The organism is Haloferax sulfurifontis ATCC BAA-897 (assembly GCF_000337835.1).
In the GTDB taxonomy this organism is placed as follows: domain Archaea; phylum Halobacteriota; class Halobacteria; order Halobacteriales; family Haloferacaceae; genus Haloferax; species Haloferax denitrificans.
Map to the genome: position 1 here is coordinate 1 of NZ_AOLM01000007.1, position 53,604 is coordinate 53,604.

The window sequence follows — 53,604 nt, forward strand, 5'->3', positions numbered from 1 at the left end:
GCGGACGGCGTCGCCGCGCGTCAGCTCGTTCGAGATAGCCGCGAGTTCGCCACGGGACATCGTGCGCTCCTCGACGACCGCGAGCGCGGCCACACGGGCGTCGTGCGGGACGTCGAAGCGGTCGAGCGCATCGGCGATGGCCGCGGTGTCGTCGGCGAGTACGCCGTCAGAGACGAGCGACAGCGCCAACTCTGACGCGGTGTCTTCGTCGACGCCGAGTTTCAGACAGACGTTGTGAACTTGCCCGGCGAACCGTGCCTCCATTGAGGCGAGGCCGCCGTCGGTGACGGGGTCGGTGACTCGGTGGTCTGGTTCCGCCGCGTTGTGTGGGGTGTTGGTAGCCATAGATGCTTCAGGGGCTTTCGCCCCGTGTATGACTAATAGTCAGTTGTTGTAATAAGTGTTTTGTTGGGGTGTTGATGGAACTGCCGGGGCCAAAGACATAATACGCACAACAACAGTTGTACAGTCGCAGTCCGTGCAATCCTAAGCCGAACTATAGGTTGCCGGGTCGTCTACACGTCCGGTCAGAATACCAGTTCCGCCGGACGTGTCAACAATTCGTTTTAGAAGTCTCGAATCACCTTCCAGTGGGTACGAAGCGTGTTGACGGAGGTCTCCGCGGCGTCGGCAACCGCGGCTTGCGTCAGCTCCGGTTGGACGGCGTAGACACACGCGGCGGCGAACGCGCTCGGCGAGCGACCGGACGCGGTGCCGTCCTCGACGGCGTCGATAGCGATGCGGAGCGCACGGCGTTCGTCGTCGTTGCTCATGTCGAACTCAGACGCGAGGGCCGGAACGTGGTCCGCGGGCGTTAGCGGCGGGACCGCGATGCTGTCGAGTTCGCGCTGAATGTCCTTCGCGGTCGAAATCACGGCTTCGGCGTCGCAACGCGCGACCTCGTCGAAGTCCGAAGCGAAGCGGGGAATGGAGTTTTCGCGGAGCGCGATGTGCGCCGCGGCGGTCGCGAGGCGTTCGAGACTCCGGCCTTTCGCGAGGTCGGCGTCGTGTGCCGCGCGGAAAATGTAGCACGCCCGGTCGGTGACATCGTCGCCGCCGTCGAGCGCTTGCACGACGCGCTTGGCTTCGCCGAGGCCGAACATCCGGCATCGCTGACGCTTCGATTCGACCTTCGCCCGCTTGTGCTGGATGCGCATCCGGTGCATCGCAAGCGAGTTGTTGTCCGACTGGTACGAGATTTCGGACCCGAAGCCTCGGTCGTGGCGGCGAATCGTCGTCGGCGCTCCCACGCGCGACTCTTTGCGAATCTCCTCGCGCGTGCCGCTGAACTGGGGGCCGTGGTCGAACGCGGAGTCTTCGATAACCGCCGAACACTCGGGGCAGACGACCTCGTGGCCCATCTGACGGGGGGTCGCGCCGCAGTCGGGGCACGTGGTCGTGGGTGATGCAACGGTTCGAGTTGGGTAGTGGATTCCTGCCATAGATGCTTCAGGGGCTTTCGCCCCGTATATGACTAATAGTCACACTTTGTAATAAGTCCTTTGGTTGTGTTGGGCCATCAAAGCCGACGCTCGTCGAGCAAGAGTTACACACGGTGGCGGCAAATCCCCAATGGGGATGGTTCGCGACTGCCTCAACAGTCGCGTGCTATACGCCGCGGCCGGCGGTTAGAACCGCCTGAGGTCCCACGGAACGGCCGAATCTCCCCCGTGGCTTCGAATCGCCGCGGCCACCCATTCCTGCGAGTTCTCGCGGAGCATGATACTCCGACCGAATCGCTTGAACACGACCGGATAGGCCGTCGATTGGGCCATGTCCTTCGCGATGTCCTCCGCGTCGGCGCGAAGATTCGACGGGATGCCGAGCGAAGCGATAGTGCCGATACCGACCGCTCGCGGCTTGTAGAAGCCTTCACGGTGCATTTTGACAAGTATCGTTGCCCGAACTTTGTCTTCGGATTCTGAATCCATCTGTTTCACCTCCATTAGTGACTAATAGTCATACGAGATTAATAAATATTTTGGTTTAGTTGGTCGGGACAATACTTTGCGGCAAACGGTGCTGTTTCTTTGAACCAACGGCTTATGTGGCATGACAACTAATCCAGAGTATGGCAATGGATTTGGAGTATGACGGCGGTGGAAGTTCCGAAAACGCTCTGGAGAAGCTCTTGACGCCCGTTTCGAAGGTGTCGATTCTCCGCGCGTTACTGGACGCGCGCGTTCCGATGAATCCGACCGACATCTGTGAAACCGCTGGCCTCAGCAAGAACGCGTGGTACGACAACGCCGAAGACCTCATCGACCTCGGTGCGGTCAAGAAGGTCGGCGACGCGGGGAACTCGCCGATTTACATGGCTAACCGTGAGAACGAGCTGGTGCGAGCGCTCGAACGCGTGTACGATATTGCGGCCGCTCGCGACCGCGACGACCCCGCCGACAAAGCCATGCTCGACGTCCCAGACGAACTGCTCAGTGATGACGGCTAAAAAATAGTTCCCGGTTCGCTATTCGAACAGGGTGGTTTTTCTCAGGTGCTCGGCAACGGCGTCGCCGACCGCTTCGGCGAGCGCGGCACGCAGAGGGTTCTTGTGCTCGTAGAGGTCACCAGTGACCCACTTGCCGTCGTTCGAGGCGTTGTAGGCCGACAGGAAGAACCCGTTAGCGACCTTCTTGACGGTGATGACGAGGGTCACTTCACCGAAGTTGAAGCTCATGGCGAACTCGTCGCCGGGTGCGCCTTGTTTCAATCCGTCAGTGAGCGCGTCGAACCGGTCCATAGTGGAACCGGCTTCGATTTGCTCTTTGGTTGGGGTACCAGCCATTGGTTGTCTCGGGGCTTTCGCCCCGTATATGACTAATAGTCACCATCTGTCTTAAGTCTTCCTATGCCAAGTGGCCGTGGTGTATAGAAAGGTATAAGTTGGGAGATGACTATTAGTCATACAGGGGGTGGAAGCCCCCAAGCATCTATGGCAGAGAACCACAACGACGAAATCGAAGCATCGGTCGAAGAACACGGTAGCTACTGCGCGCTCGAAGTGCGCTCCAAGCGCGGCACGGGCACGCGGAACGAGGACCGCGTGAAAGCGACCCTCGCCCGCCCGACGCTCGACGACGTCGAGGGCGAGAAGGACCAGCTCATCGCGCTCGTCAAGGAGAGTCTCGGCGACGCCCGCGAGTTCCAACCCGACGCCGACGAATAGGTCGGGGGAGCCCGTGGACGCCTCTTTCGCGGTCGAACTGACGTCCGGCGTTCCCGACTGGTCGCTCGCGGTCCTGACGCTCGCGCTATCGGTCGTGTTTGCGGTCGCCGCCGGCGTCACGATTGGACTGGGTTCGGTCCTGCTCGCCGAGTTATTCGGCATCAGGTAGCCGGCCAAATAGAAACATTTTTATTGTGGTGTGACTATTAGTCATACACGGGGCGAAAGCCCCTGAAGCATCTATGGCAGAACCAAACCCAACCGAATCTGACGAACTCGACTCGTTTGAACCGCGCACGGTGCGCGCCCTGACCGAGCGGATGACCGTGTACGCCCAAGACCCCGACGCGTGGAGCGACTCGGAGGCCGCCGTCTACTCCAGTTCGACGCAGTACATTGTGTCGTTCGTTGAGGGGCAATGCAACTGCGACGACTCGTACTTCCGCCGCGCGAAGTGCAAGCACCAGCGCCGGGCGGCGTTCGCGCTCGGGATTCGGGACATTCCCGAGGACTTCCCCGAGGACCGCATCGACCCCCTGCTCCTCAAGCGCGTCCGCTCGCGGGGTCAGAAATGACCTTCTGGTGCGACATCTGTGAGATGGACCACGCGACGACGGTAGACGAAGACGGCTACACGCTCGGGCTGTGCCCGATGCGCGGCACGGTCCTCGTCGACGCCCCGGAGGTGCCGGCATGAAGGCCGTCGCCGACCGCGCCCGCGACCTGCTCGACGACGATAGCGAGTGGACCGTGGCCAACATGGCCGAGTACGTCAAGCTCACCCGGACCCGGACGCGCGTGTTCTCGCCGTCCGGCATCACCGGGGAGGACACGGTGTGCATCATCATCGTGGGCAACACGTTCGCGCTCATGTCTGGCTACAAGCGTTCGGGACCGTTCAAGTCGGGCGACCCGGTGGTGTCCGCGGTCGAAGCGACGCGCATCGTCGATGGGGTCGTTGACGACCCCGAACGCCAGTACATCGACATCAAGCCCGCACAGCAGTAACGGGCCACGACACTACGATTTTTAACCGATTCCGGGGGTAAAGTGACCGGGCGGAAACGCCCGGTGCATCTATGCGAAACGCTCTCACAACTCCCGACACGAAGACGTCCCACCCGCTGACGTTCGAGTGGGCCGACCGCCACGACCGGACGCTCCACGTCGAAACCGAGCTGTTCGCCTTCGGGTTCGTCGAACGAACCGCCGAGACCGCGACATGCTCACTCCACGACGGCCTATCCCTCCGCTCGGTCGAAGCTCGGACGCGCCGCCAACCGAACCTCAACCACGACACCGGCACGAACGGCGTCCCCGCGGCGCTCGCGACCGCGGTCGTCGGGGTCCGCTACACCTACGAGGACTCACCAGCTACCGAGCGCCGCGTCTCGTCGATTCGGCAACGGCGCGGTGCGTGGGTCGCCGTCCTCGACGACGGCACGCTCACGGTCGAAGTGAGCCGTCTCGTGGTCCTCCTCGCCGACGGAGTGGCAGTTCCGGCAGTGGCGTAACATATTTCAACTGGCGTGACTATTAGTCAGTCATGGCGCGCGTCGGCAGGACGTGCGAGTTCCACTATGACCGAAGACATACAAATCGAACCCGTTGACCTCGCGGCCATCAGATACCAAGGCGGCGCATACACGGTTGCGATAACGAAAGCGATGAATCGAATCGACAAGAGCGGCGGGTCGCTGTTCTTGGACATCCACGCAATCGAAGACATGGGCGTCCTCCCCGGTATGTGGACCGCGGACGACGCCGACGAGGTCGTGGACAAAAACACGCGGAAAATCCATGTCAAGCGAAATCAGAGCGGGGAAAGCTATCGCGTGAACATCCCCGAACGAGCGCTCGAAGACTTGGGCCTCGACCCCGAGGAGGTCCGGGAGCGCTCGGATGGGAAAAATCCGATGAAGCTCACCGTCCTCGCGGGCGACGACATGATTGTGTTCCAACCCATCTGATTCTGTTTCTCATCTAACGATTTCGACTAGTAGAAGTGACAACGCGGCTTAATTAGCGGTTTGATATGGCAAACAGTTATCACGGTTGATTGACTCGAAAGACAGTATGGCAGATAGAAAACAACTGGGGCTATCCTTCGCCATAGAGGCAATTGAGGGAGGAGACTGCAAGATGGTCGGCAATGGGACCATCTTCGCCCGAGCGGACGCGAGCGATGAGGTCGTGTCCGTCTACGAGATTGACGCCGAAGACGGTTCTCAGGAGGAGCTGTCTATCTACGGTTCGCTCGTCTGGACGGACACGTTCGATTCGGTCCTTCGGAAGCGGGGTGCGCCCGCCGCGGTCCCGTCCGACTAATCCCACGCCACGCAACCCAAGACCTACTTTTTGACTCGTCGTCGAGGCCGCCAGTCCCGAGCTTAAGTACGAGGCCGCGCCTACGTCAGTATGCGCTTGTACTACACCGGTGGGTCGCCGAACAACCTCCGGAAGGCCCGCGAACACGCGCCGTCGCACTCCCACGGCTACGGGTGGACGCCGGCGAAGATGACGCCCCACGACGCGCACTACTTCCTCGATAACGGGGCATACACCGGCGACTTCGACGGCGACGCGTGGTGTAACGCCATCGAGCGCTCGATGCTTGAGATGCCGATGGACCCCGATTTCGTCGTGATGCCCGACGTCTACGGCGACGCCGAGGCGACCGTCCGCCGCCACCTCGAATGGCTCTACGAACGCCCGCTCCCGCTTCGCTCGGGCGAGCTGATGCGCTACTGGGTGCTCCAGCCGGGCCTCCCGCTCGACGAACAGTTCGACGCCATCGCCGGGTGCCAAGGCGTGTTCGTCGGCGGCCCGGTCCGCTGGAAGCGCGCGTTCGGCGAACAGATCGTTGCGAAGGCCCGCGACCGCGACCTCCGAACGCACGTTGGAAATCCAGGCGGCGCGGGCGGACTCGTGTGGGCCTACCGCGCGGGCTTCGACTCGTGCGACACGACCAGCATCTTCCAGAACGGCTATTGGCACTACCTCGAAGCCCTCGAAGACGCGACCGAAGAGACCGACGCCGACCAGACCGCCGTCGACGACGCCGGCCAGACCGCGCTCAACGGGTGGGTGTGAACCCGTCGGTCCCGACGAGACTGATTCTCCCGAAAACACACCCGACGTTTCCGACGTTAGTCGAGAATTTCGAAGACGAACTTCGGACGAATGGCAAGTTCGTACTCGTTGTACCGACCTCCGCGACGGCCGTTGTTGCGCTCGTAGTGGTCGACAAAGCCCTGCATCGCCAACTCTCCAAGGTGGTCCCGGATAGCCCGCGTCGTGGTGAGTGGGTCTTTCCGCATCTCCTCGCAGACGCGCTCGTACGAGTCGTAGAGACGTTTGACTCGGACTGGCGTCTTGTCCGATTCTTCGAGCCGCGCGAGCGTTATGAGCACTATCTGCTGATGCTCAGTGATTGTGGTCAGGCTACTCTCCAACTCGCCCCGTTCAATCTGCTTTTTCGCGGCGTCGATGTCGTCAACGGTGACGGTGTCTCGCCCATCGCTTAGCGTGAGCCCGCCGCCGACGTCGAGCAGGTCGAGTGCTTGGCGAGCGTTCCCCGAATCGCGTGCCGCAAGGGCCGACGTATACTCGATGACGCCCTCCTCAACAGCACCGTCGACGAACGCTTTGTCCCTGCGGTCCGATAGGATTGAGTTGAGTTCGTTTGCGTTGTATGGAGGGAACTTCAGTTCACGTTCGCGGAGCGTCGACTTGGTTTTTGCAGAGAGCGTCTGGCGGAACGCGAAGTTGTTCGCGATTCCGATCAACGTCAGCGGGAGGTTCTCGTCGCTCGTATCGGATGCTTGGCGAGGGAGGTCGTACAGAAACGAATCGGCCTTTGACATGTGGTCGATTTCGTCGAGGACCAGGAATACCACATCGCCGTCGAGACTGTGCAACTCCTCGTAGAGCGTTTCGTAGGCGAGTTGCGTCGAGAGTCCGGTCTTCGGGAACTGTTTTTCGTTGTGGCCCCGGATTTGATTGATTAGCTTGCGTGAGACGTTGTACGCGGACGATTCGTTACAATTGACATTGAGAACGTCAATTTGGATGTCGTGCTCGGCCGCCGCTTCGATGAGCTGGTCCAAGACAAAATCGGTGACGGCGGTCTTTCCCACGCCCGTGTTCCCGTAGACCATGACGTTGCTCGGGGCATCGCCGAAAATCGCTTGCGCGAGGGCGTCGCGGTACTGTTTGATTTCGTCGTCACGTTCCAAGATGCGCTCGGGCGTGTAGTCCTCGGACAGCACACTACGGTCGTCGAACACCGACTGGTTCACACCTGAGAATATGTTGTCGGACATCGTCGTGTCATCTCTCTTTCTCCGACCCCGTGTCGGAGACTACCTATTCTCACTCACACGTGAGATTCACATAAAACCACCCGTTCCACTGTTTCTACTGTTCCTGTTGTTTATATACTCCCCTCACCCCGGTTTTCCACTGTTAGTCGCGGCGAGAGTCTGGTTTCCGTCTCGCCAACAGCATTTTGCCGGGACCAAAAGATATAATCTACCGTCCGAGGACAAGTCCGCTCAACACACCCCCACCCACCCGAGAGAGAAGAACACTGGAAAAGTGGGGTGGGGGGGGTATATAAATAACAAGAACAGTGGAATGGGTGGTCAACACTATCTGTTGCACTCACAATCGGAACACTTATTATGGGTGCAACAAATGTTGTTGTATGGAAGAAAGCCACAACGGTTCGAACGACAGCCACCCCATCAACGCCGACGTCGTCGCGGAGTTCGCCGAGATGCACAACACCACGACCGCAGTTGTCGACGCCGTCCTCACCGCCGCGCAGGACGACCTCTCGCACTACGTCGCCGAGATTCGCGAGGATGCTTCGCAGACCGTCGCCGAAGACGAGTCGACGCTGGTCGTGCTCGACGGCGGGCACCTCTGGAACGACGTCGCCAAAGAGATTCGCAACGACATCGACGCGGACGAACACGTGCTCAACAGTCTGTCGTCGATTCTCGGCGGGACTCACGACCGCCAGTTCAAGTCGTTCGGGGGGCGCAAGCTCACCGGCTACGGCAAGCAACAGGCCGTGAACGCCCTGAGCACCGCTGACGGCGTGTTCATCCAGAAGGCCGAGCCGGAGGACTCGGCGGGCGACGTCGACGTTGCGTGGCGCATCCGCCACGACCTCGGGTACAAGCAACCGTTCAACTACAACGCCGAGGCCATCGCGACCGTCACGGGCGACAAGGGGACGCTCAAAATCACGCGGACGTACTGCGCCATCCCCGACGACATGACCGACGAGGACCGCGACGCCATCATCGTCGACTCCGAGGCCCGGCACGTCGAGAGTGACACGCTCGTCGACGAGCGCCGCGAGACGTGGTCGATGTCGAAGCAACTCTACGAGACGGGCGGTCGTCGCGACCAGTACGACTCCGCTCTGCGCGAGTGGGTCTACGCGAACCACACGGGCGACTTCGGGGCCGAGTACGACCTGCTCGACGACGCGCTCGCGACGTGTGACGAGTGCGGCGCGTTCCCGGAGCACGACGCCGGCGTCTACGTCGACCAGCGCCCGACGAACAACTTCGCGCCCGACCGCAAGGACACGCTGTGCAACCACTGCCGGGCGAACTTCCTCGCCGAGCACACGATGCTGTCCCAACAGGAAGCCGAGGTCTACGCGCTCAAAGAGTCCGGTCTGAGCCACAGCGCGACGGCCGACGCGCTCGACATCTCGAAGTCGCAGGTCGGGACGGTCTTCGCCCGCATCTTTGACAAGAAGCTCGCGACCGCCGAGCGCACGGTCGAACTCGTGAAGCCGCTACACTAACTCGCCAGACAACTGCCATGACACTCGCAGAAGTTACTCTCGACGACTACGACATCGGTACGACCGGGACGGACGTCCTCGCGGAAGAGATTCGCATCATCGTCGACGGACGTCAGCGCTCCATCGGGACGGGGACCGTTCTCGCCTCCGAGGGCCGGGTTTTCGAGTCGGTTCCGAAGAACCGCCGGCACTTTCAATTCGAGGGCTTTCACCCCGTCACGAACACTCTTGGAGAGCTAAGTTGGGTCGCGTGCTTGACGACGACGGGGGTCGATGGCCCACGCTATGCCCACCTGTCGGAAATTGTCGATGCGGTTTCCGAGGGTGCGATGGAACTCAAGGAGGCTGAGAGCACATGAAGTACACCGACGAGGACCTGATTCGGGCACTCCAGAACCTCGCCGAGACACTCGGGTCGAAACCCACGGCGGCGGAGAACCAAGCCCACCCCGCGACGCCAAGTACACAGACGTACACGCGCCGGTTTGGGAGTTGGAACGAGGCGCTCGAAGCGGCCGGATTTCGAGCTGGCCCGCTCACCGAAGACGACCTCACGGAGATGATTCGGGACCTTGCCGACGACCTCGACCGCGTCCCCACTGTCGGCGACGTGAATGACGCGGAGGACCTGCCGCACGTCTGGACGTTCCAAGACCGCTTCGGGACGTGGAACGAGGCCGTCCGCGCGGCAGGATTCGATGCGAACCCCGGCTCGAACATCGACGCGCCCGACGATGACGATCTGCTCGAAGCACTCGCCGATTTGACGCGGGAGTTGGGCCGCGTCCCGACGCGCGACGAGATGGACGAGCGCGGCCGGTACGGGACGACAGTCTATCAACGGCGGTTCGGGGGCTGGAAAAGCGCGCTCCGCGAACTCGGACTCTCTCGCGACAGCCAACTGGCTGATTTTGACCGCCGGACACTCATCGAGGAGCTTCGAGAGTTCGCGAACTACGGCGGCAGGGGACCGACCGCGTCGGTCAAAATTCGCGACATGAGACATCGTGGGCCGCATTCATACAACGTCTATAACAGTTGATGGTAATACGATTTCTTTATTCAGTCTGCACCGCGAATATTTGTCGGGCGATTCATCGTCATTCTCGAATTTACTCACGAGCGTAATCAGTCCTTCTTCTCTGATTCCTGATACTGTTCACCGAGCGGCTTCACCCGGAGTTCGCCGAAGCCGTATCGGGAGTGTGAGCCGACCCGCGTGAGGCCGTTCTTCGCAGTCTCCACCGGGCGGTCTCCGAGGTACTTCACGACCTGTCCGTGGTCAACCGTCTGAAGGCGGAACACCTCACGCTGTTCGAGGATTTTCTCCTCACGGAGCCGCAGGTCGTCGCGGTTCTCCGCCCACCACCACGGGACAGGCCGGTCGTTCGTGTCCGGGTACTCCGATTCGAGGACGAACGGTGTCACCAACTCGATGAGGTACGTCTCCGCGCCTTCGAGCCGCGAGTAGTCCAGTTCATCGAGGTCCACCATCTGGGTGTCTTTCAGCGCGACCTCGCCGTAGCCGTAGTTGCGCTTACCGCCGAACTGGATGCCCTCCAGCACGTCCTCGCCGAGCGGGAGTACCGTCGGGTCATCGGCGTGCAGGTAGGCGTGAACGTACCACTTCGTCGTCTGGCGGTCCTTGCGTTGGTCGGGCCGCCGCCCCATGATGGTCTCGTGAGCCAGCACGGGGTGGCCGCCGTGAACGCGGAGATCGTGCGTGTTCAGTGCGTCCCGAGCGCGGGTATCCAGCATCCACGAATGTGACGCCTGCCGCTGAAGGAACAGGTCGTCGTACGCCTCCACGTCTGGCAGGCCACTCCCGAGGTACGGGCGAATGCCCGACTGGGAGTGTTCCTCGGGGAACGTCCCGAACTGACCGGGCACGAACACCCCGTGACTGGCCGACACCGCCGCGTGCGTCTCGGGATCGAGGTGCTGGCCGAGAGCGTGCAGGATGGCGTTCCCGCTCACGTAGTAGGGGTGGCCGATGTAGTCCATCCGCAGTTCCCAGAGGACCTGCTGGATGCGCGTCATCGGTCGGGCCTCCACGCGGCGAAGTCCTCGATGTACTGGAGGGCGGTACTCCACGACCACATCCGCCGTAGGTTCGCATCGAGCGTCATGTCGTACTTGTCGTGGTCGGTATCGAGCGGGTGCGCCGTCAGGCGGTTCCACGCCGACGCCCACGACCGCCACGGGCGACTCCCGAGCCGGGCAGAGGGACGCCCGCCGTCCTCGATGTCGATGCGGAGCGCGAACTCATCGCCGTCGAAGACGGTGCGGAACGGGACGACCTCACCCACCGGGTCCACGATGAGCCGGAGGTCGGCGAACTCGTGCCCGTCGCGGTAATTGTCAAGCAGGGCCGCCACGAGGAGCGTGTGGAACTTCAGCGAAGTGTACGGGTGATACACTGTTTCGCTGAACGCGGCGGCCACGTCGGACGCCAGCCACCGCTCGTGGGCGGCCTGTGCGTCCTCGGTGGCGATGAGGTTCGATACTTCACTCTCGATGGTCGTCCGCGTGAACGTCTCCGGGTCGTAGACCGTCTCCCCGGTGAGCAGGGACAGCCGGTAGTGGTCTGCGTGCGTCGGGACAGTCTGCTTCTGCACGTCCAGCGGACGCGAGAGCGCCGCCGCATCGCCGTCCGCGCCCTCAGGCACCGACTGGTTCACGGGAACGCCAGCGAACTCCTCGCGGGCGTCCTCGTGGCTCTCGCCAGTGAACTTGTGGGCGTCGTGGCGGTACGCAGTGAGCATCGCGTCGCTCATGAGGCGTCCTCCACGCGCTCAGCGAGCGCCGACTGGAACTCGGGGAGGTACTCGTCGGCCCACTCGTCGTCTTTCGCGTCCATCTTCTTCGTGTTGCCCTTGCCCCGGTCGAAGACTCGCCGGAGTTCGGTCTCGTTGTAGAGCGGGTTCACGAGTTCGCAGTCCACGATCCCGCCGCCGAAGTTCCGAGCGCCACCCAGCTGGTGCATGAAGTCGGTCTGGTGGGCGTCGAGGTAGTCGATGCCCTCAGCGAGCAGGGCGATGAACTCGGGTTTGGGCTCTCGAAAGGAGAGGTGCCACGCGCCGTCGAGGTTCGCTACAGCGTCTACCTCGGTGTTCCGAAGCGGTTCACGGTTGTCCTCGCGGTTGCGAGAGACGATGTTTCGGTTCAGGCGGCGGTAGTGGCCTTCGGCCTGTCCGCGCGTGTAGTCCACGCTGGAGCGGACGGGCGAGAACTTGATGGGCCGCCGCATCACCTTGCCGGGGCGATTGCCGAAGCCGCCGAAGAGGTCGTGAATCACGCACCCGTCGCCGTCTTCGTCTTCGAGGCAGTCGCCTTTCGGGTGATACCCGGCGTCGAGGTCGCGCGAGTACACGCCGTCCTTGCGGAAGTTGGCGTTGGCTTCGCCGGGGTGACAGGCGGTACCGTCGCGTTCGTGGACGGCCTTCTCCATCCCGTGGCGAAGCCAGCCCGAGAGGCTGAACGCGGGGATGATGCCGCCGATCTGGTTCTGCGGGTCGTTGTCCTCGTAGTTGCCGTTGGAGGCGTGATGGCGGTCGGTCATGATGCTGTCGTCGATGACGAGTAGGTCCGAGCGGATGCGGACAAACACGTCGCGGAATTCAGATGTCTTCATTTGTGTTTGGGTTTCAGCGTGCTTCGAGCGCGGCCTCCAGCGCCTCGATGGAGCCGTAGGCGACCGCACCGACTCGGTACTCTTTGTAGGTCTCGCCACCGTCTGTGCGGACGATACGAGCCGTCACGCGGGCGTTACTCGCCATCTGAACCTCCGCCGTATTGGTTCATCATGTGGTCATCCCAGTGGGATTCACGCCACTCTTCGACCTCGTTGGCGGCGTCGATGAGCGACTGTCCGACCTTGCGAGCTTCGTCCGGCTCCATCGCCGCACCCATGTTGATGGCACCGAAGAACACCTCCAGCGCAACCGGAATCTCCGTCTGACTGGGGTACATCTCGACGGAGACGTTCACCTCATCACTGTAGTTCTCGGCTGTGAGCGACCCGGAGAAACCTTCGTGACGCACTTCTCGCGGGAACTCTTTCTCGCCCTCACCGTCTCTGATATCGGACGGCGGCGTGTCGGTGTAGAGGCGGAGTTGGTCGCCGTGCGGGAGTCCCCAGACAGCGGCGGCGGCCCCGAGGAACTGACGGCGCGAAGTCATTCGTCACCCCCCTCATCGTGCGTTTCTTCCCACCACGATCCACGGTGTTCGGGAATCTCGGTGTAGCCCTGCCGCACCGACTCAGCGAGGCGTTCGAGGAGATCGGCGACATCGTGCCGGGGGAGACCGTTCGTTTCTGCCTCGTGAAGGGCTTCCTCGATGCTGTAGGCGAGGTTGCTGATGCCCGAAGGCAGACCGTTACCGTTGCCGTTTTGACCGCTGGGTTCGTCGTTCGACATGGGTTCTTCAATTGCTGGGGAACCCAGTCCGAGTGTTCCAACCACTCGGACGTTTCCTCGAAGGGTCACGTCCCAAGGGACCGGGCTTCCACACCCATTAGTTAATCGAATAATGGTATAAGCCTTTCCATTCGTTCACCAACTAATGGTTTTATGAGGTCCGGACTCCAATAGCCACTTGAATAATGGGCGATGTAGAATACGATATGCCCGGAAAAGACCGCGATGAAGAGAGCGGTCAATATACCGACACGTACTCCGCAGAGGCGATGCTCAGAGCAATACGTGAACTCGGTGGATTGGCTGGAACAAGTGATGTTGCTGAGGAAGTCGGTTGTGCGCGTGACACCGCGTACAAGAAGCTGAAAAAACTGCAAGACGAAAACCGCGTCGAGAGTCGAAAAGTTGGTGGCGCACTCGTTTGGCATGTGGTTGAGGGAAATGAATGAGGGGCGAGGACAGTCCCCGAGACTATGACCGGGAGTTCACGACACCGCTGGAGTTCCGTGTTCGGCGTCGAATCGGCTACAGCCACGACCACGGGATGGTGACGCGGTTCGTGGTTCAGCTGGAGTACCGATTTGACGACGGGTGGCGGGAGGTTGTTCGCTTCGACCACGACCCCGAGGGCGAACAGGACCATGACGTGACTGTCGAGGGCGTCCACATGGACGTCTACCGGGACGGCGAGAAGATTCGGTCGCCGGAAATCTTCCCACCGATGCCCGCGAACGACGCGCTCACGAGCGCCGAAGAACACTTGACCCAGCACGGCGAAAGGTACATCAAGAGGTTCGAGGAATGGCACGACATCAGGAGGAACCGATGACCGACGAAGAACTCGAAGAATTCCAAGACGCGGTGGAGAAACAGGGCGAAGAGCTACGTGACGCGCTCGCCGAAGACCTTGGTGGCGACCCCGACGACTACCGGAAGCGCCCGGTCGCTGACGGCGGCGAGTGATTCTGAGTTTCTTCTTGGGCCGATAGTAGCGTTGACTGGCATGATTTATCGGGGATGAGTGACATCGGGGCGTGTGGACAAAGACGCGAACCGCGACCCCGAAACGGAGGGCGAAATCAACAGGCGACGCGAAGAGAGGGCAGAAATCGGAAAGGGCTACAGAGCGGCCCGTCGGAAGCTCCCGGACAGCCCAGCAGACGACCCGTGGGGCTACATGGAACTCCCGACCCGAAACCCGGCAGACTACGAAATCCCGCCGCTGTGGGAGGCGCTGGCCGATAGCGCATCCCGCGTTCGGTGGCGGACGGAACGGAACTCCCTCACGGGAGAGCCGGGTGCAGACATCTTTGACCCTATCGCCGCGACTATCGGCGAGACACGGCTGTTTCCGCACTACTGGGACAAAGGAGACAACGCCGACCTCACGCGGAACCTCGACGGCGAGGAAGCGACGCGCGTGTACCTGTACATGGACCTCTCGCCACTCCCCGAGTACCGCGTCGCCGACCGGATCGGCATGGCCCGCGTCCGCGACGCCCTCGACATCGAGAACTCGGTGAGCCAATCCACGCTGAACCGGATGCCCGGACGCATGGACAAGGAGCGCCGCTACTACTTGGCGAGTGAGACCGAGACGCTCGTGCGCCAGTGGCAGGACACAAAGTACGAGGACTGGGTGCGGAACCCGACGCCCGACACCATCGCACCCGATGGCGAGGGCGTTCCGCCGGTCCAGACGCTCGTACGCGAGCTGCGCTCGGAGACGTTCAAGTACATCCGGCTGAAGCGCGACGCCAGTACGAGCGTCTCGAAGGACGCGGCGATGCGCGTGTTGGTGGCCGCTGCGAACGGCAACGCCTTCGTCAACGACGCGGCGGAGAACCTCGACCTCAAACCGTGGTACGACGGGTCGGAGATTCCCACGGGACAGACGCTCATCTACCACATTCGGAAGTCTACGCGGGAGCAGATCACGCAGATGTTCATGGAGGCGAACGAGCCGCTCTTCGAGATCGCCGCCGACCACGACTACTTCCCCGACCGGGCAGAGGTCGCCATCGACATCACGGACTGGCCGTACTACGGCGACCCGGACTCGGACGAGTACGTTCGCGGGACGAAGCCGGGACGGAACTACGCGAGAGCGTGGAAGTACATCACGCTCTCGCTCGTTGGGACGGACACGCCGTTCATCCTACTCGTTCTTCCCGTCAGGAAGCGGTCGGAGGCTCCGCAGTACGTCCGGCGGCTTCTCCGGTTCGCAAACCAGTATCTCGACCTTCACCGTGTCTACTTGGACGCTGGCACCGAGTTCTACAACTCCGACACCATCTCGACGGTGAACGAGTTCGGGCTGGAGTTGGTGATGCAGGGCCGGAAGTCCGGCTCTGACATCAAGCATTTCTTGAACGGGATGGGGTGGCTGGACATGGAGTCGTCGTACATCCCGTACGGCGTCGGCGACCTCGACGAAGACAACTACCACGCGGTCGGCGTGAAGTCCGAGAAGAAGTCCAAACTCCGCAAGTCGAAGCCTGAGAAGCCGATGGACGACTACACGTACTTTTATACGAACATCGATCCGAGCGAGGTGCCGCCGGAGGAACTCGCCAGCGACTACCGGCGACGTTGGGGCATCGAAACGGGCTTTCGTGTCCTCAAAGAGGAGTTCCTCTCGAAGTCGGCATCGCCGGATTCGGTGGTTCGGACGTTCTACTTCAACTTCGCGGCACATCTCTACAACATCTGGACGGTAGCGAATATTCGGCGGGCGGACGAACTCGATGTGGACCTGAGCGAGGGCAAACAGTTCACGGCGGGGCGGCTGATGCAGGCCATCGAGGACGACCCGTACGACCTCGACATCCCGACCGAACCACCAGAAACCAGACAAGTATTCGGTGAGTTATTTTAGCAGGGCCGGGGCGCGTTGAGAAGTCGTTTCAGTTTCACACGCGAAACTGAATAAAGAAACCGTACTACCATCTACTGATAAGCGAATTTTTGGCTCGTGGGATGCGGCACTCGTCGAGGCGGGGCTTGACCCTCGAAAGACGATAACTCGCGAAGACGTGCTCGACGAGATTCGCCGTGTTGCGAGCGAATTGGGGCTCGAACCCGGCGATGCGGCCCCGACCGTCGAAGACCTATCTGAGCATGGTGAGATGTCGCTTCACTCCATCCTGCATCACTTCGATACCTGGAACGGCGCAGTCAGCGCCGCGGGGTTCACGCCGAACGAGGGCCGCCCGAGCTACACGCCCGAGTACGGCGATATGGACCTCCTCAAAGAGATTCGGCGCGTCGCCGACGAGATGGCCGAAACCCCAACCACCGACGAGTTCGAATCCCGGAGCCAAGTCGGGACCACGACCATCGAGCAACGGTTCGGGAGCTGGCATCGAGCACTGAAGCTCGCGGGTCTGCGGCCGCGCCGACAAAGTCCGGGCGGGACGCCGCGAGGCTCGTCGACGGCAGTGGACGTCAACCGTGTGGTTGGTGGTGCGGACGCGCCGCGCATCGACCGGGTCAGCATCTCGGCCGGCGGCACCCGGCACCCGGTATCTGTCGGCGACTTCATCCTTGACAAGTGGTCGCCACTGCTCTCGTACGAGGTCGTCGACATCCGTGTTGGGACCGACGCCCTCGCGCCTATCTGGGAGGTCGTGACAACCCCAACCGACCTCGAAGCGCCGCTCACGAGAACGTTCTATGGGGACGAACTCGCAGAGTGGATTCAACATGGCTACCGTTCTAAGCCGCACGTGTCGATACTCCACAGCGAGTAGTTCGAAAATGCTCACCAAATCCCGGTGAGCACGTCGGGAAACCACCCAACTGTTCTACAAAGCTTCAATATCGCAGACAGTCTTGGGCGGATATGCGTTTTCAGCGAGACGACCACGGGTTTGGGACGGTCGCGACACTCGACATCGAGACGACGCACTACGACGCCGAGCGGGGTGAGGTCGTGTCCGTCGGCATCGGCCACCACGAACTCGGCGCGCCCGCCGGCGAAGCCGAGTACGAGCTGTTCCATCGCGACGTCGACGGCGAACCGGCACTCATCACCCGCTCGATGGACTATCTCAACGGCCTCGACGCCGACGGCCTCGTAACGTACAACGGCCGCGGCTTCGACGTGGAGTTCCTGGTCGACCGGATGTACCGTCTCGGGGAGGACAACCCACGTCCGGAACTCGACGGCGACGACACGCATATCGACATCTTCGCCGACCGGAAGCAACGCGCCGACCAGCGGGGCGAAAAGTGGCCGGCTCTGGAGGAGTGTCTGGAGTCGTACGACCTCCCGGTGCCGAAGACGCTCTGGAACGGCCGCACGGTGACGAACAAGCTGTTCGGCCGCGAGGTCGGGCCGGTGTTCCTCGATGCGGTCGCGTCCGATAGCGACGACGTGGCGGCCTTCCACGACCTCATCGACCACTACCTTCGAACCGACTTAGAAGCGAACCTCGCGCTCTACTACGCCGACATCGGCCGCGACTTCGAACCCGTGCATCTCGGGACCGAGACGTCCGTCGACGTGTAGGCGCGAACAGATCGGCGCGACGCGGGTCGCTAAAACAGGGCTATTTTCCGGGGCGATTCACTCACGCTGTTCGTCGTCGACGGCGGTGAGCATCAGCGCCCGGTCGAGTTCGAGGAGCGCCGCGCCGACGTGGCTGTCAGCGTCGAACTGGTACATCTGCGCGTTCCCGGCTTTCCGCGTCGGCTTGATGACGCCGAGGTCGAGGAGGTCGCCGAGGTTCCGGTCGACGGTCATCCGAGTCACGTCGGCGGCCTTCGCGATGTCGGTCTTGTTGAGGTCTTCGTGCCGGCGTGCGAGCATCCCGAGGAGAATCGCTGGCTTCGACCCGTCGCCGAGAAGGTCCTCCCAACGCGTCCCGCTCACTTCGTCGATGGCCTCACCGTGGGTGTGTTCTGGCATGAGTAATACAACGACAACGAGTGTTATAATACTTGCTACTGTGAGTTACGCCGCTGTAACATAGGTTAGGTAGGTTTATTAGTGTGTAACATCTATGTGGTAGTACAGGAGGTGAAAAACATGGAATTTCATGCAATCAAGCTCCGAATCGTCGAGAAGATGGCGCGCAAGGAGTTCGTTGGTGCGTCGACGGTCGCCGTCGACGACGTGACGAACTGGCTTCCGTCCCACGCACAGGGCGACGCGAAGGACGCGCTGAACGCGCTCGAACGGAAGGGCGTCGTCGTGACTCCGCGTGTTGGCTACGTGCGTCTCTCGTCAATGGAGAACGCCGTCGAGTGGATTGAGAGCCACGACGGCGACGTACCGTTCAACGCGAGGTAGAAGCCCCCACAAGGGGCGTCTCGCGGTGGTGAATCGACTCCCGACTATCATCTTTCTTTCGACGGTCATGGTGGTTCGAAGCGCAGACAGGACCGCTACAAGTGCTTATAATGGCTCCCGTCTGGCGATTAGGACGATTCGAACGTGACGCCGGCCGCCGTCCGCGCTTGGCGCTTGGTCGCCTCGTCGACCTCGAAGCCGCCGGTGTCAGCCCGCTCGGAAAACCGCTCGGCGATGTTCAGCCCGAAGTTGACCGTCTCGACTATCGTCGCTTCCTCCGGGGTCAACGCCCCCTGCTCGCGGACGTCTCTCGGTGGGCGCGAGTGTTCCCACACATCGAGGAGTTCGGACGCACTTAGCGTGAGCGCGTACTGGTAGAACGTCAGCGCGTGGCGCTGGAGGTCGGCATCGCGGACGCTCGCGAACGCGTCAGCGCAGTCCTCGTCTCTGGTGGACGCTGGGACGAACTCGGTGCTGATAGCGCGTGTCTCACACGCCCGGTCGGTGAGCGCCGACTGCCCGGACACGACGACGGGGGCGAGAAGTTGGTATTCGGTCACGGTCCCATCGGCGTTCCCCCGCGCTTCGGTCCCTCCGCGGTAGCCAAGCCGAAGGTACTTGTGGAGCCGTTCGCACTCACCGCTGTAGTTGTCAAACCACACCGGAGCCGACTCAGAGGAGCTGAACGCAAACGTCAGCCGCGCAGTTGTGTTGCTTGCCGGGAACGGTGTGCCATCCCACCCGAACATCTGCGTGAGGGCCGCCAGCGTCTCGGTCTTGCCCGACTCCGGGCCGCCGTAGACGTTGAGCGCCGGAAAGCCACCGCCGAGTTTTCGAATCACGGATGCAAACGGCGCGGCGTAGAACCACGCGAGGACCGGGAGCATCCGGTCGTCAACCTGCGCGTCGAGCAGGTCGGTCAGGTCCGGGAGCGGTCCGGTCGGTTCGTCCTCGGGGGCAAGCGCCCATCGGTCGACGACATCCCGGTTCGCATCCGACTCCGCGAACACCGTTGACGGCATCGTGTCCCACCCGCTGGCGGTCAGCGTGCCGTGTGGCGTCACGAACTCGCCGCCAGACAGCAGGATTCTCGATACCTCCTCGGGGTCGTACTTCTCCTCGAACAGCGACACGAGCGCCTGCGCGTCCCTGTACTTCGCCCGAGCCCGCGCCAAGTGCGATTTGACGGTGCCGACTTTCATCCCGAGGGCGTCCGCGACTTCTTCGTCCGTCCGTCCGCGCTCTTTCTCCACCACGACGCGCGCCTGCTTCCCCGACAAACCGTGTTCCTCGTACTTGTCTATCCGCTCGGGGCCGGTCGGCCGCGACTTGTCTGATTGCATCGTGGTTACAACATGTGTAACCCACTCCAAAAGGGTTACGCTGTGTGTAAACTGGAGTGTGTCACCCGGCATGCGTAGACGCCGCCGCAGTTCGTATAGCGACATGCACTATACAAACCCCGTCAAACGCTGTTCTCGCGGGGTACGAGCGCCGACGCGGGCGAATCAGGGAAAATTGGCCCCACTTTGTTTTAGACCAATAAACACACGTGTCTTTTTGGGGGTCGCCGCTGTCTGTGAAGCCGGACCCATGTCCACGCCTGACTCCGGGGGTTCAGACCCTCGAAACCGACTCGCAGACGCCGCCGACGCCGGCAACGACGTGGCGCTCGCCATCGACCGCTACGTCCGCGCCAAGTCGAAGGCCCCTGACGACAGCTCCGGTCGCGGCTACTACGCGACCTCCGCAGGCGGCATCCTCGCCCGCTGGTACGCGTGGCTCGCCGACAAGCACGTCGACGAGTTCGACATCCTCGGCGGCGACCGCGGCCCCATCATGATGCGCCGCTACGCACAGTACCTCGCGCGCCGTGTCTCTGGCGGCGGTATCAGCGCCTCAACCGCCGAGACGTACTACAACGTCGTCAGCGCCTGCCTGACGTACGCAGTCCGCGACGGCGAACTCGCCCGCAACCCCGCGCTCACCAACCGAGCACGCGAACCACTCCCGGACGCGAACGCCGACCGCGCCGACCAACAGTTCTGGGACGAAGAGTCGGCCGCGGCGCTCCTCGAGTTCGTCGACGACCGCGCCCACGACGCTATCGACGAGAAGGGAAGCGACGCCGTCGCCGAAGCTCGCGACCGCGCGCTCGTGTACGTGCTCGCGTACTCCGGGGTTCGAGGGGCCGAAGTCGTGCGCGCGACCACGGACGGTCGCGAGGGCCGGCAGGGCCTCCGCTGGCGCAACGTCGACACCGACGACTGGCAGACCATGCGCGTCCTCGGGAAGTCCCAAGAGTGGGAGACGGTGCCCATCCTCCGGCCCGCGAGGCCGGCGCTCAAGCGGTGGTACCGCATCGCGGACCCGCCGAGCGACGAGTGGCCCGTCTTCCCGACCGGCCATGCGCCGTCGAAGTACGCCGCCGTCCGCGACGAGCTGGTGCCCGACCTCGGGGAGGACGCCGTCGACGACCTGCTCGCCGAGCGCGACGTCGACGAACTCCTCGTCGAACACGACCTCACACCGCCGGCCATCACGACCGAGGGCGCGCGCCGGCTCATCGAGCGGCTGTGTGAGTCCGCGGGCGTCGCTATCGACGGGAACGCGCTGAAACCCCACGGGGCGCGGCGCGGGCTCGGCGACACGCTCTTTCGGAACGACCGTGGCGTGGCCCAAGACGTGCTCCGGCACCGGTCGCTCTCGACCACCCGGCAGGCGTACCAGCACATCGAAGCCGAGGAGACCGCAGAGCGCGCGAGCGACCTGCTCGACGTCGAACCCGACACATGACCGCCGCAGACCCGTGGGTCGGCGTCACCATCCTCATCGCCGCGGGCGCTGTGACTGCCTATCGGCGGTTCGAGGACTGGCGGACGCCCGACGAGGGTACGAGAGAGTGGGCCCACCAGCTCTACGCGACGGGGAAAATCGACGAGCGCGAGCTGGAACGCCGACTCGATGTCATCGAAGACCCGGAGGCCGAGCGCATCCGGCAGGCGGTCGAACGAACGTCTGGCATCGGCGACCAGATTTCATGGGACATCGCCGCCCGCTTCGATACGCTTGACGACGTTCGAAACGCATCACTCGACGAACTCACGGCGGTCCCCAACGTCGGCGATGCGCGCGCAGAGGCGCTGAAGGACTCACTTTGAAGTTCCACTTCCGCCGAATCCTTCACTTTCACTCTACACGGAAGGCTTCGCTTGATATGCCTCCGGTACATAGGGTTGGTCGCCGCTCGGCGTGCGATGATGGCGGGAACGCGACCCACGACCTGACTCGACTCATACATCCCGCCGGGTCGTGAGGCCGGCGAGGACCGGCCACCGACCCCACCGTGCGGCGACTCATCTTTCTGAGCCGATGCGCGCGCACCGTGCGTTCGCGTCGGTTTATGGCACTCTGCGCCGACTATCGACTGTGACTGACGACACCACAGAGCCGACGGCGCTTCGCGCGTGGGTCCGCGCGCAGGCGGACGACCTCGGCGTCGACGTCTCGGACCTGCTCATCCAGAGCAAGCGCCGCGACCCGATGTGGAAAGGCACCGACGCCGACCGCGCGAAAGCCGAGTGGTTCGCCGAGTGGTGGGAGCGGGCGACCGAGTCCATCGGGACCGACCGACTCCACGTCCGCGGCCTCCACTACTACATGGCGAGCGCCGGCGAAGACATCGAACCGCCGACGAACTGCTCGTGGGACCTCTACAAGAACACGTCGCGGTGCTACGACTACCTCGAAGAGTGTTCGATGCTCGCGCGCATCCTCGGGACCATCCCGCTCGGCGGTATCGAGGACCAGAAACACGACCAGATGACCGTCACGACCTACTCCGACCACCGAAGAACAGCGGACACGCAGGAGGTGTCGCCGCCGGCCGGTATCGACGCACCCGGTGTTCCCAAGCCCGAGGAACGGGCTTCTCTCGGCTTTGACCCCCGGAGTATCGGCGGCGAAACACCGCTCCAGAACGTCGAGTTCGACGATGCGACCGACTACGCGCTCCTCGTTGCCGAGTCGGTCGTCGACGACATCGAAGACGACCTCTATCTCGACGCGCCGCGGCAAGCGCCCTACCATCTTGAGCTGTGGTCCGAAAAGACGCTCCCCGAGTACATTCACGACCTCGCGCGCTCCCTCGGGGTCAACGTCATCGTCGAAGGGCAGGGCGACCTGTCGCTCACTATCGCCCACGACCTCGTCCGCCGCATCGACGACGCCGGGAAGCCCGCGGTCATCCTCTACCTGTCAGATTTTGATGCAAAAGGGGACCACATGTCGACCGCAATGAGTGGCAAATTGGCGTGGCTCAACGAGCGCGGCGACGTCGACCACCGCGTCGCCATCGAGCAGTTGGCGCTCACCAAAGAGCAGGTCGAACAGTTGGACCTCCCGCGGAAGCCCATCGAAGAGTCCTCACACACGGGCACGGGCGGCCGGGCGTACGACACGCTCGTCGACGACTGGGAGCGCCGGAAGGGCAAGGGCGCGACCGAACTCAACGCCCTCGAAGCCCGACCCGAGGAGTTCGAACGCATCGTCCGCGAGGGTGTCGAACGCTACATCGACCCCGACATCCCCGCGAAGAACGCCGAGGCCCGCGAGGAGTGGCGCGAGCAGACGGTCGCGACCATCCGCGACGCGATTCGCAACGCCGGCCTCGACGAACAGATCGGCGCGGTCGTCAGTTGGGCGACCCGGTACAACGAGGCGCTCGACGAGGCCGAACCCGTCCTGCGTGAGCTGAGGGAGTTCCGCAACGACCCCGACCTCGCCGACTGGGTGCGCTCGACGCGCGACGCCGTCGACGAAACAGCGTTGCCACTCGTGGAGGTCCCCGAAGGCCACGCGCCGTGGCCCGAAGACCCCCTGTTCGATACCGACCGAGAGTACGTCCAAAACGTCGCTCGCATCCAACAGCACGCGAACGACCGCTGAGTCTACTTCTACGTCTGTCCTACGCCGTCACCGCCGTCACCGCGCCCGCGTTCGTATCCGTCCCTCCCTGAGAGTGGGTTTGCCCCCGAGAATCCGCCCCGGCCGACGCCACGGCGTCCGATAGTGAGCAATTTCTAAACAATAGGTCGATGACTGTAGTGTATATCCCGTGAGACGCGCGTGCTTGGGCGCTTGCGTCGTTGATGGTCGATACGCCTCACAGGCCGCGTCATGTTGAAAAGCGCGAGAGACGGCACGACGCGCGCGATGGGGTGTTGTCTCTCACGTGAGTTGCGGGATGGAACGGACGCTCGTTGACGGGCGCTGTCAGTCCTTGATGATAGCGCCGGCGGCGAGGGTGAACTCGCCGTCGTCTTCGAGCGCTTCGATGCGGTTTTCGACCTCGGCAAAGCGGACTCCGTGCTGGTCCACGACCGCCGAGATGGCGTCATCGGTCGGGACGCCGTAGGCTGTGCCGTCCTCCGACCAGAGGTCATCGACAGCGCGGATGATGGCGTCGTCGAGTTCGTCTTCCGACAGCGCGCCCGCCTGTTGGCGCTCGTCGACGTCGAGTGCCTTCGCGTCGATGAACGTGTTCAGTTGCGTCTCGCGTTGCATCGCCATCGGGAGCGTCCGGTACTTCCCGACAACCGTGATTTCGTCTCCGACGCCCACCTTGCCGACGATGTCGCCGGTCAGGAACACTTGAATCGCCGGTGGGTCATCGAGCGCCGAATCGCGCGGGATGGCGACGAGCTTCTGGAAGTCGACCATCTCGGTTCCGTCGCCCATCAGCTTCGCGTTTTTCTTGTCGAGCGAGGTTTCGCACGACATGCACGTCCCAAACCGGATGTGACCGTAACCCTGTCTGGTTGGGTTCAACGCGCCGCACTCCAGACACTCCCAGACGGCCTTTCGAAGCCACGGGTCGACCGACTCGACTTCGACGACCTCCACGGGCACCTCAACGAGCGTCCCAAGGTGGCGTTCGCGAAGGCCGCCGAGACGGAAGCACGCGCGGTCGGGGAGGTTCACCGGCCGTACCGGCATCTTCGAGATGGGCTTTTCGAGGTCGTCCGTCTCGGGGTTCTGATAGCGGTTGCGAAGCCGGCGCGACCACAACTTCGCTGTCGACCGCGGGCTATCGACCCACTTGTCGGCCAGTTCGTCGTCGAACTCGTGGAAGTCCTGCCAGTCCACCCGGAGTGACGCCCCGCCGGGCGTGTCGGTCCACGCCTCGGACGCCGCGTCCGCGTCGTCGCTGATGCGGTCGAGATAGGCGTCGAGGCGGTCGGCGCTATTCATCGAAGTCGAACTCCGTGTCGGGCTTTTCTTCTTCGACCTGGACTGCGTCGGCGACGGCGTCCCAGTCGGCTTTCATCGCCTGCCGACCGAGGTCGGTCACGATGTACTCCTTGCCGTCCTTGTCGAGACAGCCGTCAAGCGGCTCCTCCTCTTGGAGGTAGTTCGAGATGGACTGCCGACTCACGTCGACGTAGTCTTCGAGTTCCGAGTACGACGTCGGCGCGTGTTCTTCGACGGCTTCGAGCACGTCCGTCGCGTTCTTCCGGACCGACTCGTCGCGCCACTTGTCCGCCTGCGTGAGCATCCACGGCCAGAGGTCCACCGACAGGTTGGCGTCGCCGAGCGCGTCCGTCACGCGGTCGAACCGCGACGCGCCCTCGTCGGTGAACGACACTTTGCGGACGTTGCCCCAGTCGATGTCGGCGAGGTGGATGTCCGACGGCGTCGGGTACTCTTGGCGCTCCGCGAGGACTTCCTCGACGAGCGCGCGGTCGACATCGTCGGGGTCGGTCCCATCGGGGAAGTCCGATTCGAGCAGGTACCACTCGGAGTAGTGGTCACCCATCTGTGGGCGGTCGCCGATGTCGCGCACGCTGGCGTCGGGCACGTGAACCCACCAGCCGTCGCGCTTGCCGTCCGAGGGCGGCCACGCGGCCGTCTGCGACTGCAGGACCCGAGCGCCACGAGCGAGGCCGTAGCGGTCAAGCCAGTGCTGGTCGCCGAGGCCGAGGCCGCACGGCGCACCCCGCCACTCGATGGGGTAGGTCTTCTCCCCGCCGGCGATGAGCATCCCCATCCCGATGCGGAAGTTCGTCAGCGTCTCTTTTTGCGCCCACGAGAAGTTGTACGAGCGGTCGAGCGTGTCGATTTCCTCCTCGCCAAGTCGGAGGAGGATTTTCGTCGCCATGTTCGTCCGCACGGGCTTGTACACGTCGTTGAGCTTCTGCGTCGACCCGAGCATCAGGATACGGCGCGACCCACCCTGCGTGCTGAGGAAGAAGATGGTCTGCCGGAGGCCCTTGATGGCGTCCTTGTAGCGAACGTCGCCAGTCTTCGACGGCGCGATGTTCTTCAGCTCGCGCATTTCGAGGGCGACCCGCGGGAGCCGGGGGTTCTCGTCGCGAGCACGGAAGATGAGCCGAAGCCAAAGGTCGATGAGCGTGTACTTCAGGCCCTCCATGCCGGCGGGCATGAAGTTCGCACAGAGGACGGCCGCTTTCTTCTGGTCGGCGATGACCTCGGCCATGTCGATGTTCGTCTCGGCGTCTGCGCCGGTCACGAGGCCGTCGCCGGCGAGCTTCGACAGCCGGGCGGCCGCGTTCTCCAGCGCCTTCGACCGGCTCATGGAGTACCGCGCCGAGTAGGTTTCGACGTGCGTACTGCCGTCGCCGCCAGTCGTGTGCTTGTCCTTCTTTTCAGTCCACTGGATTTCGGTGTCTTGGGCCTTCGCGAGTTGCTGGATGCGAGCGACGAGTTCGGGCACCTGCCCCGACCCTTCGAGCGTCTTGTTCAGCGCCTGCTCGATGCGGTCCTCGGCGGTCGCATCGGTGGTTCGGACGCCCGCGAGGCGGAGGATGAGGTGCGGCGTCAGCGTGTCGATGCCGATGGTGAACTCCCGGAAGTTGGCCGGCAACTGCTCGGGGATACCCGGCGTCGACGGGACGAACACTTCGGCGTCGAACGCCCGCGGCTCTTGCCCGAGCCGTTCGAGGTTCTTCAGGATGCCGGGGTCGTCGTTCGGGATGGAAATCATCGGCGTTTCCATCCGGCCGTCGTCGAACACGCTGATGTACTTGTAGCCGTGCTGTCGCCACAGGTTCATCCCGATGTTCGTCAGCGTCGAGTCCTTCCCCGACCGCGGGAGCGCGATACAGAGGATGTGGTCGCACGACTCGTGGGGGATTTCGCGCGCCGCGTCCTCGGGGTCGAGTTTCGTCCCCTTGGGGAGTCGGCGACGCCCGACCGGGATGGGGTTGTCCGCCCGCGTCACGCCCGCCACGTCGAGTTGTTCGAGCGTGATGGGCGCGTAGGGCGTCATCTCCGAGACGGCCGAGTAGTAGTCGAGCGCGCGGGCGATGTAGAGGAGCGTCGTGTACTCCTGTTCGACGCTCGGGAGGCGGCCGCCGCGGTCGTGCATCCGCTGTTGGCGGCGGAACCGCGACCGGACCTCGGCGGCCCGCGCCGGGTCGAGGCCGGCCTTGTCTTCGAGCATCCCCGAGTTCCGGTTGAGGACCTCCGCGAGGTCGCCGTCGTCGCGGAGGATGTAGTGCACGTCTTCGAGGACCATCCGGGCGGCTTCGGGGTCCTCCGCGAGGATGTCTTGGGCCGCCGCGAGGTGCTCGCGGACCTGTGACTCGATGTCAAGGTCGCGTTGGCGCTCGTTCCGCTCGCGTTTCTGTTGGACGATGCTGGCCGCAACCGCTTCGACGTCTCTGGTGTCGCGGCCTTGGATGTCTGCGTGGCTATCGTGATAGGATTCCATGCTGTGTCAGGTTGGTAAGGTGTTGTTCAGGCCGTCGCGTTCTTCCATTCGTCGGGTGGTGCCTCTGCCGGCGACAGTGTGTAGCACCGGCATTCGTAGCGAACTGGCTGTTGGTCGCTCCGGTTCATCGACAGTGCCACCGGGAGGCCGCACCCCGTACACCAGACGGGGTCGTGGTCGAACTCGTCGAAATCGAACTCGTGGGGTGGGTCGTGTGTCATCGGCCCCCCGCCGCGTTGTCCGTCCCGGCGACCAGATGCCGCGGACCGCCGGGCATCGGGATGTCGGGGAGCGGGTAGCCGTCGATGTTGTCGACGGCGAACTGGTTGGAGAACTGTGCGCGGATGCGCGCGAGGTCGTCGGGGATGTCCATCGTTCGCAGGTGGACCGCCGTGATGTCGTGGGGCGTCCCGTCGGCGTCCGTGACGGTGATGTCCGTCTCGGTCAGCACGGTCGGCACCATGCCCTCGTAGACCTCGGCGACGATGTCCGGGTCGTGGCCGACGCCCTCGCCGCGCTCGACGACTTTCTCGGCGAGTTCGAACTTCGGCACCATCCCGTCAGGGTCGCGCGCTTCCGAGACGGTCGTAATGATGTCGTCCATGATGGCCTTGCGGCCCTCGTAGGCGTCGCCGTACTCGAACTGGTGGAGCATCGGGAGCATCTGGCGGACGTTCCGCGCGAACTTCTCCTGCATCGCCGGGGCGACGTCGTTGCCCTGCAGGCGGGCGTGCCACCGGTCAGCGACCTTCCGCGCGAGGCGGTGGCGGTCGTAGTCGGCGTAGACGTGGCCGCCCATCCACGCGACGAACAGCGTCTGCTCGGGCGTCTCGACGCGCTTGGCGAGCGTGACGCACGTCCGCCAGCGCTTGGGTTCGCGCTCCTCGCGAAGCGACCGGACCGCCCGGCGACGACGCCACTTGAACGTGAGGTACGAGGTCGCGCCGACCGCGACGCCGATAGCGATGAGGACCGGGTAGACCCACCCCGCAAACCACGGCGTCTGCGCAACGACCATGGCCGCGAACACGGTCCCGATGGCCGGGAGGCCGAAGCGCCACAGGATTTCGTCGGCGTTGAACGAGGTCGCGATGTCCATCCGCGCGGTCTGTCTCGCCCGCCGGAAGTCTGCGAAGATGTCGGCGAACGATTTGGTCTCCGGACTGTCGTCGACGGCCGCCGTCTCGTCGCCGTGGGTGTCAGCGTCGGCGTCCTCGTCGGCCGTCTCTGCGACCGCCGGGAGCGGCCGCCCGTGGTCCGCACGGTAGCCGTGGTCTTCGAGGTCGTTGGCGACAAGCCGCGCTTGGAGGTGACCGATGCGGAGACGGACAACCTGCTTCGCTGTGAGAAGGCTGACGCCCTCCAGCGACGAGTCCACGTCGTCGGTCGCCTCTGCCGCCCGCTCGTTGATGGCGGCCCCGTCGGGAATGCCGTAGCCCGTGTCGACCGGCGCGACGGCTTCGACCTGCTCGTCCTCGTCGGGCGTCTCGGACTCCGACTGTCCGGCGAAGGCGCGCATCAACTTCGCGCGCAGTTCGTTCTCGGAGTGGTCGGCGTTGCCGATGAGGCGTGTGGTTCCGTCGGTCGACTTGACCTCTGCCGCGAACCGCTTGACCGTCCGCTTCGAGTAGCGGGTGTGCTCGGCCGTCTTCCCCGCCGCGAGGTCCCACCAGCGGTTGATAGCGACCACCGCTCCGATGACCGCGAGGGCCGAGTAGAGCGCGAAGTTCGTCACGACGCTCGCGAACGCGCGGACAAGCCAACTGGAGCTGGCGGTCGCCGAGACCGTGCCCGACGCTATGAAGAACACGCCGATGAACCCGACGAACCCAGAGATGGCGATGAGCGCGAGGAGGAACCGCGTTGACTGCTGTTCGGGACTCCCGATGAGCCGGGCGACGAATCGTCGAATGAGCGACAGCGGCGTCCGCTTCGACGCCGACGTTCGGCGACCAGCGCTTTTCAGAAACTCGCCGGCCGACCCGCCGATGTCTTTCGCACCCGTGGCGGCGTCGTCAAGTCGGTCACGCATCAGTCGTCACCCCCCGCGGGAGCGCCGTTCCCCGAGCGTCGCTGTCGACGGTGACGCGTGGCCGCCCCACCGTCCGCCGACCGAGCCTGTTCGAGGTCCTGCATCATCGACCGGACCTCGGAACGGGCGCGACGGTACTCCGGCATCCCGTGGTGGGTGGTCATCCGCATGAGCGCGCGCTTGGCGTGTGCGAGCGCCGTCGACTGGTCACCGAGCATATCGCGTCGGGTGACGGGTTCAAGCCACGTGTCGCCCACCCTGTCGGCTTCGAGGAGGTCCTGAATCCCGCGGTGCTCCATCACCGCCGGGTAGACCGGCGTGCCGTCGCTCCACGTGATGACCTCGCCGTCGTCGTCGGTCAGTGGGGCGGCGTCCGTGTCGCGGACGATGTTGCCTTCGGTGTCGGTCACCGGCCGTCCCCATGCGAACTCGTCGGCCAACTGCTTGACAGACTGGATGCCGAACGCGTCCTGCCAGTAGACGTGGTTCGGGCCGATTTCTGCCACGTCCTCAAGGCGCTCCTCGTCGGCGGCGTCCTGCTGGTTCCGGTATTCGAGGAGCATCTGCTGTCGCGTCTGGTCGATGAGGTCGACGCCACCCTGAAGCGACCGCAGTTTCGACCCGTGGACTTTGAGGAGTCGCCACGCGGCCACGAGGATGACAGCCGCGATGAACAGTATCGCGAACGGCGTCGTGAGCGTGAAGATGAACCACGCAAAGAGTTGCTCCAGTTGTGGGCCGAACAGGTTCGAGAACAGCTCTGCCTGCTCTTTCTGCCACTCGTAGAAGTTCTCCAAACCGTCCACGTCGGTCGCGTAGCCGCGCTCCTCAGCGTCGGCGCGCATCTGGTCAAGCAGGTCTTGAGCCTCGCGCAGGTCGGCGCTCGCGACGATTTGGTCCGTCTGCGAGGCGTAGAGGTCGAACGACCGCGTCGACCCGTCTTCGAAGTAGAGTTCGAGCGTGTAGAGCGACCGCTGACCCGGCGGCGCAGCGTCGGGAGCGAACGACACGCGGACGGTCCGCGCCCCGTCGAGCACCTTCGCCTCGGCCTTCGGTTGGGTCACTCGCGCCGCTTCGACGTTCTGCGAGACGGCGAACACGGCGTACGGGCCGGTCGCGTTGAAACTGTTCTCGTCTTCCCGCGTCGTCCGCAGGTAGTCCTCGTCGAACGTCACGGCCGTCACGCGGGCTTGGTCAGCGACGGTCGGTCCCGTCGTCGTGGTCGTGTTGTTCGAGTCTGATACCTGCGCGACTGTCGTCGACGAGTCGAGTGCCGGCGTCGACGTTGACGATGGCGCGGCCGCGACCGCGCCCACGGGCACGATGGCCGTCAGGACGAGCAGGACGGCCAGCACGAGTGGTGCGCGCTTCATCGGTCGTCACCACCGTACTGTCCGTTGCGCGAGTTCCCGCCGGCGCTCTGGCCGTTCTGTGCCTGCCGGGACCGACGGCCGCCGAAGGCTTCCGCCGGCACCTGCTGGAGCGTCGTCTGCTCGGTCCGGTTCGTCAGCCGTGCGACCTGCTCGATGAGTTCGAGGAGTTCCTGGTAGGTGTCCGTCTCGGAGTTGGTCAGCCGCTCGCGGAGGTCGCGGACCTTCTTGTGGAGCTGTGCGTTGAGCGACTTCGCTTCTTCGAGGTCGACCTGCATCATCTCCATGTTCGAGCGGTAGCGCCGCAGGTTCTCTTGGGAGAGGTTGAACGGGGGTTTGTACTCGTAATCGGCCGTCGCAGTCGGCGAACTCGTCGTCTTCGACCCTTGAGTTCGGAAGACGTAGTGGCTCGGCGCGACTTCGACGGCGTGGGCTGGAAGTCTGTGCATGACTTTGTCAGAAAGTGGCCGGTAGACGTCGCCGTCCGCCCGGAGTTGGCGGTCGTCGGCGACCCGCTTTGGTTGCCGGAAGAGGCCAAACATCCGGTTGCGCTTGTACTCGGGAACGACCTTGCCGTGGTCGTCTTCGAGGATGTCGTTCGTCTTGAAGTAGACCGTCTGGACGGTCTCCTCGCCGCCGTTGTTGGGGTCTGCTTCGTGGATGACCGTCACCGTCCCCTCTTTCGTCGACCGCCGGCGCTCGTAGCCGATGCCGACGCCCGTCGCGATGAGGACGATGACCGCCAGTTGCGTCTCTTGGGCGTAGAGCATCTGCGCCGGCGACCCGGTCTGGTAGAACGAGTAGACGTTGTAGGCGACGACTGCGAAGATGACGCCTACCGCGCCGAGCGCCCACTTCGCGACCGATGTCATCCCGGCGACGCGTTTCGTCACCGGAAGCGAGTAGTCCTCGCGAGCCTGTGTCGCGGCCTCCAGTCGCTCCTCAGCCGACTCGGGGGCGTCGTCGTCCCCGAAGCGCTTCCGGAGGGCGTAGACGCCCACCGCGGCGATGATGAACGTCACGAGCGCGACGGCGATGAAGATGGGGTCGATGGCCGCCATCAGTGGCCCCACTCAGTTTCTTCGGCGGCCTCGAGTTGCGATTCGAGGTCATCGAGGTCGTCGAGGTTGTCCGCGGCGTCGGAGCCGACAGACAGGTCTTCAAGGGTTTCCTTCGCCGCCCGTGCGCGAGCGACAGCCTCTGACTCGTCTTGGAAGAACACCACGTCTTGGGCGGCCATCAAGAGGAGCTGTCCGTGTTCGACGAGCGGCTGGACCGTCTCGGAAATGTCGGTCAGCTCCTCTTGGAGCACGACGCACCCGTTGTCGATAGCGTAGTCTCGGAGCCGACGACGCAGTTCGCTCTGGGAGTCGGCCGTTTCCATGATGCGTTCGCGGCGGTCGATTTGGTCGTTGTCCGTGACGACCGGGCACGCGACCCCGTAGTGTTCGCAGTCTTTGCATCGGTCGGGGAAGCAGGCGTCGCCGCTGTCGTACTCGCGCGTCCGGTACATCGGGTTGTTCCGGCGGATTTCGGCGAGGAGCGATGAGACGTGTTCTTCGGCGTCGCCAGCGCGAGCCCGCGTCGCGATGAGCAACCATTTCGAGATAGCGCGGCGGAGGTCCTCGTCGTGGATGTCCGGGCGCATGTCGAGTAGCTCTTCTTCGATGTGCGAGAGCCGTTGCTGTTGGCGCTTGTGCTGTTCGTGGTCGGGCCGGGAGTTGGGACTCCCGACGTTGGTATCAATCGGCATCGTTCGATTCAGGATGGGCAGGGGTTGGTTCGGCGTCGGCGGTGCGGCGCGGGCGAGACTCGGGCGGCAGGGCGTCGTCAGGCGGTGGGTCGAGCGCCGCCGGCACGTCCATCGCCGCGGCCTCGTCGACCGGCGCGATGACGAGTTTGCCGTCGGCGACCCACGCCACGCAGTCGTCGCCGGCCTCCAGCGGAAACGCGGTGTCCTGCGTGAACGCCTTCTTCAGATAGACCTGAAGCGACGCCCCGTTTCGGTTCACAGAGACGCGGTCGTGGTCGGTCACGGCCGTTGTAGCCTCTCTACAATGGCCCGACCGAACGAAACTGGTCGGCCGGCCTGTCGGCGTCGGCAGACGTGTCTGTGCGTTGAGGTCAGGTTCGGGAACATGGTTAGCCACCGTTGATTTTGCGCCGGACGTCGTTCGTTCGCGTCCGGAATATCGAGTAGTAGAGGATGGTGAGCAGGATGGCGATGATGGTGTAGATGCCGCCCGCGAACGCGAGCGCGAACACGATGACGAGCATGAACGCGGCGTAGAGCGCCTGCGAGAGGTCGCCGTACACGCGGGCCGTGCCGCCATATCGGCGGGCGACGAACTCCCCGGCGACGACGCCGAGGATGATGCCCCCGAAGCCGAGGGCGAGCGTCGCGGCCGTCACTCGTCATCCCTCCGGTCGCCGTTGCCTTGCACGAGGTCGCGCGTGTCGAGACCGCTGTACTGCCCCATCGACTTCGTCTTGTAGATGTCCAAGAGTTCGGGGCCGCCGATGAGGACCGCGAGGATGACCACAACGAGGCCGATGGCGATGATGAACCCGCCACCCGCGAGGATGGCCGGCGCGAGAACAAGCCCCACGAGCGCGGCGACGAGCGCCACGTACAGGTTATCCATCGAACCACCCTCCAATCGAACTATCTGGACCGTTGAGCATTTCTTTCCATCCTGACAAGTACGTCTCAACTTCCCACGATGCCTTGTCCCGCATCGTCGGTTCGACGACGAACCTCACCGTCGCGTCCGCGTCGTTGAACGTGAACCGGACAGCGTTCTCGTCGTCGTCAGTCTGCACGAACACCGGTTTCGTCGAGTCAGTCGGGACGCGCTTCCACGTCTCACCGTCTGTCGCGTAGAGCGCGTCCCACTCGTCGACCGATTCGCCCGTCTGTGGGTTCTCCAGCGGGACCGTGATGGTCGTCTTCTCGCCGGGCGCGAACTCGTAGTGGCGTTGGGTCACGTCCGACTCGTCGCCGAACGCGCTCTTGACGCGCTCCCACGCGCCCGTCGCTCGCGTCCGCTGTTCGGACGACCACGAGAGCGCTTCCACGCGGTACTGGTTCGGTGCGAACGTCGCCGACGTGCCGGGCGGGAGCGTGAACTCGATACGAGTGAACGTCTCCGAGTCGTTCCAGTCGCGAATCGCGTTCCACGTCGCACTCACGTTGCCGTCGGTCGACTCGACCGCGCCGGGGAGCTGTGCCGCCGGCATCGCGTCTTCGGAGACTTCGACGCGGAAGGCCACGCAGTAGCCGTTGGGGTTGTCGGCCGTCACGCGGTAGAACGCCGAGTCTTCGACGACCCGGACCCGCGTGTTCTTCGCCGTCGACGTCGCCTCACTCCCGTTGGCGACCCGGTCGACCGTCGCCGCGTCAGTCCGGAACGACAGGTGCTCGACGTACGTCTGGCAAGTGTCGGTCTGTGCGGCCGCGGGCGTCGCGACCGCCGGCGCGACCATGCTCACGACGAGCACGAGCGCGAGGACGTGCCGAAGCCTCACCATGGCACCAGCCTCCCGAGGCGGCGAAGCCAGCGGTCGTAGCGCCGCCGCCAGCGGTCGCCGGCCTCGCCGGTCGCATACGACCGCGCCCACGACTGGATGCGGTCTTCGGGAAGGAACTCGCGGAGGATGATACCGAGGACGACCGCCGAGAGCACGCCGAGGAGGACCGAGTTCGCGGCGACGGCGAGGACCACGAGGCCGAGGACGACCGCCCCGAAGACGACCATCGCCCCGAGACGGAAGCCGATGCGCTCGCCGTTCTCCAGCCAGAGCCGGATGCGTTGCTCCAAGCCCATCACTCGGACCTCCAGAACGGGATGTCGATGTCGTCGGGGATGGGGAGTCGCGACCGACCCCGACGCCACAGCTCGTTGAACGCCGGGAGCCACCGCCACACTCCGATGCCGAGGAGGAACAGATGGACGAACACCAGCGCGAGCGTCGCCCCGAACGAGATGACCGACAGCGTCGCCCAAAAGAAGATGAACACGATGTTCGCGTTGATCTGCTCGCGCGGCGTCGTCTGGCGAATCCCGAGCGCCCTCGGGACGAGCGACGCTATCCAGTTGATGGTATCGACGATGCTCGGCAGGAGGATGTCGTCGAGCGACCAGTTGGTCGCGTAGCCCCACGCGTTCCGAGCGAAGCCGCTCAGTTGCCCGCGGATGCTCATTCGGACCCCTCCCCGGACTGCGCGAAGCCGTCGTACGACTCGCCGTGCTGGTGGGTCGGTTCGGAGCGACGGTAGACGTTCCACGTCGCGATGGCGTGGAGGACGCCGAAGTACAAGAGCGCGAGTTCGATGCCCGCGACGGCGAGCGCGCCGACGAACCCCATCGTGGTCGTGGTCGGCGTCGTTCCCGTGGCGTACAGGCCGTACAGACCGATGGCCGGGAAGACGACTCCGACCGCCACGTCGCCCGCTATCTCGTCGGCTTCGACGTCCTCACGGCGCTCGCGATACGTCGCCCGGACGGCCTGCCTGACTCTCGAAGCCACTACTCGTCACCTCCGATGAAGTCGAACGTTCCTTCGACGTGGCCGGCGTACTTCCCTGCCATTCGGCGGCCGAACGCGCCTTCGGGCGTCGTGTTGGTCTCGACGTACTCCTCGCGGAAGTCCACGAGGTCGTCGGGGCCTTCCTCAGCGGCGAGACCCGACAGCGTCACGCGCTTGTCGACGCTCCGACTCGTCTCGTTGACGATTTCCGCCGACGTGACGTTGCCGGTCGTCTGGTTGATGTCCGCGACGAAGAACACAGTCTGGCCGTTGTCGCCGTCGTCGGTGTCGGTCTCACAGCGGATGCGAACCGTGTCGTAGTCGGTGTTCGCGACGATGCGCTCGTTGGCGTACGCGATGTACGTCTCGTTGTTCGCGTTGAACTCCGACTGGATGTCGAGCGCGCACTGGCGGGCGTCGCGCTTCGGTTCGCGAAGCGGGTTCGCGTAGGCGATGTTCTCTGCCGCGCCCTTGAAGAACGCACTCGCGGCTTTTGCCGCGCCGACCGGGTCTTCGGCGATGTCGACCGCCTTGCCGGTGAGCGCTTCGAGGAGGCCGGTGTCGCCGTCGTCTGTCTGTGCCGCCACCCCCATCGGCGCAACCGCGCTCGCGATGAGCGCGACCACGAGGATGAGCGCGAGGCGGCGCTTCGATGCTTGGGTCATGGTGTCAGGGTGAGTTCATGAGTATGAGTGGATGGTCTGCGAGCGATGCGGTCGCGCCGCGAGACCGCGGCGCAAACACCCGGTGTCCGACTCGAACGGACGGTCGTGCCGACCACGAGACCGGGACGGGTGGGAGGAGTAGGGGTACAAGCGGGGTGGCCCGTGTTAGGGAAGCCAGCGGACCTCGCCACGGCCGGAGACGACCGCTTGGAGGTTGTTCTGCGCCCAGTACAGGTAGTAGCCGACGCGGCTGTTCTCGCCGAGGAGCGGCGTGCCTGTCGCGACTGCCCACAGGTTGTTGAGCAACCACACAGGGATGCCCGCGACGATGAGAACCGCGAGGGCCGCCACCATGTACGGGATGACGACAGTGCCGAGAAGGAGGCGACGAGCGGCGTCAGTCCGGGCCACGCGTCACCCCATTGACGGAAGCCACTCGAACTCACCCTTGCCGGTGAGCGAGTAGCTCGTTTGTTCAAACGACCATTCGAGTGAGTAGTGAACCCACCTGCCGACCGTCGACGACGAACGCAGGCCGTCGCGGTTCAGCACCAACTCGGCGAGCAGGTCGATGACCGCGAAGACGACGCCGAGGATGCCGATAACAAACGTGACGACGTAGCCGACGGTGAGTTGCCACACCATCGCCCACACCCGCCACAGCGCCCGTCGTCGGTAGGTGCCGAGTTGCATCAGTTACCTCACAGCGCCGCCGAGCCGTAGCTGGAGACAGAGTTGATGATGCTGTCGGTGTAGCCAGCGCCGAGGCCACGGAACAGGTCGAACGTCTCGCCGAAGCTGAGGCCGTCGTTACCGGCGAGCGTGAACGTCGTCTCCGAGACGCCGTCGAAGCGCTCGTCGCCGTTGTTCATGATGGTGAGTTCTTCGGCGTCCGAGTCGTAGACTGCGTACGCCTCGTCATCGTCGAGGAAGTCCCACTCGGAGGACTTCTCGTTGACGAACACCGGGATGAGGACCGTGCCGTCGTCGCCCTCTGCTTTCACCGTCATGAGCGGCAGGAACGCGCCGTCGTCCTTGTCCTCCGCGGCGAGCGCGAAGGCGTCAGCGACCGTGCCGTTCGCGAGGTTGACCTCGTGGCTCGCGTTCGAACCCGTCGCGACCGAGGCGAGTTCGAACGACGCGATGTTGGTGTCGTAGCTCGACGAAATCTGGCTGAGCCACGGGTGCTTCTCCTCAACCGTCACGTCGTTGTTCGTGAACGCGTCGCCGATGCGGTAGACTGCGCGGTCGGCCGTGTTGTTGAACGCGACGTCGATGACCGTCGCGTTGTCGGTGTCTTGGGTGTCCGTGATACGGACCTTGAAGGTCTTGTTCTCACCGTAGCCGACTGGGAGGTCCTCGAACTCGTCGTGGCTGATGTTCCACGCGTAGTGGTTGTTCGTGCTGTCGGTCACGTCTGCCGAGGAGTTGGTGTAGACCGACTCCATGTCGGCCACCGTCTCGCCGGTGTCAGGGTCGAGGATTTGCAGTCTCGCGTCCCCGCTCACGTTGGCGTCAAACGTCACTTCGACGTATGAGGAGTTCGAGGCGTTGGCGGTGAAGCCAGAGACCGTGTAGCCGTCGGTCCAGTCGGAGGTCGTGGTTGTGTTGGTCGATTCGGTGTCGATGCTTGGGGTCGCCGCGAACGCCCCGCCCGCGAAGACGGAGAGTGCGACGGTCAGCGCGAGCGCGATGCTCGCCAGTTTACTGTGTTGCATTGTATGTTGGAGATGTGGTTGGTTGCGCGTCGGTTCCGGAGTGTCCCGCCACGGCCGACGGTGGTGGGACGCCTCCTCCCTCGTACCTACAGGTCGCTGTTGGTGTCTTTCGAGAGCTCATGGTCTTGCGTATCTCACAACTCGATATCCAGGTCGTCGAGCGACACGCCCTCGCCGGCTCCGTAGACAAGCGGGTAGACGTAGCGTCGAAGTCCAGCCTCGTAGCTGAACGACCCGACGGTGTTGTGCCACCAGTCGGACCGGCCACCGAAGCCGGTCATGACCCACGGCTGAGTGAGCGACCGGAGGTAAATCGCGTCGTCCCATCCGTTGTCCCACCACGCCTGCATCTCGTCATCTGACAGGTGTTCGAGGTCGACGTCTTGGCCTTCCTCCGCGGTGAGGTAGTAGTGATGCCACGGGTTGACGACGTGGAGTGTCGGGTGGACCGCACCCTCGCTGTCGCCGAGGACCGTCGGTGGCGACCGACTCCATCCGCGGAGCCAATGGTACGCGGAAAACGCGACGTCGACGATTTCGTCGGTGGTCTCGTTGACCCGGACGTAGATGGGTTCGTGGTCCCCCCAATGGCTGTCGTAGCCGAGTGCAACGCCCTTCTGGAACGGGTACTCCGCCCAGTAGACCAATACGGTGTCGTCGAACTCAGTCGACCGCGCCACAAACGAGTAGAGCGCCGTCGGTGTGTTCGTCCCGAGGTCCCGGAGAACCAGACGCGGCTTGTAGCGGTTCAGCAGGTCGGGTTCGTATGTCCGTGTGACGTGGTCCGGCGTCGCGTCGTCGATAGTTTCCGACGCCGCCGAGACGCCGGCAGAGAACGTGCCGCCGACGAGCGCCCCGGCCGCGAGGGCCTTCCCACCCGCCCGAAGGAACTCTCGACGGGTTCGCATCAGGCCGCCGCCCCCGTCAGTTCAATCCAGAGGCGAACGACCGACGACCCTGAGTAGCCCTCGTTCGCGAGGTCGCGCGCCCGTGCCGCGTCGGTCCGCGCGTCTTCTTGGCTCGTGTCGCGCTCGACGAGTCGCGTCGCGTTGTACGCGTCGACCATCCCGTTTCCGACCTCGGTCGTGCCGGCGTTCGGCATCGGTGCGGCCGAGTCCAAGAGCGCCGCCCGAAGTGCCTCGTGGTCACCCGCGAGCGACGGGTTCGCTTCGAGCGTGAGCGCCGCCACGCCAGAGACGACGGGCGTCGCCATGCTCGTCCCCGACAGCGTCGAGTTCGTCGGCAGGCCCGACGAGGAGTACACGCGAGCGGTGAGCTTCATCCCCGGCGCGCCGACGTCCGGCCCCTCGCCGTTCGTGACGCCGTTCGAGAAGTCCGAGACGCCGCCATCCGGACCGACCTCCGAGAAGTACGCCGCGCCCGCGTTGTCGGGCGTCGTCGTGTTCGTCGCCGCGACGCCGATGACCCCTGCTTCGGGCACGTCGGCCGGCGACGAGATGTAGCGGAGCGCCGGGTTCTCTTTCGAGTTCCCGACCGCGACCACGACGAGCGACACGTTGCCTTCGAGCGCTTCGGAGAGTTCGTCGGCGATGGTCGCCGAGTAGACCGCCGACCCGAGCGACATCGAGATGATGTCTGCGCCCTGCTCGTCGGCGTACTCGATGCCCTCGACGATATCTTGGGTGTTGCCGCCGCCGCTGTCCGAGAGCGCCTTGATGGGCATGACGTTCGCGCCCGGTGCGACGCCTTCCAGCGGTTCACCGGTCGTCGTGTTGTTCGGGTTCGCGGCTATCGCGCCCGCCACCCACGACCCGTGACCGTTGCCGTCAGCGACGGCCGCGCGACCCGTCTCGTTCGTGATAGTGTTCTTCGGCGAAACGATGCGGTCCTGATAGACTGAGTCGTTGGCCGAGTCTTGGTAGTTGAGACCCGAGTCGATGACCGCGACCGTCACGCCCGTCCCGTTGACCGAGACGTTCGCTGGGTCAGCTCGAACTGCGCGCCGAGCGTCGGCCATCGTAGACTGGTTGGCGTCCTCGTTGAACGCCTGTCCCGATGCCGAGAACGCGGCCTCGCGACCGAGCGTGACAAAGCGCGCCCCCGGTGGGCTCGCGAATGTAGATGCGTTCGAGAGCGTCGTGACCGGCTCCGTGTAATCGACCCGCGACGCGATGTCGATGTGCTCGACGTACGACCGCGCCGCGAGGCCGTTCCCGAGGATGCGCGCCGCCCCGACGAGTCCGATGTCTTCGGGCGCGGCGGCGATGAGCGCACGGTTCGACTCGTTGTCGAGCGCGATGAGCGACCGGTCCTGCGAGTCGGCCCACGTCTCCATCGACCGCTCAGAGCCGTCTTCGAACGTGACGTAGAACGCGGGTTGGCCGTCGTAACTCGTGACGCCCGAGTCGTCGAACGACCCCAGACCCCAGTACGACGTCGCCTCTGTCGCGGCACCTGAGAAGACGCCGTCGAACGGCGACCCAGAGGCGGCCATGACCGGCGCGGCCATCGGCGAGAGGACGAGTAACGTTGCGACTACCAGTGTGAGTGATTTGCGTTGCATGATGGACCTCTATTAGACTGCGACCGCGCTCCCGCCGGCTGTCGACCCGAGAGCGGGCGTCATGTCAGCCGGGACCGCGGCAGTCGCCCGGACAGCGACTGTGCCCACGAACGGGACGTTGATGTCGGCCGTCCGAACCGCAATCCAATGTCGGACGCGGTCGAGCGTTCCGGGGTTGTTGTTGATGCGCAACGACAGCTCGCCGTCAGCGTCCGTCCAACTGCTAATCGTCGTCGATGACGAACTGCCCGACACTTCGCCGAATCGCGTGCTCGCGTCTCGCGTGATGGGTTGGGAGTCGCCGCGGTAGAGGAGTGCGTTGTCGTTGAGCGCCGCCGTGTGGTAGACGACCTCCACGTGCCTGTTCACGCTCTCACGGTCGTCGCCGCGAACCACGCGGACCGTCCGCGTCGAGTCCGACGACACCGAGAGGCCGGAGTCATAGACGTGGACCACGTTCGGAACGTCATCGCCTTGACCGACCTGCGCGGTGAACGAAACCGCACCTGACGAGTCGACGTCGACTGCGCCACTTTCCAGGCCGTCGCCGACCTGCGCGATAGTTCCGAACGGCGTTTCGACCGCCCGGATGCCCGTCGGCCGGTCGCGGTCAGCGCTCGCCGCCTTCACGCGAACCGGGAGGACGTGCTGGCGACCTTCGAAGTCCTCGAAGGTCAGCCGCGCCGTGTGAACGCCCTGCCCGCCCGTCTGGAACGTCACCTCGCCCGTCGAGTTGTTGACTGTCGTCGCGAGCGTCTGTCCGTTCGGGCCGTACGCTTCGGCGCTCACGACGCTCTTGAACGACGAGTCCTCGCCGGGGTTCAGCCGCATCGACAGCGTGTCGCTCGGTCCCGGCGACAGCGTCGACATCGACACCGACGACAGCGACGGCACCTCGCCGTCGTACGCCGGGTTCGACACCGACGAAGACGACGCCTTGCCGATGCCGTCGCCATTCGCGACTGTCACGTCGAACCGGACGCCTGCCACGTCGCTCGGCATCGGGTACTCCTCAACGGTCACCGTCGACGAACCGAAGCCGGCCGCCGTCCCCGGCGACGATTCGATGTTGATGTACTCGTCGGAGATGACCTGACTCGTCCCGTTCGTGTAGTGCGCTTTCACGATGACGTTCTCAAGGTCGAGGCCGACGTCGAGGAACTCCTGCGACCATGTGACGGTGTCGCTTGCGCGTTCGACTGTCTCCTCGCCTGTCTCGATGGACGACTGCAGTTCCGACAGCGATTGCTGGAGCTTCGAGATGCGTTCGCGGAGTTCGGCATCGCTCGTCTCGTTGAGGTCGATGCCGACCGCGTCGTCACCGAGGAGGTCTTTGTACCGCTCTTGGAGTTTGTCGTTCTGTGTTCTGAGGTCGAACAACTCCTCGTAGAGGTCCTCCCTCTGCGTGCGCGTCAGGTCTTCAATCCGCTGTTGGAGCGCGCTCGGCAGTTCCGAGAACGACTCGTTGTTGAACAGTGAATCGAGCAGGCCGAGCTGTTCTTGGAACGCCGTGAGGTTGCCGTACTGCGGGTACGACACTTCGAGCAACGTGATGTCGACGTTCTGCTTCGGCGGCCGGACTGTCACCGGCGCGCTCGGCGAGTAGATAGTCGTGTTCTGGAGCTTTTCGATGGCCTCCAGCGACTGCTGTGTCTGTTGCTCGTTGAGGTCCTCCAGCGTCTCCGCGTCGACCTCGTAGTAGTCGCGGATACTCTGCTCGGTGAGGTTCTGCGGGTCTATCGGGATGTTCGGCGCTTTGCGCGCCGTCACCGTCACGACCTTCGCGTTCGACGGCACGTCGAGCGAGTAGTAGCCCGTCGCGTTCGTCGTCGTCGTCACCCGCTGGAGCGCGCCCGAGTTGAGTTGGTCCTTGATTGCCTGCGCGCCGTCGGTGAGCGTTCCGTTGATGGTTTTGAGTGCGTCGTCGAGCGATGGCGTCGGGTCCCCGACTTTGATGAGGTACGAGAAGTCCGACCCCTCAGCGCTCACACGGTAGATACCGTCGTTCAACGTGACGGTCGCGTAGTTCAGTTCGGACGGGTCGGCGAAGCCACCACCGGCCGTCTCTGTCGTTTCACGGCGGTAGGTCGTCACGACCTCGCCAGTCGGGCTGAGCTTTTCGATGACTGCCGTCCCCTGTACGATGCGACCGGGGACCTGCGCGTCGTACTCGTGCTGGTTCAGGTAGCGGCCCCGTTGCGACGGGTCGCCCACGACGAGTGCGAGTTCCTCGTTTGCGGGCACGTTCGCCCACATCGGGTTTTGGAGGTTCGACGAGTCGAGAATCCACGGAGCTGTTCCGACATCCGATTCGGAGTAGACGCCGACGTACTGCGCGTCGATCTGCGTGAGTCGGCCCGCCCCACCATCGTAGAGGTTGAACGACGATTCGAGTTGGTCCGTCCACACCGAAGGAATCGGGTCTTGAAGCGACGACAGCGTGTCTTCGGCTTGGGCGACACTCGGTTGCGTGGCGACCATCGCCTCGACGGTCGCGTTCTCAACTGGTGCGCCAGACTGGGTTTTGACCGTCCCGTCGATTGTGGGGCCTGAGGACCCACCACGGGTTATCTGCGACACACTCGAATTTTGAGTCACATAGTCAAAGTGGACCGGAGAATCAACAGGCAAATTATCCATTCCCAATCCGACAGTCCCAAAGTCCCCACCGTCAGTTTTTGAGAACTCTGCACCAGTGTAGTTAGCGAGGACTTCCCCATCTGGCTCTAATATTTTAATGTCGTATGTCTGCGAAGTGTAATTTATATTTTCAGCGCGAATCAGTCTCCACCCGTCAGTAGTCCGGTTTATTGTCAATCCAGTGTTCTGTTCAATCCCGTCACCATTTCCGTCAACGGAGCCGTACCAAAGCTCCCCATTTTTTTGTATTTCAATCCAGACGTTCCAATTCGTGCTTGATTCCCGCCCCCACATGAAGACGTTTTCATCCCCATGGTAAGCAACAGAGACGTTTCTTGGGTTCCCGTATGATGTCTTTGTGCTGTTTTGTGCAAAGATGTGCCTGTTGCTATCACTCCCCTCTATGAACGAAATCGACTGGTCACCATCATACGCGAGCGATGTGTTCGTCTCCCAGTATCCAGACGAACTCTCATACCCGTACAATATCCAATTCTCATGCAACTGAGAATCGGAGTATTCGAAGCTTGTGACATTATATTCGTCATCATTGCTGACAGCAGATGCAACCTGCACAGTCGGTGCAAACAATGAAAATGTGATTAACAATACCATAACCACCGGGCCGACTTTCTCTGCTTTGTCAATCATGAATCAAAACGCCTCCTCTTCGATTTGTCGGCGTGTTAGTTCTGCGGTGATGCCACTCACGGAGTCTGATTTTTGTGATTTCATTGGTCTGGTTTATCGACCGTCGATTTTTGACGGGGCGTTTCTAAAGAACGCGACCACGGACGCAAAGAAAACGACAACTGCAGAGAGAACAATGTTCACAGTCTCGATGATCGGAACTCTGACCTTCAACGTCTCAATAATCAAGACTGGTGACTCGTAGATGACAAACAGGTTCAGTAGCACGTCCATAACAGAAAACAGGCCGAGGACGGTGGCACCTAGAAGAACAGTGTTTGGAAACTCGGAATGAAACCGCTCTAAGACGGCGAACGCGAGCGAAATTCCAACCACTGCGAAAAGACCAGAAAGTGCGAACCCAATTTGTTCGAAGAGCACCGCAGTCAGCGGATTCGATTCTGTGGAAACTCCAGTTGTTATCGAGAGCAGGGTTAGAATGAACGCAGTTACGGTTCCGCAAAGCGTGACTGCTTCTAACTGTCTGAGATTGGGTCGGTCTGTCAACGGCGCGCAGTTCTTCATTTTTGGTATTAATTAGTTCGTACGTTTTCTTTTCAAAATCCGAGGCCGTCGAGGCGGTCGGGGTCGTCGATACAGCGGACGACTTCTTCCATGATTTTCACGTCCGGCTTTCGCCGCGACTGCGCCGACTTGTACGCACACGCGAGCGAGCGGATGCGTGAGGCCGTCTGCTCCCGGAGCGAGTACCGCACGTCGGCTTGGGCGTAGTCGAGCACTTGGTCGACGACGTCGAGGAACTCCGCTTTTGGCTGGTCGCCGATGAGTGGCCCGGAGATGTGCCCCGAGCGCTCCGAGACGCGATAGCGCCGGTGGTCGGCGTACATCACCCGGCCTTCCAGCTCGTCGGCGGACGCGCCGGCGTCGTCATCCAACCCACGGTCGACGAACACGACCGAGCGCTCGACGTAGACTTCGGGGTTAGTCATCTGTTCGAGTCGGTTTTCCTCGTGTTTCGTGACCGGGCAGAACAGTTTGGCGGACTCTTTGAGCAGGTTGTGGGCGACCCACTCGGCGCGCGTCGTCCCTTGCTTTTCGTCGTGGTGGTGACCCCAATCGCGCTCGGGTTCGTCGTCTTCGTCGTCGCCGCCAGTGTCCTTCTCGTCGATGAGACCTTCGCCGTCGTCGTACCACCAGTCCAGTGGGCCTCCACCCGCGCCTTTCGGACCGTACTTCACACGCGACTCCGGTTGTCGAGAGCCGGCGCTGTCGCTCTGTTCGGATGCTGTTTTGGGCATGGTTATGTCGGATTTTCCAGCGCGGCCGTAGTCTAGTGCCGCCGCTGTGTTTCGACGCCAACAATCCGACCACTCCGACGCTCTCGCGCGGGAATTGGCCGTCACCGCCCCTCCGACTCAGGCTTTGAGTCCCAAGACCGGCCGCGGTTCACCCACGTCTCTCGGACTATGGGTCTTGTGGCGAAGTGTTATCAGATTCATTGACAGTCAGGGACTTAAATATTCGCGTACGGAAGGCTATTGTAGCACTTCGAGCGCCCATTTTCGCACGTCGAGTGCTTTCTGATGCGTCAGTCGATGCGGCGGTACCCACCCCCGTCAAGTTTCTCGACGAAACCGTACTTCGACGCCGCCTCGTCGAGGAGCTGAATCGCCGGACCAAGTTCCTTGTCGTCGAACGCGTCGACGACCGCGTTCGCCGCTTCCGCGACGTCCACCACTTCGTCGACCGGGAGCGCGTCGGCCGCGTGGCGCGCCGCTTGCCGCGGGGTCATCCTATCGCCATCGCCGTCGTCGCCATCGCCGCCGTCGTCGTCGTCGTCGCTGTCACCCCCGTTGGCGTCGTCACGTTCGTTCGCCACCTGTTCGTCGTTGGTGTCGTCACCGTCCCCACCGTTGGTGTTGGACGCCTCATCGGCGTCCTCGGTCTGGTCCTCCCCACCGTCAGCGACCGTCTCCTGCGAGTCGAGGCCGGTCTGGTCGGGACTCCGCGTCTTCACTTCGACTTCCGTGATGCCCGAGAGAACGGCCGTCATGCCCTCCGCAGTCTCGCGGAACTTGATGTTGCGCAGGCGGACGGTGTCGCCTTCTTCGACGCCGGCCTCGCCGAGCGGGTCCGTGCCCTCGCACTCGTACGGGACGATGTTCCCGGCGTCGTCTTTGATGTGGCCCTTGCCCTGCATCCACTCCGGCGGCTCCAGTATCTCGTCCACGCGAACGGTCGCGTTGCCGATGCCTTTCGACGGCGACGCCAGCACGGCGGCCGGTTCGCTGTCTTCGGCGTCGGCCGACTCGTCGGTCGCGGCGTCTTCTTCGTCGCCGGTCCATGCCGCCTTCGAGAAGTCTTCTAACTGCTCCGCGGCGCTCGCGACGTGGATGCCGCAGGCGTTCCCGATGCCCGCGGTGTACTGCGAGTGGGTCACCATGTAGCCGTCGCCCTGCTCGACCTGCTCTTTCATCCGGTCGCGGTAGTCCTTCGCCCGGTTCAGGAAGTCCTCGGAACTCAGGTCGTGGTCTTTGACGTACTTCGAGACCTCGTCGAACGACTGGTTGAGGTTCAAGCGGAGTTCCGCCGACGCCTTGTCCTCGTGAACGAACTTGAAGTGCGTCTCCTGTTCGAGGTAGCCCGCACGCGCCGCGCGCTGCGCGAGGCCGATGAACTGGTCAAGGTGCGACTCGCGACCGCCCGCACCGCCCATCTCCTCGGCGGCGTACAGGATAGCCTCGTCAACGTCGGTCCGCGTCGGCATATCCAGGTCCGAGAGTTCGCGACCGTCGTCAAGTTCCGCGAGCATCATCTTCGCGAAGCCGCGGAAGACGGTCATCCCGAAGTGGATAGTCTGGAGGCCCTGCCGCGGTAGGTCGTCAAGCTCGTTCATGCCGGCTCGCGCGATTCGCGCCACGTTTCGCGGAGATCGTCGAACGGCATCGACAGCGCGAACCGGTAGAACGCCAGCGCGTGTTGGGAGAGGTCGAGCCCTTCGAAGTGGTGCGTCTTCGCGTCGGGGTCTTCGGACTCGTCCCAGTCGAGACCGGCGAGTTCGGCGAACGCGCGGTTCATCTGGTTGCCCGCGCCTTTCACGTCGTCGCGGAAGGCGACCTGAATCGACCGGCGCTCCTCGGCGCTTCCCTGAATGGCCTGCTCGCCCGTGATGACGATAGGCGCTCGCAGGTGGTACTCCTCGGTCGACTTGTCGGCGTTCCCGCGAGTGTCGTACTCCCACTTCGTGTTGAGGCGAAGCAGGTTCTGGAACGCGTCGAGCCGGTAGTCGGCGATGTCGCCCGGCTTGTACTCGTCGAACCAGATGGGAACCGCGTTCGAGGACGCCATCGCGGCCATCAGCGTGAACGTCGTCGAGTCGACCTTCTTGCCCGACCCGTCCATGCCGAACATCTGCGTCAGCGTCTCGACTGTCGACGACTTCCCCGCGCCCGTCCCGCCGCGGATGTGCATGTGGTTGAACTGGCCTTCCTCGTCTTGGATGAACGGCCGGAGCGGCGCGGAGTAGAACCACCCGAGGACCGGAAGCAGGCGCTCGTGGTGTCGCGTCTTGTGGACCAGTTCGAGCATGTCCACGACCTCGGCGGGGTCGTACTCGGTGTGCTTGTCGGGCGACAGCGACCACGCGCGCTCGACGTCGATTTTTCGCTCTTGGTAGACGTGCGTCGGGTCGTCCGTCCACCCGTCGTGGCGCAGGACGCCGTTCGGCGTCACGAACTCGTCGCGGTGCAGGCCCATGTGGTGCGTGCCGTCGCGCTCGGGCGCTTCCTGCAGGCCCACCACCTTGCGCACTTCGTTGAGGTCCGACTGACTGCCGTCGAACGTCGTCGTCCGACCGAGGACGACCGTGTCGCGGAAGCGCCGCACGTCGTTGAACACGTCCATCGAACACGTCAGCTCGTACGCCGGCTCCGGCCCGCGCGGCCAGACGGTGAGCTGGACGAGAATTTCGTTACCGCGCTCGGCGCGCAGGAACGACCGCGCTTCGAGTTCGAAGTTCGTGACCTCCTCGTAGTACGTGTCGCCGTCCTGCGTCGTCTTCCAGTAGCCGTAGCCGCCGTCCGAGTAGTCTATCGCCGCGCCGGCGACGACCTTCTCGCCCGGTGGCTTGCTCCCCGGCGTTGCCGGCGGGGTCGTGTTCGTCGTTTCGTGGAGTTCGCCGCCGTCCGCGTCTTCGGCTTCGGTGTCGGCTTCGGTGTCGTCGGCGGCGTTCGAGTCGTTGGAGGCCGCCGTGTCGGCCGTCTCCGTGGTGTCGGACGCGTCCGAGGCGTCGGGTGCCTCCAGTTCCTCGTCGCCCCACAGGTCGGTCTCCGGCGGCCGCTCGCCGTCGTCGGTCATGTACTCGCGACCGTGGTCGAACCCCTCGTCTTCGAGTGCGGCGAGCGCACGGTTGTACGTCGTCGCTCCGGGGAACGCCTTGAACGAGCGCCCGTCGTCGCCCTGCTTGCGGACAAACGCGTCCTCGGGGAGCACGCCGAGCGCGACCGCCGCCTGCCGGACCGCCCAAAACGGCATCGTCTCGTACGCTTCCTCGCCGTCGCGTTTCTCGGACCCCGCTTCCGGTATCCACACCGGGATGCTGAACCCGAGGCCGCGCAGGTGGTCGACGCCCGTCGCCCAATCGGAGCCTTTGGCGATGTCGCCTTTCGTCCAGTTCTCCTCGGCGATGAGCGCCATCTCAACGGCCGTTCCGTGCTTGTTCCCGTCGCCGGTATCGACGAACGTTCCCTTTTCGAGGTCGATGTACGTCGCCGACCCGTTGGAGTTCCGCCCCCAAATCGGGATGAACGCACGCTTGCCGCTACTGGAATTGTCGGTTTTTCCCGACGCTTGGTCGGTCCACTGGTGAACGATGGTCCGCTCGGCGACTGACTCCGCGTCGAGCCGGTCGAGTGCGTCGTAGATGTCGCGAACGTCCGTCGTCAGCGCGAGTTCCGACGGGTCCGGGCGGTTCTCGCGAGCGCGTTCACGCGCCGCCTGCGCACGCTGTTCTTCCTCGCGCTCGTCTTCGACCCACGCCTTCAGCGCCGCCTTCCAGTCGTCGTACTCGGCGCTGTAGTCGGGCCACAGTTCCTCAACGAGCGATTTGATGCACGACGTGTACTCGGTCGCCGTGAGGTCCGCGGACCACGCGGCGGCCGCGTCGATGAGGTCCTCGTCGACGGCATCGAACGTCGTCAGGTCGTACGACGGGTCGTCGGTGTCGATGGGCGTCACGACCGCGTCGTGTTTCGAGTGGACCGACAGCGGGGCCTTGAACTTCCGGTTGTGGTTGTTCACCCAGTCCGGGTCGATGACCTCTGCCGCGCCGTCGACGCGCTCTTCGACGCGCTCTTGCGCGCCCGATAGCCAGTCGTTCGAGCGCGTGATGAACGCCTGCATGATGCGCTCGATGGCGTCATCGTCGCCGTGGAACGCCTCTGCGATGGGGAGCGTCGCCGCCGGCGCTCCCATGATGTAGAGGCCACCGACCGAGTCGAGTGCAAAGACGGCATCGTCGAATCCGTACAGCGTTTCGAACTCGTCGACGTACGCCGCGATAGTCTCCTCGACGACCGCCTGCGTCTCGCCGTCGAGGTCGCCGCGCTTCGGCTTCAGCTCGTCAACGAGGTCGATGTCGCCCCACGCCATGACGCCGCGGAGGTCCTTTTCGATGGGCGTCGGCTTCCGGCCGTCCCAGACGGTTTCGGAGTTCTCGCGGTCGTAGTAGCACGGGACTTCGCGAAGGCCGGTCGGGTCCTTGTAGCTCGTCAGCGCGTAGAGACAGCGGTCGACCCGGCCGGCGAGCGTGTCGAAATCGTTCGCGAACGTCGCCGCGTGGCCGATGCGGTCGAAGCCCTGTTCGAGCGAATCCAGGTCGTCGTTGTCGCGCTTGACGTACCAGCCGCCCGCGTCGTTCGACCCGAGCGTCGGGTAGCCGTCCTCGCCGGTCGCTTCCGCGAAGCCTTCCGAGGCGTCGATGCTCGCGAGCGCGTCGTACACGCGACGGACGCGCGAGTAGTGTTCGCGAACGTCCGTCGTCGTGAGCCCGAGGTCGACGTAGTCGTCGCTCACGACTCAGTCACCCCGACACCGCACTCGGTATCGTACTCAGCCTGCTGTGCCTTCCGCGTCGTTTGAGTATCCGTGTGGTTCACGTAGCTTCTGGCGACACCATCCGCCGCTTGCACGCGGTTTCAGGTGCCTGTGGTGGGGCAGGCTCCCCCCGAATGCACGAAATGTACATTGAGGGACGTTCGAGGTGCATTAATCGACTTCTAAAAGTGAATTCTGCGTCTTTACCCGGTTCATAACCCGGAATTTGGGCAAAGAGCGAAGTCAACATTTTAGTACCCCGACCACCAACACTCAGTTGACGAGCCACATTCAGGCGTGGGCGCGTCTCGTCGCGACGTGCAATCGCGGCGAACACGAACTGACCCAACAGTTCGTGAAAGCGAGGCTGGTGACCTGCTTGAGTTCTCTCAAGACCCGTTCGAACCGCTTCAAACGGTTCGGCTGTAACACAGGTCCCGGCTATTCGTTTCCTCATACCTTCAACGCTCCTTAGTCCTCGGTCTCCACAGTCCGACCGCCATCTGCACTTATCAGCGGACGCACTCGTTCGTACTTAGCAATTTCGTCAACGAGACCTCTGCTTTCAGCCGCGTTCAAAAGCAAAGCCTCGTACGAGTAGCTTTTGGAGACCAGTCTGGCCTGTTCGATCTGCTCGTCGTCCAGTACCGAGAGCAGGCCGAGAAGGAACATCGACTGGCTCACGTCACCGCGCATGCTATTGAACAAGTCTCTCTCGGGAGACTTCATGTATAGCGTCGCGGGTTCTGCCTCTGCCATATGGGTAATGCTATAGCAAGATAACTTATAACTTCGCATTGGACTGTCAGTCCGAATATAATATGCTATACACTAACAAACACAGTATGTGATTAAACCAACGGCCTTAATGGTAGACCCACACCACTTCCACCCCGTATGAGTCATCAGGTTAGGGTCGCTTTCGATGAAGACACATTTGAACGAATGGAAGAGGGCGCTCCAGCCGCCCTCCAAGACCCCGAGGTAGTTCGGCACTACGTCTCACTCGGGTTGGTCCTCAGCGATGTGATGCAGTCGAGCATCCACGAGTCCATCGCCGGGGGCGTACAGCCAGCTCAGGCTGACGACCTCGACGACGAACAGTAACAGAGAGCCAACGGTCCCCGTTGAACTGGCGACCACCGACCACTTTTTCTCGAACCCACCGCCGATAGCGCGAGCGTCGCATTCCCAGCCCTAACATTTGGCCCATTTGGTGACAGTATAATAACGTCCAACAAAAAGAACCAATTGAGATGGCAAGCAAGTGCTTCATTTGCGCTGAAAGCAATCCGAACGTGTTAGAACAACACCGCGTAGTCCCACAGAGGTACGGAGGGACCGACACCGAAGACAATCTGGAAACCCTGTGTGCAAATTGTCATTCTGCTGTTGAGAAACTCTACAACGACGACGTCTTCTCTCAAATCGCAGATGCGGACCCATCACCGAAACCGACGACTGCTCTAGACCAAATCATCGTCGCGTACTGTAACGCAATCAATTCAGGCGAAATTGTTGAAAACGAAGGATACGCCATCGTCCACAGAGGAAAACCAAACGCTGAGCTACGGTTCAATCTGAATGTCTCCTATGAACAAGTTCGAGAGTTCGCCATGTCCACGGAATCTGAAATCGGTCTTCCACGGACTCTCACCGAGGCTCGTGGTGTGTTCAAAACCGCGTACAAAACTGGCACCGACTACGTAGTTAGCTTCAGCACCTACACCCCGGAGCTGAATCAGTCGGTCGGCGTTCACATCCAGCGAGCTTCTGAGGAGATCGACGACTTCGAACTCTCCGATTCGGCGTAGCTGGCAATCTTTTCCGATTCTTTTCCTCGTGCCCCCAAATTTTGGTACCAAGGCCGATTTCTTTGGGGGCAAGTAATCGCAAGACGTAGTGGACCCTTTGGACCATTTGGACGATTTGGTAGCAAAAATCTAGAGGGGTATGTGTGCGGACGCCCGCCTGCACATGCCCGCCCCCGCTCGCACCCGCTCGGGTCTACAGCCCTTGCTCCAGAATTTTGCTACCAAATCGTCCAAATGGTCCAAGAACCCCCTGCCGTCTGGCGATTTGCGAACCCCCAAATGAAACGGCTTGGTACCAAAATTTGGGGGCACGGTCGAAAAGCCGGCAGTATTTGCTAACCGCGTCGCTCTGCGATTACTCATCGAGCGGAGATACTGTCTGAGAAGAAAGCTACGTTACTCGGTGGCGAGCCACACGGTCAGTTGGTCGAAGTCTTTTCGTCTGATCCGTTCGGCCGCTTCGAGTCGCTCGAGGCGAGTGCGAGCTGTCCGGAAGGTGCACCCGACCTCGTCGGCGACCTCGCGCGTGCTGGCAGGCGCGTACATTTCGACGGCGGTGAGGAACTCGTCGTCTTCGTAACTACGGTTCGAGCGGGTGGTGGAGGTTGTGTTGGAGTAGTCATTGTGTCCTTGACCGTCACTCATGGTTTCGATAAAGCGAACCGCTAAGATAAATCCCGGCTAATTTTTGAGGACAGCGAATGACGTTCAGAGTACGGTAATGACTGTCTGAAAGTCAGTTTTTGCGGAACACTTATGGTAAACTACAACGCTATTGTAATTTGACGCGGCCCGGCTCGGAAGTCCCACGCCTGAATGGCTCCCACCGCGGGCCGCGTCGAGAGAAACTATGAACAATGGTTCGTCACCGTCCGGCGTTGGGTCGTCGGACAAATGGACTGCACAAATCGTCGGCGGCAAGCCGATGTACTTCCACGCGAACGGCGGCGCGACGCGTGAACGGCCGGACGAGAGGGACAACGAGTGAGCGCAGAGATGCCGAACTCGAACCGCGACCGCTCGGCCACTGAACTGAGTTCCGGGACGGTCGTTCCGAACGCAACGCACGTACGCGAGTGCGCGAGCGTCCGCGATTTCGTGTCCGTATGGCGGTCACAGCCGGCACCGGCGCGCCGGCTCTGGGAAGTCATCTCAGCCGGTGGCGCGGTCGGTATCGAGCTATCGAATCGGAAGGCGCGCGACCTCGGCACGTCTACGGGGGTAATCTGCCGAATCGCGGCCACGACCGGTAGCGGGACCGACGACGGCGCGTACCTGCTTCGCGATGGCGCGTGCGCTCGCGAGGTCGAGCGCATGATTCGAAACCGCAACAAGCTCGTCGACCACCGAGCAGAGGCCCGGTTCTGCCAGACCGACGCCGACGTCGACGCGCTCAGCGACCAAATCCAGGCGGTCAACGCTCACATCTCGACGCGCGACGTGCTCGACACGTCGTTCGACGAGGAGTGGGTCCCGCGGTCGTGCGTCACGAGGGTCGTCGTTTCGGCGTCGCTCACCGGCGGACGTCGCGACCACAGTAGCCGCCAGACGTCACTGGAGGGCATCTGATGGCCTCCGCGTCCACGCCTCTGAATCGCTTCACGACCACTACGACCACCAACACCTGCGAGAAACACCAATGACGGTACACGACACGACATCGACTAAGCACTTCGAACCGACCGGTCCGGCCATCACCTGCTACGGGTGCGGGTCGCGATACGCGTTCCTCGGTTCGGGGCACCACGGCGGCCAGTGTCCTGACTGTGGGTCGCGGGCCGTCTCGCCCGCCGGTGACCTGCAGTTCGCCAAGAGCGAAGACGTCACCGACGAGAGTAAGGCCGACACCGGCGACCGCGTCATCCACGTGGTCGCGACCGACGAGACCGACCGGCACTTCGACTGGTGGGTCGTCACCGGGGGCGAGGAGGCGATGGTCGTCCGTGTCCTCGTCGACGACGAACCGGTGCCGCTCCTCGAAGCGACCGGGTCGCAGGTGCTCCCACTACAGACGCTGGCGGTGTGGATTGAATCGCATCTCGAGGGCGCGACGCTTCGCGCCTACCGCGCGGGGGTGGGCCATGGTGCGTGACGCGATGGAGCGCATCACGTTCCGCCTT

At 63.2% G+C, this 53,604-nt stretch carries 68 protein-coding genes (1 of these 68 only partly in view); 28 read left to right on the plus strand and 40 right to left on the minus strand.

All coding sequences use genetic code 11. The annotated features are described in order from the left end of the window. From C441_RS04110 to C441_RS04120, 3 genes are all read right to left on the minus strand, one after another. Window positions 1–345, minus strand: a 345-nt coding sequence (locus C441_RS04110; protein ID WP_007273937.1) for a hypothetical protein, incomplete at its 3' end; no start/stop codon positions are given. Window positions 346–566: 221 nt separating this feature from the next. Then, the gene (locus C441_RS04115) at window positions 567–1,442 is read right to left on the minus strand and encodes a transcription initiation factor IIB (protein WP_083874882.1); all 876 of its coding nucleotides are present in this window, start codon (window positions 1,440–1,442) and stop codon (window positions 567–569) included. Window positions 1,443–1,628: 186 nt separating this feature from the next. Continuing rightward, on the minus strand, window positions 1,629–1,946 hold the full coding sequence (locus C441_RS04120) for a hypothetical protein (RefSeq protein WP_007273939.1): 318 nt from the start codon (window positions 1,944–1,946) through the stop codon (window positions 1,629–1,631). Between the two features lie 242 nt (window positions 1,947–2,188). On the opposite strand from C441_RS04120, the gene C441_RS04125 reads away from it, so the two are divergent. Further along, window positions 2,189–2,449, plus strand: a complete 261-nt coding sequence (locus C441_RS04125; RefSeq protein WP_152420693.1) for a hypothetical protein — start codon at window positions 2,189–2,191, stop codon at window positions 2,447–2,449. Window positions 2,450–2,467: 18 nt separating this feature from the next. On the opposite strand, the gene C441_RS04130 is transcribed toward C441_RS04125, so the two are convergent. Further along, window positions 2,468–2,785: a hypothetical protein gene (locus C441_RS04130; protein WP_152420694.1), complete on the minus strand. Its 318-nt coding sequence runs from the start codon at window positions 2,783–2,785 to the stop codon at window positions 2,468–2,470. Window positions 2,786–2,932: 147 nt separating this feature from the next. Here C441_RS04130 and C441_RS04135 point away from each other — a divergent pair, with 147 nt between their 5' ends. The 9 genes from C441_RS04135 (at window position 2,933) to C441_RS04165 (ending at window position 6,259) form a co-directional block, all read left to right on the plus strand. Next, window positions 2,933–3,166: a DUF7389 domain-containing protein gene (locus C441_RS04135; protein WP_007273942.1), complete on the plus strand. Its 234-nt coding sequence runs from the start codon at window positions 2,933–2,935 to the stop codon at window positions 3,164–3,166. A gap of 13 nt (window positions 3,167–3,179) precedes the next feature. Further along, on the plus strand, window positions 3,180–3,335 hold the full coding sequence (locus C441_RS19685) for a hypothetical protein (protein ID WP_161618812.1): 156 nt from the start codon (window positions 3,180–3,182) through the stop codon (window positions 3,333–3,335). Between the two features lie 73 nt (window positions 3,336–3,408). Continuing rightward, on the plus strand, window positions 3,409–3,741 hold the full coding sequence (locus C441_RS04140) for a hypothetical protein (RefSeq protein WP_007273943.1): 333 nt from the start codon (window positions 3,409–3,411) through the stop codon (window positions 3,739–3,741). Beyond that, the gene (locus tag C441_RS20480; protein ID WP_268237552.1) at window positions 3,738–3,863 is read left to right on the plus strand and encodes a hypothetical protein; all 126 of its coding nucleotides are present in this window, start codon (window positions 3,738–3,740) and stop codon (window positions 3,861–3,863) included. Before C441_RS04140 ends, C441_RS20480 begins: the two co-directional genes overlap by 4 nt. Next, complete coding sequence (locus C441_RS04145) at window positions 3,860–4,174, plus strand: hypothetical protein (protein ID WP_007273944.1); 315 nt, start codon at window positions 3,860–3,862, stop codon at window positions 4,172–4,174. The genes C441_RS20480 and C441_RS04145 overlap by 4 nt, the downstream gene beginning before the upstream one ends. 71 nt (window positions 4,175–4,245) lie before the next feature. Then, the gene (locus C441_RS04150) at window positions 4,246–4,680 is read left to right on the plus strand and encodes a hypothetical protein (protein ID WP_007273945.1); all 435 of its coding nucleotides are present in this window, start codon (window positions 4,246–4,248) and stop codon (window positions 4,678–4,680) included. 66 nt (window positions 4,681–4,746) lie between these two features. Beyond that, the gene (locus C441_RS04155; protein ID WP_007273946.1) at window positions 4,747–5,136 is read left to right on the plus strand and encodes a hypothetical protein; all 390 of its coding nucleotides are present in this window, start codon (window positions 4,747–4,749) and stop codon (window positions 5,134–5,136) included. 106 nt (window positions 5,137–5,242) lie between these two features. Beyond that, complete coding sequence (locus C441_RS04160) at window positions 5,243–5,494, plus strand: hypothetical protein (protein WP_049920430.1); 252 nt, start codon at window positions 5,243–5,245, stop codon at window positions 5,492–5,494. A gap of 90 nt (window positions 5,495–5,584) precedes the next feature. Beyond that, entirely contained in the window at window positions 5,585–6,259 is a 675-nt protein-coding gene (locus tag C441_RS04165; protein WP_007273948.1) for a hypothetical protein, read from the plus strand. Between the two features lie 56 nt (window positions 6,260–6,315). Here the strand turns inward: C441_RS04165 and C441_RS04170 are convergent, their stop codons facing one another. Next, entirely contained in the window at window positions 6,316–7,491 is a 1,176-nt protein-coding gene (locus C441_RS04170; protein ID WP_007273949.1) for a Cdc6/Cdc18 family protein, read from the minus strand. A gap of 383 nt (window positions 7,492–7,874) precedes the next feature. Between C441_RS04170 and C441_RS04175 the strand changes: the two genes are divergently transcribed. Genes C441_RS04175 through C441_RS04185 form a run of 3 tightly spaced genes read left to right on the plus strand, consistent with a single transcriptional unit; the run spans window position 7,875 to window position 10,038 of the window. After that, entirely contained in the window at window positions 7,875–8,996 is a 1,122-nt protein-coding gene (locus C441_RS04175; RefSeq protein WP_007273950.1) for a hypothetical protein, read from the plus strand. Window positions 8,997–9,013: 17 nt separating this feature from the next. After that, window positions 9,014–9,355, plus strand: a complete 342-nt coding sequence (locus tag C441_RS04180) for a hypothetical protein (RefSeq protein ID WP_007273951.1) — start codon at window positions 9,014–9,016, stop codon at window positions 9,353–9,355. Next, complete coding sequence (locus C441_RS04185) at window positions 9,352–10,038, plus strand: homing endonuclease associated repeat-containing protein (protein WP_007273952.1); 687 nt, start codon at window positions 9,352–9,354, stop codon at window positions 10,036–10,038. Before C441_RS04180 ends, C441_RS04185 begins: the two co-directional genes overlap by 4 nt. 86 nt (window positions 10,039–10,124) lie before the next feature. Here C441_RS04185 and C441_RS04190 read toward each other — a convergent pair whose 3' ends face one another. From C441_RS04190 to C441_RS04210, 6 genes are read right to left on the minus strand one after another with little or no spacing between them, the layout of a single operon-like run. Beyond that, window positions 10,125–11,036, minus strand: coding sequence for a hypothetical protein (locus tag C441_RS04190; RefSeq protein ID WP_007273953.1), 912 nt, complete (start codon window positions 11,034–11,036; stop codon window positions 10,125–10,127). After that, window positions 11,033–11,773, minus strand: a complete 741-nt coding sequence (locus C441_RS04195) for a hypothetical protein (protein WP_007273954.1) — start codon at window positions 11,771–11,773, stop codon at window positions 11,033–11,035. The genes C441_RS04190 and C441_RS04195 overlap by 4 nt, the downstream gene beginning before the upstream one ends. Continuing rightward, window positions 11,770–12,630 carry a hypothetical protein gene (locus C441_RS04200; RefSeq protein ID WP_007273955.1) on the minus strand — a complete coding sequence of 287 codons (861 nt, stop codon included), beginning with the start codon at window positions 12,628–12,630 and terminating at the stop codon, window positions 11,770–11,772. The genes C441_RS04195 and C441_RS04200 overlap by 4 nt, the downstream gene beginning before the upstream one ends. Before the next feature lie 13 nt (window positions 12,631–12,643). After that, on the minus strand, window positions 12,644–12,775 hold the full coding sequence (locus tag C441_RS20485) for a hypothetical protein (RefSeq protein WP_007273956.1): 132 nt from the start codon (window positions 12,773–12,775) through the stop codon (window positions 12,644–12,646). Beyond that, entirely contained in the window at window positions 12,765–13,178 is a 414-nt protein-coding gene (locus tag C441_RS04205; protein WP_007273957.1) for a hypothetical protein, read from the minus strand. Before C441_RS04205 ends, C441_RS20485 begins: the two co-directional genes overlap by 11 nt. After that, complete coding sequence (locus C441_RS04210; protein ID WP_007273958.1) at window positions 13,175–13,417, minus strand: hypothetical protein; 243 nt, start codon at window positions 13,415–13,417, stop codon at window positions 13,175–13,177. The genes C441_RS04205 and C441_RS04210 overlap by 4 nt, the downstream gene beginning before the upstream one ends. Window positions 13,418–13,602: 185 nt before the next feature. Between C441_RS04210 and C441_RS18940 the strand changes: the two genes are divergently transcribed. The 6 genes from C441_RS18940 (at window position 13,603) to C441_RS04230 (ending at window position 17,930) form a co-directional block, all read left to right on the plus strand. Further along, window positions 13,603–13,866 (plus strand): transcriptional regulator, encoded by a 264-nt coding sequence (locus C441_RS18940; protein WP_229722762.1) that lies wholly within the window; start codon window positions 13,603–13,605, stop codon window positions 13,864–13,866. After that, window positions 13,863–14,246, plus strand: coding sequence for a DUF7718 family protein (locus tag C441_RS04215; protein ID WP_007273960.1), 384 nt, complete (start codon window positions 13,863–13,865; stop codon window positions 14,244–14,246). The genes C441_RS18940 and C441_RS04215 overlap by 4 nt, the downstream gene beginning before the upstream one ends. Continuing rightward, window positions 14,243–14,380: a hypothetical protein gene (locus C441_RS19690; protein ID WP_161618813.1), complete on the plus strand. Its 138-nt coding sequence runs from the start codon at window positions 14,243–14,245 to the stop codon at window positions 14,378–14,380. Before C441_RS04215 ends, C441_RS19690 begins: the two co-directional genes overlap by 4 nt. A gap of 73 nt (window positions 14,381–14,453) precedes the next feature. Continuing rightward, window positions 14,454–16,295, plus strand: coding sequence for a transposase (locus C441_RS04220; RefSeq protein ID WP_007273961.1), 1,842 nt, complete (start codon window positions 14,454–14,456; stop codon window positions 16,293–16,295). 142 nt (window positions 16,296–16,437) lie between these two features. Then, entirely contained in the window at window positions 16,438–17,169 is a 732-nt protein-coding gene (locus C441_RS04225) for a homing endonuclease associated repeat-containing protein (protein WP_268237553.1), read from the plus strand. A 92-nt stretch (window positions 17,170–17,261) separates the two neighbouring features. Next, window positions 17,262–17,930, plus strand: coding sequence for a ribonuclease H-like domain-containing protein (locus tag C441_RS04230; protein WP_007273963.1), 669 nt, complete (start codon window positions 17,262–17,264; stop codon window positions 17,928–17,930). Between the two features lie 57 nt (window positions 17,931–17,987). Here the strand turns inward: C441_RS04230 and C441_RS04235 are convergent, their stop codons facing one another. Then, on the minus strand, window positions 17,988–18,329 hold the full coding sequence (locus C441_RS04235; protein WP_007273964.1) for a helix-turn-helix domain-containing protein: 342 nt from the start codon (window positions 18,327–18,329) through the stop codon (window positions 17,988–17,990). Between the two features lie 120 nt (window positions 18,330–18,449). Here C441_RS04235 and C441_RS04240 point away from each other — a divergent pair, with 120 nt between their 5' ends. After that, a complete protein-coding gene (locus C441_RS04240; protein WP_007273965.1) occupies window positions 18,450–18,713 on the plus strand; it encodes a hypothetical protein in 264 nt (87 codons plus the stop codon). Between the two features lie 128 nt (window positions 18,714–18,841). Here the strand turns inward: C441_RS04240 and C441_RS04245 are convergent, their stop codons facing one another. Further along, the gene (locus C441_RS04245) at window positions 18,842–20,056 is read right to left on the minus strand and encodes a helix-turn-helix transcriptional regulator (protein ID WP_007273966.1); all 1,215 of its coding nucleotides are present in this window, start codon (window positions 20,054–20,056) and stop codon (window positions 18,842–18,844) included. A gap of 250 nt (window positions 20,057–20,306) precedes the next feature. On the opposite strand from C441_RS04245, the gene C441_RS04250 reads away from it, so the two are divergent. The 3 genes from C441_RS04250 (at window position 20,307) to C441_RS04260 (ending at window position 23,660) form a co-directional block, all read left to right on the plus strand. Beyond that, on the plus strand, window positions 20,307–21,509 hold the full coding sequence (locus C441_RS04250) for a tyrosine-type recombinase/integrase (RefSeq protein WP_007273967.1): 1,203 nt from the start codon (window positions 20,307–20,309) through the stop codon (window positions 21,507–21,509). Next, on the plus strand, window positions 21,506–21,874 hold the full coding sequence (locus C441_RS04255) for a helix-hairpin-helix domain-containing protein (RefSeq protein ID WP_007273968.1): 369 nt from the start codon (window positions 21,506–21,508) through the stop codon (window positions 21,872–21,874). The genes C441_RS04250 and C441_RS04255 overlap by 4 nt, the downstream gene beginning before the upstream one ends. 268 nt (window positions 21,875–22,142) lie before the next feature. Continuing rightward, the gene (locus C441_RS04260) at window positions 22,143–23,660 is read left to right on the plus strand and encodes a hypothetical protein (protein WP_007273969.1); all 1,518 of its coding nucleotides are present in this window, start codon (window positions 22,143–22,145) and stop codon (window positions 23,658–23,660) included. Window positions 23,661–23,987: 327 nt separating this feature from the next. Here C441_RS04260 and C441_RS04265 read toward each other — a convergent pair whose 3' ends face one another. The 26 genes from C441_RS04265 to C441_RS04385 form a co-directional block, all read right to left on the minus strand. Then, window positions 23,988–24,965, minus strand: a complete 978-nt coding sequence (locus tag C441_RS04265; RefSeq protein WP_007273970.1) for a minichromosome maintenance protein MCM — start codon at window positions 24,963–24,965, stop codon at window positions 23,988–23,990. Further along, on the minus strand, window positions 24,958–27,447 hold the full coding sequence (locus C441_RS04270; protein ID WP_007273971.1) for a hypothetical protein: 2,490 nt from the start codon (window positions 27,445–27,447) through the stop codon (window positions 24,958–24,960). Before C441_RS04270 ends, C441_RS04265 begins: the two co-directional genes overlap by 8 nt. 26 nt (window positions 27,448–27,473) lie before the next feature. Next, the gene (locus C441_RS19470; protein ID WP_152420696.1) at window positions 27,474–27,668 is read right to left on the minus strand and encodes a hypothetical protein; all 195 of its coding nucleotides are present in this window, start codon (window positions 27,666–27,668) and stop codon (window positions 27,474–27,476) included. Then, window positions 27,665–29,479, minus strand: a complete 1,815-nt coding sequence (locus C441_RS04275) for a hypothetical protein (RefSeq protein WP_007273972.1) — start codon at window positions 29,477–29,479, stop codon at window positions 27,665–27,667. Before C441_RS04275 ends, C441_RS19470 begins: the two co-directional genes overlap by 4 nt. Continuing rightward, window positions 29,479–30,852 carry a hypothetical protein gene (locus tag C441_RS04280; protein ID WP_007273973.1) on the minus strand — a complete coding sequence of 458 codons (1,374 nt, stop codon included), beginning with the start codon at window positions 30,850–30,852 and terminating at the stop codon, window positions 29,479–29,481. Before C441_RS04280 ends, C441_RS04275 begins: the two co-directional genes overlap by 1 nt. Beyond that, complete coding sequence (locus tag C441_RS04285) at window positions 30,849–31,910, minus strand: hypothetical protein (RefSeq protein ID WP_007273974.1); 1,062 nt, start codon at window positions 31,908–31,910, stop codon at window positions 30,849–30,851. Before C441_RS04285 ends, C441_RS04280 begins: the two co-directional genes overlap by 4 nt. Beyond that, window positions 31,910–32,602: a hypothetical protein gene (locus tag C441_RS04290; RefSeq protein ID WP_007273975.1), complete on the minus strand. Its 693-nt coding sequence runs from the start codon at window positions 32,600–32,602 to the stop codon at window positions 31,910–31,912. Before C441_RS04290 ends, C441_RS04285 begins: the two co-directional genes overlap by 1 nt. Then, the gene (locus tag C441_RS04295) at window positions 32,592–32,885 is read right to left on the minus strand and encodes a hypothetical protein (protein ID WP_007273976.1); all 294 of its coding nucleotides are present in this window, start codon (window positions 32,883–32,885) and stop codon (window positions 32,592–32,594) included. The genes C441_RS04290 and C441_RS04295 overlap by 11 nt, the downstream gene beginning before the upstream one ends. Window positions 32,886–32,991: 106 nt before the next feature. After that, the gene (locus C441_RS04300) at window positions 32,992–33,261 is read right to left on the minus strand and encodes a hypothetical protein (RefSeq protein WP_007273977.1); all 270 of its coding nucleotides are present in this window, start codon (window positions 33,259–33,261) and stop codon (window positions 32,992–32,994) included. After that, window positions 33,258–33,494 carry a hypothetical protein gene (locus C441_RS04305; protein WP_007273978.1) on the minus strand — a complete coding sequence of 79 codons (237 nt, stop codon included), beginning with the start codon at window positions 33,492–33,494 and terminating at the stop codon, window positions 33,258–33,260. The genes C441_RS04300 and C441_RS04305 overlap by 4 nt, the downstream gene beginning before the upstream one ends. Beyond that, window positions 33,487–34,380 carry a hypothetical protein gene (locus tag C441_RS04310; protein ID WP_007273979.1) on the minus strand — a complete coding sequence of 298 codons (894 nt, stop codon included), beginning with the start codon at window positions 34,378–34,380 and terminating at the stop codon, window positions 33,487–33,489. Before C441_RS04310 ends, C441_RS04305 begins: the two co-directional genes overlap by 8 nt. Further along, a complete protein-coding gene (locus C441_RS04315) occupies window positions 34,374–34,676 on the minus strand; it encodes a hypothetical protein (protein ID WP_049920431.1) in 303 nt (100 codons plus the stop codon). The genes C441_RS04310 and C441_RS04315 overlap by 7 nt, the downstream gene beginning before the upstream one ends. Continuing rightward, window positions 34,676–35,053 carry a hypothetical protein gene (locus C441_RS04320; RefSeq protein ID WP_007273981.1) on the minus strand — a complete coding sequence of 126 codons (378 nt, stop codon included), beginning with the start codon at window positions 35,051–35,053 and terminating at the stop codon, window positions 34,676–34,678. Before C441_RS04320 ends, C441_RS04315 begins: the two co-directional genes overlap by 1 nt. Continuing rightward, window positions 35,050–35,379 carry a hypothetical protein gene (locus C441_RS04325; protein WP_007273982.1) on the minus strand — a complete coding sequence of 110 codons (330 nt, stop codon included), beginning with the start codon at window positions 35,377–35,379 and terminating at the stop codon, window positions 35,050–35,052. Before C441_RS04325 ends, C441_RS04320 begins: the two co-directional genes overlap by 4 nt. After that, entirely contained in the window at window positions 35,379–36,044 is a 666-nt protein-coding gene (locus tag C441_RS04330; protein WP_007273983.1) for a hypothetical protein, read from the minus strand. The genes C441_RS04325 and C441_RS04330 overlap by 1 nt, the downstream gene beginning before the upstream one ends. Before the next feature lie 165 nt (window positions 36,045–36,209). Beyond that, window positions 36,210–36,455, minus strand: a complete 246-nt coding sequence (locus tag C441_RS04335; protein ID WP_007273984.1) for a hypothetical protein — start codon at window positions 36,453–36,455, stop codon at window positions 36,210–36,212. 3 nt (window positions 36,456–36,458) lie between these two features. Then, entirely contained in the window at window positions 36,459–36,737 is a 279-nt protein-coding gene (locus tag C441_RS04340; RefSeq protein ID WP_007273985.1) for a hypothetical protein, read from the minus strand. A gap of 8 nt (window positions 36,738–36,745) precedes the next feature. After that, window positions 36,746–37,762, minus strand: a complete 1,017-nt coding sequence (locus C441_RS04345) for a hypothetical protein (protein WP_007273986.1) — start codon at window positions 37,760–37,762, stop codon at window positions 36,746–36,748. 134 nt (window positions 37,763–37,896) lie between these two features. Continuing rightward, window positions 37,897–38,670, minus strand: a complete 774-nt coding sequence (locus C441_RS04350; protein WP_007273987.1) for a hypothetical protein — start codon at window positions 38,668–38,670, stop codon at window positions 37,897–37,899. Continuing rightward, on the minus strand, window positions 38,670–40,286 hold the full coding sequence (locus C441_RS04355; protein WP_083874886.1) for a S8 family peptidase: 1,617 nt from the start codon (window positions 40,284–40,286) through the stop codon (window positions 38,670–38,672). Before C441_RS04355 ends, C441_RS04350 begins: the two co-directional genes overlap by 1 nt. Window positions 40,287–40,298: 12 nt before the next feature. Then, a complete protein-coding gene (locus C441_RS04360; RefSeq protein WP_007273989.1) occupies window positions 40,299–42,767 on the minus strand; it encodes a hypothetical protein in 2,469 nt (822 codons plus the stop codon). 903 nt (window positions 42,768–43,670) lie between these two features. Then, on the minus strand, window positions 43,671–44,123 hold the full coding sequence (locus tag C441_RS04365; protein WP_152420697.1) for a hypothetical protein: 453 nt from the start codon (window positions 44,121–44,123) through the stop codon (window positions 43,671–43,673). Between the two features lie 50 nt (window positions 44,124–44,173). Further along, window positions 44,174–44,815 (minus strand): hypothetical protein, encoded by a 642-nt coding sequence (locus C441_RS04370; RefSeq protein WP_007273991.1) that lies wholly within the window; start codon window positions 44,813–44,815, stop codon window positions 44,174–44,176. A gap of 350 nt (window positions 44,816–45,165) precedes the next feature. Then, on the minus strand, window positions 45,166–46,473 hold the full coding sequence (locus tag C441_RS04375) for a hypothetical protein (RefSeq protein WP_152420698.1): 1,308 nt from the start codon (window positions 46,471–46,473) through the stop codon (window positions 45,166–45,168). Next, on the minus strand, window positions 46,470–49,649 hold the full coding sequence (locus C441_RS04380) for a hypothetical protein (protein WP_007273993.1): 3,180 nt from the start codon (window positions 49,647–49,649) through the stop codon (window positions 46,470–46,472). Before C441_RS04380 ends, C441_RS04375 begins: the two co-directional genes overlap by 4 nt. A gap of 492 nt (window positions 49,650–50,141) precedes the next feature. Continuing rightward, window positions 50,142–50,429, minus strand: coding sequence for a hypothetical protein (locus C441_RS04385; protein WP_049920434.1), 288 nt, complete (start codon window positions 50,427–50,429; stop codon window positions 50,142–50,144). 138 nt (window positions 50,430–50,567) lie between these two features. Here C441_RS04385 and C441_RS04390 point away from each other — a divergent pair, with 138 nt between their 5' ends. Beyond that, on the plus strand, window positions 50,568–50,777 hold the full coding sequence (locus C441_RS04390; protein WP_007273995.1) for a hypothetical protein: 210 nt from the start codon (window positions 50,568–50,570) through the stop codon (window positions 50,775–50,777). A 149-nt stretch (window positions 50,778–50,926) separates the two neighbouring features. Continuing rightward, window positions 50,927–51,484, plus strand: coding sequence for an HNH endonuclease (locus C441_RS18945; protein ID WP_083874888.1), 558 nt, complete (start codon window positions 50,927–50,929; stop codon window positions 51,482–51,484). Between the two features lie 396 nt (window positions 51,485–51,880). Here the strand turns inward: C441_RS18945 and C441_RS04395 are convergent, their stop codons facing one another. Then, on the minus strand, window positions 51,881–52,129 hold the full coding sequence (locus C441_RS04395; protein ID WP_007273996.1) for a FaeA/PapI family transcriptional regulator: 249 nt from the start codon (window positions 52,127–52,129) through the stop codon (window positions 51,881–51,883). 351 nt (window positions 52,130–52,480) lie between these two features. On the opposite strand from C441_RS04395, the gene C441_RS04400 reads away from it, so the two are divergent. From C441_RS04400 to C441_RS04410, 3 genes are all read left to right on the plus strand, one after another. Beyond that, complete coding sequence (locus tag C441_RS04400; protein WP_007273997.1) at window positions 52,481–53,053, plus strand: hypothetical protein; 573 nt, start codon at window positions 52,481–52,483, stop codon at window positions 53,051–53,053. 70 nt (window positions 53,054–53,123) lie between these two features. Further along, window positions 53,124–53,576 (plus strand): hypothetical protein, encoded by a 453-nt coding sequence (locus C441_RS04405; protein ID WP_007273998.1) that lies wholly within the window; start codon window positions 53,124–53,126, stop codon window positions 53,574–53,576. After that, window positions 53,566–53,604, plus strand: partial view of a CopG family ribbon-helix-helix protein gene (locus C441_RS04410; RefSeq protein WP_049920435.1) — the beginning only. It continues 375 nt past the right edge of the window; only the first 39 of its 414 coding nucleotides appear in the window; its start codon is at window positions 53,566–53,568; the stop codon falls past the right edge of the window. Before C441_RS04405 ends, C441_RS04410 begins: the two co-directional genes overlap by 11 nt.

What these genes read in the sequence shown, in the direction of transcription:
- C441_RS04115 (WP_083874882.1), bottom strand. Translation starts at nt 1,442, where the DNA reads ATGGCAGGAATCCACTACCCAACTCGAACCGTTGCATCACCCACGACC.
- C441_RS04120 (WP_007273939.1), bottom strand. Translation starts at nt 1,946, where the DNA reads ATGGAGGTGAAACAGATGGATTCAGAATCCGAAGACAAAGTTCGGGCA.
- C441_RS04125 (WP_152420693.1), top strand. Translation starts at nt 2,189, where the DNA reads ATGAATCCGACCGACATCTGTGAAACCGCTGGCCTCAGCAAGAACGCG.
- C441_RS04130 (WP_152420694.1), bottom strand. Translation starts at nt 2,785, where the DNA reads ATGGCTGGTACCCCAACCAAAGAGCAAATCGAAGCCGGTTCCACTATG.
- C441_RS04135 (WP_007273942.1), top strand. Translation starts at nt 2,933, where the DNA reads ATGGCAGAGAACCACAACGACGAAATCGAAGCATCGGTCGAAGAACAC.
- C441_RS04140 (WP_007273943.1), top strand. Translation starts at nt 3,409, where the DNA reads ATGGCAGAACCAAACCCAACCGAATCTGACGAACTCGACTCGTTTGAA.
- C441_RS20480 (WP_268237552.1), top strand. Translation starts at nt 3,738, where the DNA reads ATGACCTTCTGGTGCGACATCTGTGAGATGGACCACGCGACGACGGTA.
- C441_RS04145 (WP_007273944.1), top strand. Translation starts at nt 3,860, where the DNA reads ATGAAGGCCGTCGCCGACCGCGCCCGCGACCTGCTCGACGACGATAGC.
- C441_RS04150 (WP_007273945.1), top strand. Translation starts at nt 4,246, where the DNA reads ATGCGAAACGCTCTCACAACTCCCGACACGAAGACGTCCCACCCGCTG.
- C441_RS04155 (WP_007273946.1), top strand. Translation starts at nt 4,747, where the DNA reads ATGACCGAAGACATACAAATCGAACCCGTTGACCTCGCGGCCATCAGA.
- C441_RS04160 (WP_049920430.1), top strand. Translation starts at nt 5,243, where the DNA reads ATGGCAGATAGAAAACAACTGGGGCTATCCTTCGCCATAGAGGCAATT.
- C441_RS04165 (WP_007273948.1), top strand. Translation starts at nt 5,585, where the DNA reads ATGCGCTTGTACTACACCGGTGGGTCGCCGAACAACCTCCGGAAGGCC.
- C441_RS04170 (WP_007273949.1), bottom strand. Translation starts at nt 7,491, where the DNA reads ATGTCCGACAACATATTCTCAGGTGTGAACCAGTCGGTGTTCGACGAC.
- C441_RS04175 (WP_007273950.1), top strand. Translation starts at nt 7,875, where the DNA reads ATGGAAGAAAGCCACAACGGTTCGAACGACAGCCACCCCATCAACGCC.
- C441_RS04180 (WP_007273951.1), top strand. Translation starts at nt 9,014, where the DNA reads ATGACACTCGCAGAAGTTACTCTCGACGACTACGACATCGGTACGACC.
- C441_RS04185 (WP_007273952.1), top strand. Translation starts at nt 9,352, where the DNA reads ATGAAGTACACCGACGAGGACCTGATTCGGGCACTCCAGAACCTCGCC.
- C441_RS04190 (WP_007273953.1), bottom strand. Translation starts at nt 11,036, where the DNA reads ATGACGCGCATCCAGCAGGTCCTCTGGGAACTGCGGATGGACTACATC.
- C441_RS04195 (WP_007273954.1), bottom strand. Translation starts at nt 11,773, where the DNA reads ATGAGCGACGCGATGCTCACTGCGTACCGCCACGACGCCCACAAGTTC.
- C441_RS04200 (WP_007273955.1), bottom strand. Translation starts at nt 12,630, where the DNA reads ATGAAGACATCTGAATTCCGCGACGTGTTTGTCCGCATCCGCTCGGAC.
- C441_RS20485 (WP_007273956.1), bottom strand. Translation starts at nt 12,775, where the DNA reads ATGGCGAGTAACGCCCGCGTGACGGCTCGTATCGTCCGCACAGACGGT.
- C441_RS04205 (WP_007273957.1), bottom strand. Translation starts at nt 13,178, where the DNA reads ATGACTTCGCGCCGTCAGTTCCTCGGGGCCGCCGCCGCTGTCTGGGGA.
- C441_RS04210 (WP_007273958.1), bottom strand. Translation starts at nt 13,417, where the DNA reads ATGTCGAACGACGAACCCAGCGGTCAAAACGGCAACGGTAACGGTCTG.
- C441_RS18940 (WP_229722762.1), top strand. Translation starts at nt 13,603, where the DNA reads ATGGGCGATGTAGAATACGATATGCCCGGAAAAGACCGCGATGAAGAG.
- C441_RS04215 (WP_007273960.1), top strand. Translation starts at nt 13,863, where the DNA reads ATGAGGGGCGAGGACAGTCCCCGAGACTATGACCGGGAGTTCACGACA.
- C441_RS19690 (WP_161618813.1), top strand. Translation starts at nt 14,243, where the DNA reads ATGACCGACGAAGAACTCGAAGAATTCCAAGACGCGGTGGAGAAACAG.
- C441_RS04230 (WP_007273963.1), top strand. Translation starts at nt 17,262, where the DNA reads ATGCGTTTTCAGCGAGACGACCACGGGTTTGGGACGGTCGCGACACTC.
- C441_RS04235 (WP_007273964.1), bottom strand. Translation starts at nt 18,329, where the DNA reads ATGCCAGAACACACCCACGGTGAGGCCATCGACGAAGTGAGCGGGACG.
- C441_RS04240 (WP_007273965.1), top strand. Translation starts at nt 18,450, where the DNA reads ATGGAATTTCATGCAATCAAGCTCCGAATCGTCGAGAAGATGGCGCGC.
- C441_RS04245 (WP_007273966.1), bottom strand. Translation starts at nt 20,056, where the DNA reads ATGCAATCAGACAAGTCGCGGCCGACCGGCCCCGAGCGGATAGACAAG.
- C441_RS04250 (WP_007273967.1), top strand. Translation starts at nt 20,307, where the DNA reads ATGTCCACGCCTGACTCCGGGGGTTCAGACCCTCGAAACCGACTCGCA.
- C441_RS04255 (WP_007273968.1), top strand. Translation starts at nt 21,506, where the DNA reads ATGACCGCCGCAGACCCGTGGGTCGGCGTCACCATCCTCATCGCCGCG.
- C441_RS04265 (WP_007273970.1), bottom strand. Translation starts at nt 24,965, where the DNA reads ATGAATAGCGCCGACCGCCTCGACGCCTATCTCGACCGCATCAGCGAC.
- C441_RS04270 (WP_007273971.1), bottom strand. Translation starts at nt 27,447, where the DNA reads ATGGAATCCTATCACGATAGCCACGCAGACATCCAAGGCCGCGACACC.
- C441_RS19470 (WP_152420696.1), bottom strand. Translation starts at nt 27,668, where the DNA reads ATGACACACGACCCACCCCACGAGTTCGATTTCGACGAGTTCGACCAC.
- C441_RS04275 (WP_007273972.1), bottom strand. Translation starts at nt 29,479, where the DNA reads ATGCGTGACCGACTTGACGACGCCGCCACGGGTGCGAAAGACATCGGC.
- C441_RS04280 (WP_007273973.1), bottom strand. Translation starts at nt 30,852, where the DNA reads ATGAAGCGCGCACCACTCGTGCTGGCCGTCCTGCTCGTCCTGACGGCC.
- C441_RS04285 (WP_007273974.1), bottom strand. Translation starts at nt 31,910, where the DNA reads ATGGCGGCCATCGACCCCATCTTCATCGCCGTCGCGCTCGTGACGTTC.
- C441_RS04290 (WP_007273975.1), bottom strand. Translation starts at nt 32,602, where the DNA reads ATGCCGATTGATACCAACGTCGGGAGTCCCAACTCCCGGCCCGACCAC.
- C441_RS04305 (WP_007273978.1), bottom strand. Translation starts at nt 33,494, where the DNA reads ATGGATAACCTGTACGTGGCGCTCGTCGCCGCGCTCGTGGGGCTTGTT.
- C441_RS04310 (WP_007273979.1), bottom strand. Translation starts at nt 34,380, where the DNA reads ATGGTGAGGCTTCGGCACGTCCTCGCGCTCGTGCTCGTCGTGAGCATG.
- C441_RS04315 (WP_049920431.1), bottom strand. Translation starts at nt 34,676, where the DNA reads ATGGGCTTGGAGCAACGCATCCGGCTCTGGCTGGAGAACGGCGAGCGC.
- C441_RS04320 (WP_007273981.1), bottom strand. Translation starts at nt 35,053, where the DNA reads ATGAGCATCCGCGGGCAACTGAGCGGCTTCGCTCGGAACGCGTGGGGC.
- C441_RS04330 (WP_007273983.1), bottom strand. Translation starts at nt 36,044, where the DNA reads ATGACCCAAGCATCGAAGCGCCGCCTCGCGCTCATCCTCGTGGTCGCG.
- C441_RS04340 (WP_007273985.1), bottom strand. Translation starts at nt 36,737, where the DNA reads ATGCAACTCGGCACCTACCGACGACGGGCGCTGTGGCGGGTGTGGGCG.
- C441_RS04345 (WP_007273986.1), bottom strand. Translation starts at nt 37,762, where the DNA reads ATGCAACACAGTAAACTGGCGAGCATCGCGCTCGCGCTGACCGTCGCA.
- C441_RS04350 (WP_007273987.1), bottom strand. Translation starts at nt 38,670, where the DNA reads ATGCGAACCCGTCGAGAGTTCCTTCGGGCGGGTGGGAAGGCCCTCGCG.
- C441_RS04355 (WP_083874886.1), bottom strand. Translation starts at nt 40,286, where the DNA reads ATGCAACGCAAATCACTCACACTGGTAGTCGCAACGTTACTCGTCCTC.
- C441_RS04360 (WP_007273989.1), bottom strand. Translation starts at nt 42,767, where the DNA reads ATGGTCGCCACGCAACCGAGTGTCGCCCAAGCCGAAGACACGCTGTCG.
- C441_RS04375 (WP_152420698.1), bottom strand. Translation starts at nt 46,473, where the DNA reads ATGAACGAGCTTGACGACCTACCGCGGCAGGGCCTCCAGACTATCCAC.
- C441_RS04385 (WP_049920434.1), bottom strand. Translation starts at nt 50,429, where the DNA reads ATGGCAGAGGCAGAACCCGCGACGCTATACATGAAGTCTCCCGAGAGA.
- C441_RS04390 (WP_007273995.1), top strand. Translation starts at nt 50,568, where the DNA reads ATGAGTCATCAGGTTAGGGTCGCTTTCGATGAAGACACATTTGAACGA.
- C441_RS18945 (WP_083874888.1), top strand. Translation starts at nt 50,927, where the DNA reads ATGGCAAGCAAGTGCTTCATTTGCGCTGAAAGCAATCCGAACGTGTTA.
- C441_RS04395 (WP_007273996.1), bottom strand. Translation starts at nt 52,129, where the DNA reads ATGAGTGACGGTCAAGGACACAATGACTACTCCAACACAACCTCCACC.
- C441_RS04400 (WP_007273997.1), top strand. Translation starts at nt 52,481, where the DNA reads ATGCCGAACTCGAACCGCGACCGCTCGGCCACTGAACTGAGTTCCGGG.
- C441_RS04405 (WP_007273998.1), top strand. Translation starts at nt 53,124, where the DNA reads ATGACGGTACACGACACGACATCGACTAAGCACTTCGAACCGACCGGT.